Origin of the sequence: Saccharopolyspora karakumensis (assembly GCF_004349225.1) — a bacterium.
Taxonomy (GTDB): domain Bacteria; phylum Actinomycetota; class Actinomycetes; order Mycobacteriales; family Pseudonocardiaceae; genus Saccharopolyspora; species Saccharopolyspora endophytica.
The window spans coordinates 1-57,344 of sequence record NZ_SMLA01000041.1; the positions used below are offsets into that span (position 1 = coordinate 1).

General features: G+C 69.3%; 47 protein-coding genes, 3 tRNA genes and 1 pseudogene. 19 read left to right on the top strand and 32 right to left on the bottom strand.

The window, feature by feature from the left end; translation table 11 throughout:
• Window positions 1-221: 221 nt before the first annotated feature.
• A complete protein-coding gene (locus E1202_RS22365; RefSeq protein ID WP_132685138.1) occupies window positions 222-1,529 on the bottom strand; it encodes a UDP-glucose dehydrogenase family protein in 1,308 nt (435 codons plus the stop codon).
• A gap of 160 nt (window positions 1,530-1,689) precedes the next feature.
• Between E1202_RS22365 and E1202_RS22370 the strand changes: the two genes are divergently transcribed.
• Entirely contained in the window at window positions 1,690-2,646 is a 957-nt protein-coding gene (locus E1202_RS22370; RefSeq protein ID WP_132685107.1) for an aldo/keto reductase, read from the top strand.
• A gap of 73 nt (window positions 2,647-2,719) precedes the next feature.
• Window positions 2,720-3,478 carry an SDR family NAD(P)-dependent oxidoreductase gene (locus E1202_RS22375; protein WP_132685108.1) on the top strand — a complete coding sequence of 253 codons (759 nt, stop codon included), beginning with the start codon at window positions 2,720-2,722 and terminating at the stop codon, window positions 3,476-3,478.
• Between the two features lie 40 nt (window positions 3,479-3,518).
• Here the strand turns inward: E1202_RS22375 and E1202_RS22380 are convergent, their stop codons facing one another.
• Entirely contained in the window at window positions 3,519-5,153 is a 1,635-nt protein-coding gene (locus E1202_RS22380) for a TM0106 family RecB-like putative nuclease (RefSeq protein ID WP_132685109.1), read from the bottom strand.
• A 175-nt stretch (window positions 5,154-5,328) separates the two neighbouring features.
• Here E1202_RS22380 and E1202_RS32290 point away from each other — a divergent pair, with 175 nt between their 5' ends.
• Complete coding sequence (locus tag E1202_RS32290; RefSeq protein WP_235878859.1) at window positions 5,329-6,081, top strand: DUF6474 family protein; 753 nt, start codon at window positions 5,329-5,331, stop codon at window positions 6,079-6,081.
• A 56-nt stretch (window positions 6,082-6,137) separates the two neighbouring features.
• On the opposite strand, the gene E1202_RS22390 is transcribed toward E1202_RS32290, so the two are convergent.
• Genes E1202_RS22390 through E1202_RS22410 form a run of 5 tightly spaced genes read right to left on the bottom strand, consistent with a single transcriptional unit; the run spans window position 6,138 to window position 11,360 of the window.
• Entirely contained in the window at window positions 6,138-7,136 is a 999-nt protein-coding gene (locus E1202_RS22390) for a glycine betaine ABC transporter substrate-binding protein (protein ID WP_235878861.1), read from the bottom strand.
• A complete protein-coding gene (locus E1202_RS22395) occupies window positions 7,133-7,900 on the bottom strand; it encodes an ABC transporter permease (protein ID WP_132677141.1) in 768 nt (255 codons plus the stop codon). The genes E1202_RS22390 and E1202_RS22395 overlap by 4 nt, the downstream gene beginning before the upstream one ends.
• Window positions 7,897-9,111, bottom strand: a complete 1,215-nt coding sequence (locus E1202_RS22400; protein ID WP_132685110.1) for an ABC transporter ATP-binding protein — start codon at window positions 9,109-9,111, stop codon at window positions 7,897-7,899. The genes E1202_RS22395 and E1202_RS22400 overlap by 4 nt, the downstream gene beginning before the upstream one ends.
• Window positions 9,104-9,751, bottom strand: a complete 648-nt coding sequence (locus tag E1202_RS22405; RefSeq protein WP_132685111.1) for an ABC transporter permease — start codon at window positions 9,749-9,751, stop codon at window positions 9,104-9,106. Before E1202_RS22405 ends, E1202_RS22400 begins: the two co-directional genes overlap by 8 nt.
• A gap of 4 nt (window positions 9,752-9,755) precedes the next feature.
• Window positions 9,756-11,360 carry a BCCT family transporter gene (locus E1202_RS22410; RefSeq protein WP_235878864.1) on the bottom strand — a complete coding sequence of 535 codons (1,605 nt, stop codon included), beginning with the start codon at window positions 11,358-11,360 and terminating at the stop codon, window positions 9,756-9,758.
• A gap of 459 nt (window positions 11,361-11,819) precedes the next feature.
• Here E1202_RS22410 and E1202_RS22415 point away from each other — a divergent pair, with 459 nt between their 5' ends.
• From E1202_RS22415 to E1202_RS22425, 3 genes are read left to right on the top strand one after another with little or no spacing between them, the layout of a single operon-like run.
• A complete protein-coding gene (locus tag E1202_RS22415) occupies window positions 11,820-12,296 on the top strand; it encodes a hypothetical protein (protein ID WP_132685113.1) in 477 nt (158 codons plus the stop codon).
• Window positions 12,297-12,351: 55 nt separating this feature from the next.
• Entirely contained in the window at window positions 12,352-13,083 is a 732-nt protein-coding gene (locus E1202_RS22420) for a YcnI family copper-binding membrane protein (RefSeq protein WP_132685114.1), read from the top strand.
• Window positions 13,080-13,622, top strand: coding sequence for a copper resistance CopC family protein (locus E1202_RS22425; protein WP_132685115.1), 543 nt, complete (start codon window positions 13,080-13,082; stop codon window positions 13,620-13,622). Before E1202_RS22420 ends, E1202_RS22425 begins: the two co-directional genes overlap by 4 nt.
• 142 nt (window positions 13,623-13,764) lie before the next feature.
• Here E1202_RS22425 and E1202_RS22430 read toward each other — a convergent pair whose 3' ends face one another.
• The 4 genes from E1202_RS22430 to E1202_RS22445 form a co-directional block, all read right to left on the bottom strand.
• Window positions 13,765-16,182, bottom strand: coding sequence for an L-tyrosine/L-tryptophan isonitrile synthase family protein (locus E1202_RS22430; protein WP_132685116.1), 2,418 nt, complete (start codon window positions 16,180-16,182; stop codon window positions 13,765-13,767).
• A gap of 200 nt (window positions 16,183-16,382) precedes the next feature.
• On the bottom strand, window positions 16,383-16,691 hold the full coding sequence (locus E1202_RS22435) for a hypothetical protein (protein WP_132677156.1): 309 nt from the start codon (window positions 16,689-16,691) through the stop codon (window positions 16,383-16,385).
• A 181-nt stretch (window positions 16,692-16,872) separates the two neighbouring features.
• Window positions 16,873-17,787, bottom strand: a complete 915-nt coding sequence (locus E1202_RS22440) for a phosphotransferase family protein (RefSeq protein WP_235878866.1) — start codon at window positions 17,785-17,787, stop codon at window positions 16,873-16,875.
• 51 nt (window positions 17,788-17,838) lie between these two features.
• On the bottom strand, window positions 17,839-19,209 hold the full coding sequence (locus E1202_RS22445; RefSeq protein WP_132677158.1) for a helix-turn-helix domain-containing protein: 1,371 nt from the start codon (window positions 19,207-19,209) through the stop codon (window positions 17,839-17,841).
• Between the two features lie 492 nt (window positions 19,210-19,701).
• On the opposite strand from E1202_RS22445, the gene E1202_RS22455 reads away from it, so the two are divergent.
• Complete coding sequence (locus E1202_RS22455) at window positions 19,702-20,040, top strand: hypothetical protein (RefSeq protein ID WP_132685118.1); 339 nt, start codon at window positions 19,702-19,704, stop codon at window positions 20,038-20,040.
• Between the two features lie 593 nt (window positions 20,041-20,633).
• Here the strand turns inward: E1202_RS22455 and E1202_RS22460 are convergent.
• Window positions 20,634-24,029, bottom strand: coding sequence for an L-tyrosine/L-tryptophan isonitrile synthase family protein (locus tag E1202_RS22460; protein ID WP_235878868.1), 3,396 nt, complete (start codon window positions 24,027-24,029; stop codon window positions 20,634-20,636).
• Window positions 24,030-24,338: 309 nt separating this feature from the next.
• Here E1202_RS22460 and E1202_RS22465 point away from each other — a divergent pair, with 309 nt between their 5' ends.
• Window positions 24,339-25,085, top strand: a complete 747-nt coding sequence (locus tag E1202_RS22465) for a TetR family transcriptional regulator (protein ID WP_132685119.1) — start codon at window positions 24,339-24,341, stop codon at window positions 25,083-25,085.
• Here E1202_RS22465 and E1202_RS22470 read toward each other — a convergent pair.
• Complete coding sequence (locus E1202_RS22470; protein WP_235878870.1) at window positions 25,055-26,239, bottom strand: amino acid deaminase/aldolase; 1,185 nt, start codon at window positions 26,237-26,239, stop codon at window positions 25,055-25,057. The two genes, E1202_RS22465 and E1202_RS22470, sit on opposite strands and share 31 nt — an antisense overlap.
• Before the next feature lie 95 nt (window positions 26,240-26,334).
• Between E1202_RS22470 and E1202_RS22475 the strand changes: the two genes are divergently transcribed.
• Window positions 26,335-27,669 carry a D-arabinono-1,4-lactone oxidase gene (locus E1202_RS22475; protein ID WP_132685120.1) on the top strand — a complete coding sequence of 445 codons (1,335 nt, stop codon included), beginning with the start codon at window positions 26,335-26,337 and terminating at the stop codon, window positions 27,667-27,669.
• Here the strand turns inward: E1202_RS22475 and E1202_RS22480 are convergent, their stop codons facing one another.
• From E1202_RS22480 to E1202_RS22495, 4 genes are all read right to left on the bottom strand, one after another.
• Window positions 27,670-28,326, bottom strand: coding sequence for an SDR family oxidoreductase (locus tag E1202_RS22480; protein ID WP_132685121.1), 657 nt, complete (start codon window positions 28,324-28,326; stop codon window positions 27,670-27,672). It lies immediately after the preceding gene.
• 289 nt (window positions 28,327-28,615) lie between these two features.
• Window positions 28,616-29,248 carry a hypothetical protein gene (locus E1202_RS22485; protein WP_132685144.1) on the bottom strand — a complete coding sequence of 211 codons (633 nt, stop codon included), beginning with the start codon at window positions 29,246-29,248 and terminating at the stop codon, window positions 28,616-28,618.
• 354 nt (window positions 29,249-29,602) lie between these two features.
• Entirely contained in the window at window positions 29,603-30,391 is a 789-nt protein-coding gene (locus E1202_RS22490; RefSeq protein WP_132685122.1) for an IclR family transcriptional regulator, read from the bottom strand.
• A 365-nt stretch (window positions 30,392-30,756) separates the two neighbouring features.
• A tRNA-Leu gene (locus E1202_RS22495) sits at window positions 30,757-30,839 on the bottom strand.
• 216 nt (window positions 30,840-31,055) lie between these two features.
• On the opposite strand from E1202_RS22495, the gene E1202_RS22500 reads away from it, so the two are divergent.
• The 7 genes from E1202_RS22500 to pknB are packed head-to-tail and all read left to right on the top strand — an operon-like array spanning window position 31,056 to window position 40,541.
• Entirely contained in the window at window positions 31,056-32,393 is a 1,338-nt protein-coding gene (locus E1202_RS22500) for an FhaA domain-containing protein (RefSeq protein ID WP_132685123.1), read from the top strand.
• 46 nt (window positions 32,394-32,439) lie between these two features.
• The gene (locus tag E1202_RS22505; RefSeq protein WP_132626305.1) at window positions 32,440-32,901 is read left to right on the top strand and encodes an FHA domain-containing protein FhaB/FipA; all 462 of its coding nucleotides are present in this window, start codon (window positions 32,440-32,442) and stop codon (window positions 32,899-32,901) included.
• Window positions 32,898-34,346, top strand: coding sequence for a PP2C family serine/threonine-protein phosphatase (locus E1202_RS22510; protein ID WP_132685124.1), 1,449 nt, complete (start codon window positions 32,898-32,900; stop codon window positions 34,344-34,346). The genes E1202_RS22505 and E1202_RS22510 overlap by 4 nt, the downstream gene beginning before the upstream one ends.
• The gene (locus E1202_RS22515) at window positions 34,346-35,770 is read left to right on the top strand and encodes an FtsW/RodA/SpoVE family cell cycle protein (RefSeq protein ID WP_132685125.1); all 1,425 of its coding nucleotides are present in this window, start codon (window positions 34,346-34,348) and stop codon (window positions 35,768-35,770) included. Before E1202_RS22510 ends, E1202_RS22515 begins: the two co-directional genes overlap by 1 nt.
• Complete coding sequence (locus E1202_RS22520; protein WP_132685126.1) at window positions 35,767-37,221, top strand: peptidoglycan D,D-transpeptidase FtsI family protein; 1,455 nt, start codon at window positions 35,767-35,769, stop codon at window positions 37,219-37,221. The genes E1202_RS22515 and E1202_RS22520 overlap by 4 nt, the downstream gene beginning before the upstream one ends.
• A gap of 3 nt (window positions 37,222-37,224) precedes the next feature.
• On the top strand, window positions 37,225-38,583 hold the full coding sequence (locus E1202_RS22525) for a serine/threonine-protein kinase (RefSeq protein WP_132685127.1): 1,359 nt from the start codon (window positions 37,225-37,227) through the stop codon (window positions 38,581-38,583).
• On the top strand, window positions 38,580-40,541 hold the full coding sequence (gene pknB / locus E1202_RS22530) for a Stk1 family PASTA domain-containing Ser/Thr kinase (RefSeq protein WP_132685128.1): 1,962 nt from the start codon (window positions 38,580-38,582) through the stop codon (window positions 40,539-40,541). The genes E1202_RS22525 and pknB overlap by 4 nt, the downstream gene beginning before the upstream one ends.
• Window positions 40,542-40,609: 68 nt before the next feature.
• Here pknB and E1202_RS22535 read toward each other — a convergent pair whose 3' ends face one another.
• From E1202_RS22535 to E1202_RS22540, 3 genes are all read right to left on the bottom strand, one after another.
• Entirely contained in the window at window positions 40,610-41,254 is a 645-nt protein-coding gene (locus E1202_RS22535) for an aminodeoxychorismate/anthranilate synthase component II (RefSeq protein WP_132685129.1), read from the bottom strand.
• 61 nt (window positions 41,255-41,315) lie between these two features.
• Window positions 41,316-41,471, bottom strand: a complete 156-nt coding sequence (locus E1202_RS31545) for a hypothetical protein (protein WP_165943945.1) — start codon at window positions 41,469-41,471, stop codon at window positions 41,316-41,318.
• A complete protein-coding gene (locus tag E1202_RS22540; protein WP_207918873.1) occupies window positions 41,471-42,295 on the bottom strand; it encodes a class E sortase in 825 nt (274 codons plus the stop codon). Before E1202_RS22540 ends, E1202_RS31545 begins: the two co-directional genes overlap by 1 nt.
• Before the next feature lie 166 nt (window positions 42,296-42,461).
• On the opposite strand from E1202_RS22540, the gene crgA reads away from it, so the two are divergent.
• Both crgA and E1202_RS22550 read left to right on the top strand, forming a co-directional pair.
• Window positions 42,462-42,728: a cell division protein CrgA gene (gene crgA, locus E1202_RS22545; RefSeq protein WP_132677185.1), complete on the top strand. Its 267-nt coding sequence runs from the start codon at window positions 42,462-42,464 to the stop codon at window positions 42,726-42,728.
• 248 nt (window positions 42,729-42,976) lie between these two features.
• The gene (locus tag E1202_RS22550; RefSeq protein WP_132685130.1) at window positions 42,977-43,381 is read left to right on the top strand and encodes a PH domain-containing protein; all 405 of its coding nucleotides are present in this window, start codon (window positions 42,977-42,979) and stop codon (window positions 43,379-43,381) included.
• Window position 43,382: 1 nt separating this feature from the next.
• On the opposite strand, the gene E1202_RS22555 is transcribed toward E1202_RS22550, so the two are convergent.
• Both E1202_RS22555 and E1202_RS22560 read right to left on the bottom strand, forming a co-directional pair.
• Window positions 43,383-44,108 carry a rhomboid family intramembrane serine protease gene (locus E1202_RS22555; protein WP_328591010.1) on the bottom strand — a complete coding sequence of 242 codons (726 nt, stop codon included), beginning with the start codon at window positions 44,106-44,108 and terminating at the stop codon, window positions 43,383-43,385.
• Between the two features lie 219 nt (window positions 44,109-44,327).
• Complete coding sequence (locus E1202_RS22560) at window positions 44,328-44,876, bottom strand: peptidylprolyl isomerase (RefSeq protein ID WP_207918874.1); 549 nt, start codon at window positions 44,874-44,876, stop codon at window positions 44,328-44,330.
• Window positions 44,877-45,037: 161 nt separating this feature from the next.
• On the opposite strand from E1202_RS22560, the gene E1202_RS22565 reads away from it, so the two are divergent.
• Window positions 45,038-45,601: a hypothetical protein gene (locus E1202_RS22565; RefSeq protein WP_207918875.1), complete on the top strand. Its 564-nt coding sequence runs from the start codon at window positions 45,038-45,040 to the stop codon at window positions 45,599-45,601.
• A 170-nt stretch (window positions 45,602-45,771) separates the two neighbouring features.
• Here the strand turns inward: E1202_RS22565 and E1202_RS22570 are convergent.
• The 10 genes and pseudogenes from E1202_RS22570 to dnaN form a co-directional block, all read right to left on the bottom strand.
• Window positions 45,772-45,844 (bottom strand) — tRNA-Ala (locus tag E1202_RS22570).
• 45 nt (window positions 45,845-45,889) lie between these two features.
• A pseudogene (locus E1202_RS32295) lies at window positions 45,890-45,997 on the bottom strand (DLW-39 family protein); the annotation flags it as partial.
• A gap of 77 nt (window positions 45,998-46,074) precedes the next feature.
• Window positions 46,075-46,148: transfer RNA gene (locus tag E1202_RS22580), tRNA-Ile, on the bottom strand.
• A 127-nt stretch (window positions 46,149-46,275) separates the two neighbouring features.
• Window positions 46,276-47,160 (bottom strand): DUF3566 domain-containing protein, encoded by an 885-nt coding sequence (locus E1202_RS22585; RefSeq protein WP_132685132.1) that lies wholly within the window; start codon window positions 47,158-47,160, stop codon window positions 46,276-46,278.
• A gap of 76 nt (window positions 47,161-47,236) precedes the next feature.
• Window positions 47,237-49,732, bottom strand: a complete 2,496-nt coding sequence (gene gyrA / locus E1202_RS22590; protein ID WP_132685133.1) for a DNA gyrase subunit A — start codon at window positions 49,730-49,732, stop codon at window positions 47,237-47,239.
• A gap of 49 nt (window positions 49,733-49,781) precedes the next feature.
• A complete protein-coding gene (gene gyrB, locus E1202_RS22595) occupies window positions 49,782-51,755 on the bottom strand; it encodes a DNA topoisomerase (ATP-hydrolyzing) subunit B (protein WP_132685134.1) in 1,974 nt (657 codons plus the stop codon).
• 380 nt (window positions 51,756-52,135) lie between these two features.
• On the bottom strand, window positions 52,136-52,723 hold the full coding sequence (locus tag E1202_RS22600) for a DciA family protein (protein ID WP_132685147.1): 588 nt from the start codon (window positions 52,721-52,723) through the stop codon (window positions 52,136-52,138).
• A 91-nt stretch (window positions 52,724-52,814) separates the two neighbouring features.
• On the bottom strand, window positions 52,815-54,002 hold the full coding sequence (gene recF / locus E1202_RS22605; RefSeq protein WP_132685135.1) for a DNA replication/repair protein RecF: 1,188 nt from the start codon (window positions 54,000-54,002) through the stop codon (window positions 52,815-52,817).
• Between the two features lie 232 nt (window positions 54,003-54,234).
• Complete coding sequence (gene gnd / locus E1202_RS22610; protein WP_132685136.1) at window positions 54,235-55,122, bottom strand: phosphogluconate dehydrogenase (NAD(+)-dependent, decarboxylating); 888 nt, start codon at window positions 55,120-55,122, stop codon at window positions 54,235-54,237.
• Between the two features lie 177 nt (window positions 55,123-55,299).
• A complete protein-coding gene (gene dnaN, locus E1202_RS22615) occupies window positions 55,300-56,424 on the bottom strand; it encodes a DNA polymerase III subunit beta (RefSeq protein ID WP_132685137.1) in 1,125 nt (374 codons plus the stop codon).
• Between the last annotated feature and the right edge of the window lie 920 nt (window positions 56,425-57,344).

Consider the following 57,344-nt stretch of genomic DNA (forward strand, 5'->3'; position numbering starts at 1 on the left):
GGTCCCAACCCACCCCTCATCCACCTCGCCCCACCGGTTTTCGACGCAGGTGACCCGATCACGGCCGAATTCAGGTCCCCGATCACGGCCGTTCTCGGGTTCCTGATTGCGGCGGTAATCCGGGTTCGGATCGAGGCGGTGATCGGGTCAGCCCAGGGTTCTCGGTGCGGTCATCGAGGAGTCCAGGGGCGGTGGGTTGAGGAAGGGCCGCAACCCGGGGTTCAGGAGAGGGCGACGACCGGGGTTCGGCCGACTCCTCGCCAGGACAGGCCGGCTCGGCGGAGGACGTCGGGGTCGAGGTGGTTGCGGGTGTCGACGACGACCAGGCCGTTGAGGGCTTCGGCGATGAGGTTCCAGTCCAGGGCGCGGAACTCCTGCCACTCGGTGAGCAGCACCAGCGCCGACGCTCCCTTCGCCGCCTGGTACGGGTCGTCGACCAGCGTCAGCCCGGCGGGCAGCTCCGGTTCGTCGCCGCGCAGCCCCGGGTCGTAGGCGATCAGCTCGGCGCCCTGCTCACCCAGCAGCTGGGCGACCTCCAGCGCGGGCGAGTCGCGCAGGTCGTCGGTGCCGGCCTTGAACGTCAGGCCCAGCAGCCCGATCCGCTCGCCGTCCAGCGAACCGCCGCAGGCCTCGCGGACCTTGCCGACCATCCGCTGCCGCTGGTGGGAGTTCGACGAGATGGTGGCCTGCAGCAGCGGGAAGTCGAACTCGACCGCCTCGGCCACCTGCAGCAGCGCCGCGGTGTCCTTGGGCAGGCAGGAACCGCCCCAGCCAGGCCCGGGTTGCAGGAACGACTGGCCGATCCGCCGGTCGTAGCCCATGCCCTCGGTGACGTCGGTGATGTCCGCGCCCAGCTGCTCGCACAGCTCCGCGATCGCGTTGACGTAGGACAGCTTGGTGGCCAGGAAGCAGTTCGCCGCGTACTTCACCATCTCCGCGCTGGCGGCGTCGGTGAGCACCGTCGGCGCGCCCAGCCGGGCGTAGAGGGCGGCGACGCGCTCAGCGGCGTCCTGGGTGTCGGAACCGACGACGATGCGGTCCGGGTTGAGGAAGTCGTGCACCGCCGAGCCCTCGCGCAGGAACTCGGGGTTGCTGACCACCGCGACGTCCTCGCGGCCCAGGTGCTCGGCGAGCCGCTTCGAGGTCCCCACCGGAACCGTCGACTTGGTGACCATCACGCACCCGGTGGGCAGCACGTCGCGGACCTCGCGGGCGACGGCCTCCACCACGGCCAGGTCGGCGGCGCCGCCGGAACCCATCGGGGTCGGCACGCACAGGAACACGACCTCGGCCTCGGCGACCGCACCGGCGGAACCGACGACGAACTCCAGTCGCCCGGCGGCGATCCCCTCCTGCACCAGCTCGGCCAGGCCGGGCTCGTGGATGCGGACCTCGCCGCGGGACAGCTCGGCGACCTTCTCCTCGTTGACATCGCTGCACACCACCCGGTGGCCGAGCGAAGCCAGACACGCACCGGTGGTCAGTCCGACGTACCCGGTGCCGACAACGACGATTCGACGGGCGAACACAGGCCCCAACCCCTTCACCTCGTACGACCAGGCGGTCGCCTCTGCCCCCTCGAAAATCGATCGTGGCACATCTTCGAGCTGGGAAAACCCGCTTCGCTCAGAGTTCACGAGCTATATGTCGCAGGTGACGAGTTGGGAACCTGCCGTTTAGGCTGCGCGCGTGGATCAGCGACGTCTGGGGGAATCGGGTCTCGCGGTGAGCGCGGTCGGTCTCGGCTGCAACAACCTCGGAAGACCCGGTACCGCCACCGAAACCCTCGCCGGAGCCCGCGCCGTCGTCGACGCGGCGCTGGATGCCGGCATCACCTTCTTCGACGTGGCCGACGCCTACGGCTCACCTCGCGGACGCAGCGAGGAGCTGCTCGGGCAGTCCCTGTCCGGGCGGCGCGACCTGGCGGTCATCGCCACCAAGTTCGGCATGGACATGCAGGGCACCAACGGTCCGGACTTCGGCGCCCGCGGTTCCCGCCGCTACGTGCGCCGCGCGGTGGAGTCCTCGCTGCGACGGCTGGGAACCGACTGGATCGACCTGTACCAGCTGCACCGGCCGGACCCGCTGACACCGCTGGAGGAAACCCTCTCGGTGCTCGACGACCTGGTCCGCGAGGGCAAGATCCGCTACGTCGGGCACTGCAACCTGCCCGGCTGGCAGGTGGCCGACGCGTCCTGGACGGCGAACTCGGCGGGCCTGACCGCGCCGGTGTCCAGCCAGCACCACTACTCGCTGCTCTCCCGCGAGGTGGAACGCGAGGTCGTGCCCGCCACGCAGCGCTTCGGGCTCGGCCTGCTGCCGTACTTCCCGCTGGCCAACGGCCTGCTGACCGGCAAGTACCGGCGAGACCAGATCCCTCCGGCGGACAGCAGGCTGGCCGGGCGCGCGCAACTGCTGGCCGACGCTCCGTGGGAGCGGATCGAGAAGCTGCGGATCTTCGCCGAGCAGCGCGGCATCACGATGAGCACCGTGGCGCTCGGCTGGCTCGCCGCGCAGGACCCGGTCGCCTCGGTCATCGCCGGCGCCACCACCCCCGACCAGGTCCAGGCAAACGCGCAGACCGCGAACTGGGTCCCGGGACCGGACGACCTCGCGACGCTGAACAGCATCTGCCCGGCGGCGTGACCGGCGGCGGAGCCGTCGCCATCAGCGCGGCTCGCCGAGCGAAGTGACCACGAAAGACGGAGGAACGTTCAGAATGCAGATCACCGACACCGCAGCGATCGTCACCGGAGGCGCCTCCGGGCTCGGGGCCGCGACGGCACGAGCGCTGGCCGGGCGGGGCGCGAAGGTGTTCGCGGTGGACCTGCCGGGCGCGATCGAGAAGGCTCCGATCGTCGACGGCATCACCTACACCGCCGCCGACGTCACCGACGCCGACCAGGTGCAGACCGCCGTCGAGCAGGCCGCGGGCTCCGGCAACCCGCTGCGGATCCTGGTGAACTGCGCGGGAATCGGCCCCTCGGCCCGCATCGCCGGCCGCAAGGGCGTGCACGACCTCGACCTGTTCCGCAAGGTCCTGGAGATCAACCTGCTCGGCAGCTTCAACGTCATGCGGCTGGCCGCCGCCGCGATCGGCGAGACCGAGGCCGACCAGCACGGACAGCGCGGCGTGGTGATCAACACCGCGTCGGTGGCGGCCTACGACGGCCAGATCGGGCAGGCCGCCTACGCTGCGTCCAAGGGCGGCGTCGCGAGCCTGACCCTGCCCGCCGCCCGCGACCTGTCGTCGAGCGGGATCCGGGTCATGACCATCGCCCCGGGCATCGTGGACACCCCGATGCTGGCGACCGTCAGCGACGAGTTCCGGCAGGGCCTGGCCGACGGCGTCCCGTTCCCCAAGCGCCTCGGCACCCCCGAGGACTACGCGCAGCTGGCGCTCGACATCGTCGAGCACGACTACCTCAACGGCGAGGTCATCCGCATGGACGGAGCGCTCCGCATGGCCCCTCGCTAGATCGCGTGATGAGCGGTCCGGGAGGACGCTCTCGTGCGCGTCAGAGGTCTTCAGCGTAGGGGATCTGGTCCGCCGCGTCCGAGGTCATCCAGGTCCGGATCGTGTACGTGGCGCGGACGTCGTCCTCGTTGTAGGTGAGGAGGCGTTCGCGCTGCGTGAGGTCCCGCTCGCCGCCGTCCAGCGCGACCGCGTCGCGGTACCAGCGCATCGAGTTCTCGCCGCTGGCCTCCGGATCGCGCCAGCCGAACCCGGCGCTGGGGGCGATCACCTTGAGGCCCTTGCCGTTCGGGCACAGGAACTGATCGCGGACCACCGCGAACAGGTCGACCCACTCGGCGGAGTTGATGAACTCCTTGACCTCGGAGACCGGTGGGACACCGGGTTTGCCGGCGAAGCGCTCGGCCGAGGCCAGCATCCAGCGGTTCTCCGCCAGCTCGTTGTAGCAGTAGGCGCGGAAGCTCAGACCGCGCTCGAAGGCCTTGCGGCGGACGCCGGTGAACCAGCTCCAGAACTCCGCGAACGACCGGGCCTCGTCGTCGTCCGGCAGCGGCTCCCAGGTGACGAACGCCCGGTAGCCCTGCTCCTCGCCGATGTCGGTGCCCGACAGCCAGCAGCCCCACATGTAGGCGCCGGCGTCGGCGTAGCTCTCCATGTCCACATCGATCTCGACGTCACCGCGCGGCACGTCGAGATCGCGGACCCGCCGCACCAGCGGCATCTCCCGCAGCCACGCCTTGGCCAGCAGGATCGCATCGGTGTTGCGCACGCCGGTGAGCTGCAGGTCCTCGGCGCCCTCCAGCGGAGTGGCCGCCAGCTGGTCGATCGTGCCGATGCCCCGCTCGCGCAGCGCGGTGGCGTCCTCGCCGCGCACCACCAGGCTCACGTCGCGCCGGTCGCGCAGCTGGGACTCGCAGGTCGGCCACCACGGGCAGCCGCGGCACTCGGTGATCCGGGAGGGCTGCGCCAGCGGATCGTCGCCCCGGGCGGCGGCGGTGGCCACCGCGAGCCGGTCGCCGAAGCGCGCGTCGTACTCGGCGAGCGCGGTGCGCCCGCCGGGCCAGTTGGGGCTGCGCAGGTCGTGCCAGACGACCACGTCGGCCTCCACGCCGATCGCACCGGCCGTGCGGTCGCCCGCGCCGTGGCCGCACGCCTCCAGCAGCCGGACCGCGTGCACCAGCCGGAGCTGGTCGCGGGGCTGCGGGCGAACCTTGCGGGTCGTGTCGACCTTCGCGGCCTCGGGCACCGGTCGCTCGATCGGCGAAACCTTCGCTCCGCTACCGGGGTCGGTGATCTTGTGCCGGACCACCAGGACCGGGACGTAGCCGTTGCCGCTGCGCACCAGCAGGTCGATCGCGCCGCGGCGACCGCCTTCGGCGTCGTCGGGCAGCTGCGCGCCGGAGATGTGGGGAACGCCCTCGCCCATCGCGTCGAGGGTGAGCCGCGCGCGGTCGGCGTAGGTCGCTCCTCGCGGGATCTCGGTCCAGTCCGCGCCCAGCAGCTCGCCCAGCTGGGCGGCGACGGAGCGGCGGTGCTCGGCGGCGTCGGCGATGCGCTGCTCGACGCCCAGGTCCAGGGGCGCGGTCGAGACGTCGCGCATCTCCGGATCGTTCTCCAGGTGCACGCGTCGACGGCAACGCGTCACCACGCCTGCGTCGAGCAGCACCTCATCCTTCACGGGTAAAGGGTATGCGGTGGCCCCGACAGCCGCGCCCATCACCCCGGTGACATCGCGTGCCTGCGTCGACCACTCCCGGTGCACACCCGATCGCGTTCTGCTTTCGTGCGCTCGTCCATCCGGACTTATGGTGATCGCGGTGCTGGGAATTCGCGGATCCGGGGAGGTGTGCGCGGTGAGGAAACTCGCCAGGCGACGCGGGAAGATCACTCAGGGTGCCCAGCGGGGGTGCCGGAAGTGCGCCGTCAAGAAGACGAAGGCCGAGAACAAGGCGCGACGCCAGATCGACAAGGCGGCCCGGAAGGCGGCGGCCCGCAGCAAGGCCGCCGAGAAGAAGGCCGCCCGGAAACCGGCTGCCCAGAGCGCTCCCGCGCAGCAGGCCGATCCCGCGACGCCCCCGCCGCTGACGTCCGCGCCGGTCGGCAAGAAGGCGGCGAAGGCGCTGCTCAAGGCCGACAAGCAGACGGCGAAGGCGATCAAGAAGGGCGAGTTCGGGACGGTCACCCCCGGCAACGCCAAGAAGATCGTCGGGATCGCCAAGATCGTCGGTCCGGTGCTCCTGCCGTTCGCCCTGCGCGCGGTGAGCACGGTGCGTGAGAGCTACGACCGCTCCCGCGCCCGCAAGCTGGGCGTCCCGGTCGACGACCTCGGCAAGTTCACCGGCCACGGGGCCTCGCTGCACGCCCGGATCGCCGGCGACTCGGTCGCCCTGCGCGACCTGCGCGAGCAGTCCACCGGTGAGGAGCGCGGCCACGCCAGGACCTACGCCGACCAGGCCGAAGCCCGCCTCGCGCAGCTGACCAGCGCGGTCCGCGCCGCCGAGCGGATGCCCTCGCCGCGCCGCAGGTCGGCGCACCGCGCGGTCGACCAGGAGCTCTCGCGCATCGAGAGCGAACTGCTCACCCGCTTCGGCGTGCCGACCGGGTGAAGACGGAGGTGGGGCGCCTCCTGTCGCGGAGACGCCCCACCACTCGCAGCGGTGAATCAGCTCTGACCGGGGATCTTCACCAGGCCCTGTTCGGCCATCCAGTCACGCGCGACGTCGGCCGGGTCCCGGCCTTCGACGTCGACCTGCGCGTTGAGCTTCATCAGTTCCTCGTTGGTCAACTTCTCCGAGATCGGCTGGAAGACCTGCGCCAGCTGCGGGTAGCGCTTCAGCATCTCGTCGCGGAGGGTGACCCCGATGTTGTACCGGGGGAAGAACTGCTTGTCGTCGGCCAGCACCTTCAGGTTCAGCGACTTGATCCGGCCGTCGGTGGTGAACACCTCGCCGAACGTGCACGTCCCCTGCGCCGTGGCCTGGTAGATCGCACCCTCGGTGAGGACCTTGACCTTGCTCGGGTCGGTCTTGAACCCGTAGGTCTCCTCCACGCCCGGCAGACCGTCGTTGCGGCTGGCGAACTCGGTGTCCACGCAGAACGTGGCGTCCTCCGGGTGCTCGGCCATGATCCTCGGGATGTCCGAGTTCTTCTGCACGCCCAGGCGCTTGGCGGCGTCCTGGTTCACGGCGAACGCGTAGGTGTTGTCCACCTGGTAGTCGACCGCGACCCAGGCCACGCCGTTGCGCTCCAGGTCCTGCTTCTTGACGGCCTCGAACTGGGCGCGGGCGTCCGGGATCGGGTCGGTGTTGCCGTTGTAGTTGACCCAGGACGTGCCCGTGTAGTCCCACAGGATGTCGATCTGGTCGTTGGTCAGCGCGTTGCGCGCGGTGGTCGAGCCCTGGATGGAGCTCAGGTCCCGCACGTTGGCACCGGCCGCGGCCAGCGCGAACTCGCCGAGGTAGCCCATGATGAGCTGCTCGGTGAAGTTCTTCGAGCCCACCGTGATCGTCTGGCCCTCCAGCTCCGGAACGGGCTGGATGATGCCCGGCTCCACCGCCAGCGGAACCGACGAACCCGAGCTGAGCCCGCATCCCGACAGCATCAACCCGGCCATCGCCAGCGAGGCCGCCTTGAGCGCACGACTGCGCTTGCGGAGATTCATCGCAACCCCCTCGGCGACAGGTAGGTCTCGGCCAGCGCGCCGAGCCAGTCGACCAGCAGCGCCAGCGCCATCGCCAGCACCGAGCCGACGATCATGACCGTGTAGTCGTTGAGCTTGTAACCGGTGTCGATGAGCTCGCCGAGGCCACCCGCGCCGACGAACAGAGCCAGCGTCGCGGTTCCCACCGCCAGCACCAGCGCGGTCCGCAGACCGGCGAGGATGAACGGCACGGCCAGCGGCATCTCGATGCGCATCAGCACGCTCGCGCCGGACATGCCGATGCCGCGACCCGCGTCGACCAGCGACGCGTCCACCGACTGCAGCCCCACGATGGTGTTGCGCAGGACCGGCAGCAGCGCGTAGAAGGCGATCGGCAGCGTCGCGATCCAGAACCCGGTGGAACCGCCGGTGAACAGGAAGAACAGCACCAGCAGACCCATCGAGGGCGCCGCCTGGCCGATGTTGGCGATGCCGATCACCAGCGGTGCGATGCGGCGGGCCCAGCTGCGGCTGAGCAGCACGCCCAGCGGCACCGCGACCAGCACCACGATCAGCGCCACCGCGATGCTGATCAGGAAGTGCGTCCAGGTCAGGCTCAGGATCGTCGTCGAGTTGAGGCTGCGCAGCGTCACCTCGTCGTTGTCCCTGGTGAACGCCCAGCCCAGCACCGCCGCGACCAGCACCACCACGGTCACCGGCTGCGCGAGCAGCCGCAGCCGCTCGGCGCTGCCGGACCCGGAGTCGGAAGCGAAAGTGCTGCTCATGAGGCGTCAGCCCCAGACCCGGCGGCGTCCGACCCCGCGGGCTCCTCCGCGTCGTCGGAGGCGTTCTCCTCGCGCAGCGCCTTGATCGTGTTCATCACGGTGTCGATGTCGACCACGCCGACGTACTCACCGCGAGAGCCCACGACCACGGCCACCCCGTCGTCGTCGGTCAGGATCGCCTCGAGGGCGTCCTGCAGGGTCGAGGCCCGCGACACCGAGTCCTCCACCGGACGGCCGGCCCGCGACAGGTCGGAGACCGAACCCGCCTCGCGTGCGGTCGCCCAGCGCAGCGGGCGGTTGCGCTTGTCGAGCACCAAGCCGATCGCGCCACGGCGGGTGCCCAGACGTTCGCGCAGCACCGAAGGTAAGTCGTCGACCGTCGCGGTCGGAACCTCGCCGACCTCGATCTCGCGCACGCGGCGCAGCGTGAGCTGCTTGAGGGCCGCGCCCGCCCCGACGAATCCGGCGACGGTGTCGTCGGCCGGGTTGGTCAGGATCGCTTCCGGGGTGTCGTACTGCAGGATCTTCGAGCGCTCGCCCAGCACCGCGATCCGGTCGCCGAGCTTGACCGCCTCGTCGAAGTCGTGCGTGACGAACACGATCGTTTTACCCAGGTCTGCCTGCAGGCGCATCAGCTCGTCCTGCAGCACACCGCGGGTGATCGGGTCCACCGCGCCGAACGGCTCGTCCATCAGCAGCACCGGCGGGTTGGCAGCGAGCGCGCGGGCGACGCCGACGCGCTGCTGCTGTCCACCGGAGAGCTGCCGCGGGTAGCGGTCCCGGTACTCGGCCGGGTCTAGGTTGACCAGGTCGAGCATCTCGTCCACTCGCTCGGACGTGCGCTTCTTGTCCCAGCCGACCAGGCCCGGGACCATGCCGACGTTGTCGCCGACGGTCATGTGCGGGAACAGGCCGGCCTGCTGGATGGAGTAGCCGATCTCGCGACGCAGCTTGTCCGCGTCCAGGCCGAGCACGTCCTGCCCGCCGATGCTGATCTTGCCGGAGGTCGGTTCGATCAAGCGGTTGATCATGCGCATGGTGGTCGTCTTGCCCGAACCCGAGGGTCCGACCAGCACCACCGTCTCCCCAGCGGGGATCGTCATGGTCACCGACTCGACGGCCGCCTGCTTCTGCCCCGGGTAGCGCTTGGAGACCTCTTCGAGCTTGATCTCCACGCCGTGCCCGGCGGTCTTCTTGTCGTCGTCAGCCACGGATACCTCTCGAAGTCGTTAACCGCCCGAACAGCACGAACAACGCGTCGAGCACCAGCGCCAAGATGACCACCCCGACAGTGCCTGCGAGGGCCATGTTCAGCGCGTTCGCGCCGCCCAGCTGGCCCAGGCCCATGAACAGCAGGTTCCCGAGACCGGGACCCTTGGCGTAGGCGGCGATGGCGGCGATGCCCATCAACATCTGGGCGCTCACCCGCATGCCGGCGAGGATCGCCGGCCAAGCGAGGCGGAGTTCGACGCGGGTGAGAACGCTGAACCGGTTCATGCCGATTCCTCGCGCCGCGTCCAGGATCGGCTGGTCGACGTTGGACAGGCCGACGATCGTGTTCCGCACGATCGGCAACAACGCGTAGAGCACGAGCGTCACCACCGACGGGGCCACTCCCAGGCCGAACACCGGGATCAGCAGGCCGAAGAGCGCGAAGGACGGGATCGTCAGGATCGCGCTGGAGAGAGCGGTGGCGATCGCCGCCCCGGCGGGGCTGCGGTAGACCGCAACCCCGACCAGGACACCGATGATCGTTGCCAGCAGGATGCACTGAATCACCATGCTGACGTGCTGGTACGAGTTCACCAGCAACGATTGCCACCTGGATGCAACGTAGTCCAGGAGATTCAATTATTTACTCTTTCTTGCCGGCTTCCGCCGATTCGGACTCCTCGTCAGAGGGTTCCGCAGGAGTCGTGACCAGCTGGAATTCGCCGTCGTGCTCTTCAGTACCGGCGATGACGGCCTGCTCGAGCACCTCCGCACCCTTCTGGTCGCGAACGGTGATGTCGTCGGAGCGCAGGTCCTTGAGCATGGCCACGCACATGAAGATCATCACGATCGCGAACGGCAGCGCACCGATGAACGTGAGGTTCTGGATGCCTTCCAGCGCCTTGTCCTGGCCGATCACCAACATCACCGCGGCGACCGCACCGGTGGCGGCACCCCAGAAGATGACGACCCACTTGCTCGGCTCGATCGCGCCCCGCTGCGACAGCGTGCCCATCACGATGGACGCGGCGTCGGCACCGGAGACGAAGAAGATCGCGACCAGGACCATCACCAGGACGGCGGTGACCATCGCCAGCGGCAGGTGGTCGAGCACCGCGAAGGTCTGCGCCTCCGCGCTGCCGTCGCCGTAGACGTTGGTGCCACCCTTCTGGGTGTCGATCGAGGCACCACCGAAGATCGCGAACCACACGAGGCTCACGACGCTGGGCACCAGCATCACGCCACCGATGAACTGGCGGATCGTGCGGCCCCGGCTGATCCGGGCGATGAACATGCCCACGAAGGGCGTCCAGGAGATCCACCAGGCCCAGTAGAAGACGGTCCAGCTGCTCAGCCAGTCCTGCATCTCCGCGCCACCGGTGGCACCGGCGCGCGATGCCATCTGTCCGAACTCGCTCATGTAGGAACCGACCGCGGTGGGCAGCAGGTCCAGGATGAACACGGTCGGGCCGAGGATGAAGACGAACAGAGCCAGGATGGCGGCCAGCACCATGTTGATGTTGGACAGCCACTGGATGCCCTTCTCCACGCCCGAGACCGCGGAGAGGATGAAGCAGAGCGTCAGCACGGCGATGATGCCGACCAGCACGTTGGTGCCGGCCTCACCGATCGGCCAGTTGGCCGCCTGCATACCGGCCTTGATCTGCAGCGCACCCAGACCCAGCGAGGCCGCGGAGCCGAACAGCGTCGCGAACAGCGCCAGGATGTCGATGACCTTGCCCAGCGGGCCCTCGGCGGCCTTCTTGCCGATCAGCGGCGTGAAGACGCCCGAGATGGTCTGCTTGCGACCGCGGCGGAAGCTGCTGTAGGCGATCGCCAGACCCGCCACCGCGTAGATCGCCCACGGGTGCAGGGTCCAGTGGAACAACGAGGTCGACATGGCCGTGTTGATGGCCTCTTCGCTCTCGCCCGGGACGGTGCCCGGCGGCGGGGAGACGAAGTGGCTCAGCGGCTCGCTCACGCCGTAGAACATCAGGCCGATGCCCATACCGGCGCTGAACATCATGGCGATCCAGGACACCGTGCGGAACTCGGGTCCTTCGCCGTCACCGCCCAGCGGGATCCTGCCGTACTTGCTGAAGGCCAGGAACAGGGCGAAGACCACGAACCCGGTGGCCGCGAGCACGAAGCCCCAGCCGGTGTTCTTGATCAGCCAGGTCAACGCCGTCGAAGAGGCGTTGCTGAGCGAATCGGTCGCCAAAGCGCCCCACGCGACCACCGCGAACATGATGAGCGCAGTGACACCGAAGACGACCCAGTCCGTTCTGGGTTTGCCGAGGAACTCGGCATCTGGTTCGGAGGAATGACCGCCCTTGGCGGGTCCCCCACTTTGTTCAGTTTCGGTCGACACAGGTATCGGCGCCGACTTTCGGCGACGCCCCCTCCTCTCCGTCGTCGGTTACGACGTTTTCGGAACCAATCGAACCGCTTATTCGGGCAGTTGGTGGCTCCAAATCGTCGGCAACCTATAAACCGTGACCCAATCGGGTTAACAAGGCAAGCTCACCTGCGGTCAGCGTGGCCGAACCGACACCTAGACTGACCAACCGTGAAGGCTGGTCTGACACCTACGCAGGGCGCTCTGCGCGTCCTGCGCGGTGCCGGTGTGGCCTGCACAGCGGCGTCACTGTCCGTAGCCGCTCACGCGGCCGCGGGCGGGTCGCTCCCAGGCGTGGGAACGACCGTCGTGATCACCGTTCTGCTGACCGGTGCCGGGGTGGCACTCGCTGATCGCAAGCGCGGGTCGTGGGGCATTCTAGGGGCACTCGCGGTCAGCCAACTGGCACTTCACTTCTTTCTCGAGCTGACCGCCCTCGGCCACCACGGTTCCGGGCACCTCCACGGCCCCTCCCCGATCCCGGTCTCGCCGTGGCTGATGACCCTCGGCCACGTGATCGTCACGCTGCTGACGGCGCTGGTCATGGCTCATGCCGAACAGGTACTGTTCGTAGTCACCCGGTTGTTGCAAGCCATCTTCCCCAGGAAGACGACGCCGTTACCGGTTGTGACGCCACCGCCTGCGGTCTGCGTGCCCGCGCCGGTGCCGCGGACCCTCGCCCAACTGATCTACCAGCGGATTCACGGCCGCCGCGGCCCCCCGAAATCTCCCGCAGAAAGCAACGATCCGGTGTATATCGCTGTTCGATCATTGCCATTTCGTTGAATCGCGCATACACGCGCGCGATTGTCCGAACGAGCACGGGAGATTCCAAGAGAACATGTCGACAAATCGATTCCTGGCGCGGTCCGCGAGTTGGATCACCGCGGGCGGCATCGCCCTCGCAATGGGCACCGCTCCCGCCTACGCGCACGTGAGCGCACAGCCTGAAGAGGCCGAGAAGGGCGGCTACGCCAAAATCGCGTTCCGGGTTCCCAACGAGGACCCGGTGGCCGGGACCGTCCAGGTCAAGGTCCAGCTCCCCGAGCAGCACCCGCTGAGCTCGGTGCGCACCAAGCCGATCCCCGGCTGGACCGCGCAGGTGGAGAAGGCGCAGATCCCGCCGGTGATGGTGGACGGTGCGCAGGTCACCGAGGCGGTCCGCAGCATCACCTGGACCGCGCAGCCGGGCACCCGGATCGGGCCGAACGAGTTCAACGAGTTCGAGGCCACGCTGGGAGCGCTGCCGGAGAACGCCGACGAGCTGATGCTGCCCACCACCCAGACCTACGACAACGGCAAGGTCGTGGACTGGAACCAGCCGACGCCCCCGAGCGGCGAGGAGCCTGAGCACCCGGCACCGGTGCTGAAGCTGGTCGCCGCGGAAGGCGGCGGCCACAGCCACGGCGGAACGCCGTCCGGATCCGGCGGACAGGAAGCCGACCAGCACGGATCATCGGACGACACGGCCCGCTACCTCGGCGGCGCCGGGCTGATCGTCGGTGCGCTGGGCCTCGGCGTCGGCGGCGGCGCCCTGCTGCGCGGACGTCGTTCCGGTGGGGACGCGTCATGAGGCGGTTGCTGACCGTCGGCGCGTTCGCACTGGCCGCGCTCATCGGCGGCGCCGCTCCGGCGCTCGCGCACAACGTGCTGGTCGGCAGCGATCCGGCCGAGGGCGCGCAGCTGTCCGCGGGCCCGCGCGAGGTCCGGTTGACCTTCGACCAGCCGGTCCGCGCGGGCGAGTCCTACAACACCGTCAACGTGGTGGGTCCGGACGGCTCGTTCTGGACGGACGGACCGGCTCGGGTCGAGGGCAACTCGGTCATCGCCCCGGTCCGCGAGCTCGGACCGGCCGGCACCTACACCGTGGGTTACCGGATCCTGTCCAGCGACGGGCACCCGGTTCCGGGCAAGGTCAGCTTCACCCTGACCGCCCCCGGCAAGGGCACCCCGGCCCCCGGCCCGCAGGGCGGGCAGAACTCCGGGCAGCCCGCTGACCAGGCGGAATCCGACTCCGGTGGGATGCCGATCTGGCCGTGGATCGCCGGTGCGGTCGTGGTCGTGATCGCCGGTCTGGTCCTGGCCCTGCGCCTGGGCGCGCCGAAGAGGTGAATCCCCGGGAGGGTGTCCGGACTCCGCGTCCGGGCGCCCTCCCGCTCCGCTTTCCGCGCAATTCCCGATCTCGTACTCGGCGGAAGTCGCGATCACGATTCCAGTGGAATTCCGCGTTCCGATTCCCGCGCGAATTCCTCGATCACTTCGTGCGGAGCTGGATCGCCCCCGCGACCCCGGAGTCCAGAGACCCCTCGCGAACCAGGTTCGGCGGGACCATGAACCACGGCTGCGACCCGCCCTCCGGCCCCCAGACCGGGAGGTAGGACTGGTCGATCAGCGAGATCGCGAAGTCCGTCGACACCTCGTTCCCCCTGCCCAGCGCCGCGGTCCCCTGCCACGGCATCACCGCCGACCCGCCCAGCGGCACGAAGCGGAACCGGCCCTGCTCCGGCCGCAGCGACAGGCTCATCCGGACCCGGTCGTGCCGCCACATCGCGGCGTAGTCGAGCTCGGCGTCCACGTGCTTGTTGGCCAGGTACGTGATCGTCTCGTCCCAGGCCAGGGCCAGCAGCTCGCGGCGAGTCCCGCCCAGCTCCGGATCGTCCAGGTCGAACGGGTCGGCGTAGACCCGGCGGGAGAACTCCACCGGATCGTCGCCGGCGTCCGGGACGTCGACCGCGTGCACGATCGAGCGGAACATCTCCGCGAACCTGGGCTGACCGGCGCAGCCCGGATCGCGCTCGTCGGCCTCGGCCAGCGCGCCGCGCGGATCGACCCGCACGTCCAGCCCGGCCACGGCCGACTCGTAGCGGTCGCGGTGGTGGGCCAGCAACTCGGCGCGCGTCGCCGCATCACCGCACCCGAACTCCGCCGCCGCCTCGTCGATGTTGCGCACCGAGACCACCCGGTCCGCCCCGGTCAGGTCCAACATCCGCCGGAACTCCCGCTGGTAGCCGCGGTACCGGCTGACGTCGCGCACCCGGAAGTGGCTCGGGTCGGCCAGCGCCGTCACCCGGATCCCCGGCGGGTGCACCCGTCTCACCGCGGTGTCGAGCTGCAACAGCCGGGCGAGCATCGCCACCTCGGCCAGGTCCGGCAAGCCGCCCAGAGCTTTCAAGCGCGACCCGTCCTGCTTCGTCGGCGGTCCCAGCAGCACCAGCTCGGCCGGTTCGCCCTCGGCCACCGCGCGCGAGAGATCGTGATCGGCCTGCTCCCACGGGTAGGCCGTGCGGGACGCGCCGAACAGCTTCGCCTGCATGACCTGCCAGATCGCCCGCGTCGTCCCCAGCTCGATGGCCGCCACCCGGTCACCTAGCCGGGCACCGGTCTCCTCCGCCTTCCGGCACAGCTCCCGCACGATCTCCGCCTGCTCGTCGGTGGAGAGCCGGACGCCCTGCCGCCACAGCGTCGGCCGGGTGCGCATCTCCCCGAGCCGGAGCTGGGCGATCGAGGTGGCGTGCGACAACCCGGGTCTCGCCAGGTGGCCCCGGCCCAGCGGTGTCGGCTGCGGCAGCGCCTCGAAGGTCGCGATGGCGTCCGGCTCGTCGACGCCGGTGAACCCCGGCGCGGCGACCGGCACCACCACGGCCTGCGGGAACGCCGATCGGAGGGCCTCGAGGTTGGCGGCCTTGTCGTCGAAGGCGGCCACCGGTTCCCAGCCGGTCATGCCGCGCAGCGCGGTGACCTTCTGCTCGCCGACGTCCGCGCCCTCGTCGCTGGTGCGCAGGTCGAGGTGGCCGAGACCGTGCCGGGCCAGCGCCTCTTCGGTGGCCGCCCGCATCCGGTGCCGCCGCCCGGTCACCAGCACCACTCGACCACCGGCCTGCTCGACGTCGCCGGCGAACTGCCGCACGCCGGGCGCGAGCTCGTCGGTCAGCAGCGCCTCCCGGTCCCATGAGATCGCCCGCCGGAACTCCGCGTGCTCCACGTCCTCCGGCAACCCGGCGATCTCCCGGAACCGCCGCCACCCCGGCTCGTACAAGCCGGGCAGCACCGGCAGCCGACCGGTCACGCCGATCGCCGCGAGCGCCGCTCGCACCCGCGCCCGCGGGTGCAAGGCGCAGAAGTCCAGATCGAGGGCGACCAGCGGGCGCGGCACCGCGGGGTCCCTGCGGTGCGCGGCCGAGCGGTCCTTGACCAGCCGCAACACCTGCTGGAGCAGCTCGTGCTGGGCGGAGGGGACGTGATGCAGATGAGGGCTCCACGGGTGTTCGCCCGCGAGCACCGACAGCAGCCCCGCCGAGCAGAACCGCAGCTCGCGGGCGAGGACGCCGGCGACCTCCGGGCTGATCGCGGTCAACCTGCGGTGCAGCACGGTGATCGCCTCGGCCACGCGGTCCGGGTCGGCGGGCTCCAGGCGGGGCACCACCACCCGGCCGCTCGGCAGGTGCACGCCGAGCTCGCCCACCGGGACCTTCCCGGCCGCCAGCAGTCCCCGGACCGTGATCACCACGGGCCGCACGACGCGCTCGACCAGCTCGTCCTCGGCGATGTCCAGCGGCTCCGCCAGCGGGATCGTTCCGCGGGGTGCGGTTCCGACCATGCAGTACTTCGCGAGAAGGGAGTCGCGCGCGAGGTCCTCCAGCGCGCGTTCCGGCAGCGTGCCGGTTGCGTACACCGCGTCTCCTTAACGATTGCAGCGCTCATCAGGCCTTCCACGTGTGCGGATGGCGGCTGCGCGAGGAGGCGCGAGAGTTCGGTTCGACCGAAACCGACGACTACCGATCGGCGAACCCGCAGGTCACTGCGGGAAGATTCGGGTCTCCCACGGATCCGCGATGCGGTCCGGAGGACGAAGACGCGCAAGTCTGCGAGCGGTCATTCACCGTCGACGAACTGCACCGGAGCGAGCCCGTTCGGCTCGTCCATCCGCCGGAGCGCGGCGCGGGCACGTCGGTGGAGCTCCCGACGCGAGATCCAGCCCGCCGCGTAATGCCGGTACGCCTGAGCCACCAGCACCAGTTCGGCGAGGTGTTCGGCGTAGGGCTCGCGGAGTTCCGGCGGCAGCTGTCGCATCGACTCGAGGTGGTCGTCCACGATCTCGTTCAGCAGCCGCGCGCTGGCGAGCGCTCGGTCCCGGCGCGATCGCGGGGCCTGCTCACCCGGCGAGAACTCTGCGATCCTCATCGACAGCCCATCCGCTTAGCACCACTCGATGCACCAGTTCGCTCGTATGGTTTACCCCTTCAGGTCGAATCCTGTAACCAAAACCGACCAGAAAGGCACCGCAAACCGACCAAGAACGCCCTATCGGACGCATCAAGGTTGGACCGGAAGCGTCAGTGGATGCTTCCGTCCACACGAGACGTCAGCTGTACGGCGCCCACTGGGTGTCCAGATCGCCTTCCCGGATCGTGCGCAGCCGCCAGCTCAGCTGCTCGCGCACGCTCGGATTGGTGCGCAGGATCGGCAGCACCCCGGTGGTGATCTTGAGTTCGCGCAGCTCGCGCAGCACCGGGAAGCCCTCCCACGACGTGATGTCGAAGCCGTAGGCGTCGGCCAGCTCGCGGTGCCACTCGGCCGGATAGCCCATCCGCAGGCTGCCCACCGCGATCGGCGTCAGGTCCCACTCGGGCTGCCCGATGCACAGCGAGTCCAAATCGCACAGCAGCGGGCCGTCCGGACCACCGATCACGTTGCCCAGGTGGGCGTCGGCGTGGATGACCGCGCGCGGCAGCGGGAACTCCAGCCCGTCGAGCTGCTCCTCCAGGTAATCGCACCGCTGCTGGAGGAACGCGTGGTCCTCCGGGTCGATGTCCACCGCGTCGTTCAGCCGACGCCGGATGTCGGCCATCGGCCGCCAGGGCTTGAACGTCTCCTCGGCGAGCGGCTGGGAGTGCATCTGGCGCAGCAGATTCCCCAGATCGGCGCTGCCCGGCACCCGGCCCTCCTCGGGCACGAACTGCCACAGCGTCCCGCAGTGCGCACCGGAGTTGACCGGTTGCTCCACCCCCGGGAGCAACCGCACCGCGGGCACCCCGTGCATCGCGAGCCAGTGCGCGGCCTCGACGGCGGTGCGCGCCCGGTGGGCGAACGACGAGGACAGCACGACGCGAACGATCACGGGTTCGTCCCGAAGCAGGAAAACCCCGTTGTTGATGCACCTGATCAGCCGAGCGCCACGCGGGTTCAGGCCGACGGTCTCGCAGATCTCGGTCAGCGCCAGTTCCAGCTCCGGGGGGACGCTTTGACCCTGTTGAACCTGGTATGTCTTCATGCTCATGTTCTCAACACCGACGTCGCCGGCCGGTCGCACCCGCAGATCGGGGCGACCTCACGCCTGGCGGAACCGCCGGACTTCCTCGAAGAGGTCACGGGAATCCGAGTTGGCCCGGTTCTTGCCCGCTTCCAGCTCCAGTGGTTTGAGCCGGTCGGCGACCCGGGCGGACTTCACGCGCTCACCGAACTGCAGCGCACGACGCCCGACCTTCAGGCCCTCCTGAACGTCGCCGGCCCGGAAGTGGTTGGTTGCCTGCAGGCTCAACCCGAAAACGTGGGTCCGCTGCATGTCCGCGCCATAGGCCTCGTTGCACTTGATGGTCTCGGCGACCGCGATCGAGGCGTGCTTCTTGGGATCGAACACCGCCAGCGCGTCGTGCGCGGAGCCGATCATGCCGTGCAGGTCGTTCTCGGTGAAGAAGCGGACCCAGTCCGGAGCGTCGTCCACGTTGGCGCGGGCGAACTCGTCCTTGGTGCGGCCCACCATCTTCTGCACCTGGTCGGGCTTGTTGAGCATCCCGTAGGCCCACGCCTCGTTCGCGCACAGCACCGCGACGGTCAGCGAAGAACCCGATTCCTGGGCCGCGATCTGGCCCAGCTGGAACAGCTTCAACGCCTCGTTGGGCTCCTGGTAGTGCAGGTAGACCCGGCCCATCCGGTACAGCACGCTGGCCACGAGGCTGTCGTCGTCGGCGCGCTTGGCGAACTCCAGTGCGCGGCCGAAGTGGCTGCGCGCCGGGTCCAGCAGGCCCACGTCGAACGAGGTCCAGCCGGCCAGGCTGTGCATGTCCGCCAGCGCCACGAACAGCTGCTTGCGGACGGGATCGCTGGAGGTGGAGTCCAGCAGCTGCTGGGCCCACGAAAGCTGGGCGACCACGGCGTCGCGGCAGGTGCCGCCGCCGTATCGGTAGTCGAGGTCACGCAGGGCCTTGGTGGCGGCCTGAATCTGCTGCACATCGGTCATGCCGATGCGCGCCGGAGCCGGAGTCTGGGCGTTGGCGGGCGCCCAAGCGCTGTCTTCGGTGCCGAACACCGCGGCGCCCATGGTCACCGCGGCCGCGTGGGACAGGAACTTCCGACGCTTCACCGATTCGTCCTCCTCAGCTTCCAGGGCGTTCGTCGCTTTCGCGACCCGCATGGCGGTCGCCCCGTCGTAGGCGAGGCCCATGTAGCCCCGCGGGATGCCGAGCCCGTCGGCTATTCGGGCCAGCACGTCATACGCCATGACCTGCCGACCCTTGAGGATCTCGGACACCTCGGACTGGGATTGGCCCGTCGAGGCGGCGATCTGCCGCTGCGAGACCCCGTGCCGGCGCAGTTGCCGGTAGACCTCGCTGACGTCCCTCCGGGCCAGCGCATCCCGCATCTCCCGCTCGTTCCAGACGTCGGGAGTAACGGGCGAGCCGCCAGATCCGATGATGTTCATTTGACCCCCTGACGCTCTCAAACGGGCGTTGTTCGCAGAGTAAGCGCACTGCGGCAACTCGGTGAAGCCCGTATCGGTAGAGGTGATCGGTTGCGGTGAAGTCCGCTTACCGCTCGTCGCGGCCTTCGGTCCGGTCGTCGCCTGTCCTCTAGGCGAAGCGACCGCCAGGCATCAATGTAGTCATCAGCAAGCAGCGAGCACAGACGGGATCTGGGGCACAGGCGATGGACATTCGAGCGACGAACTCGCGGCAGGAGGGTGACGGAACCCCGCACGTTCCGGCACCCGCCGACCGCCGTCGCTGGTGGCACGTCGACTGCCGCGATGTCGCGAACGCGCATCGGAACCTGGCCGTGCTCGTCAACAGGGACAAGGTGGTGCTCGTCGGACCGCCCGGCCACGCCGCGGAACTCGAAAGCCGTGGTGCAGGTCAGTTGTCGATGGCGTTGCGGGATGCCGCAACGCAGGCGAGAAAGTGACGGTGGACGTCTCATGGACGAGGTCCTGGGGCAGGTGTTGCGCAGCGCGGTGCGTGAGCGGCTCGATGTTCTTTCCGAGCTCGCCGACCGCGCGGACGCCTCCTCCCTGCTCTCCGTGGCGCGCTCCGAACTCCCGCGGCTGACCGCGGGATGGCGGGCGCTGCTCACCGCGCACGAAGCCGACGAGAAGGGCAACTGCCCAGAGTGCTCCGGACGTCGACGCCCAACGAAAGCACCGTGCTCGGTGTGGGAGTCGGCCTACGAACACCTGGTAGCAGGAGCCCTCGCACCCCGTCCCGCACGGCACCTGCGACCGGCGCACGCTTTGCAGCCGGCCACGCCGGTGCCGTAAGCCGGCGGACTCGGACCCGGACAGCAGCACCTCCTCCCCGACCCGGGACCGAGCAACCGCCAGGTGGCGGCCGATGAGCGCTTAGTCGCGAATCCCCGACCCCGGCCAACGCGAGTCGGCCGCCACCAAGCTCCACCGCTGTGACAACACAAGACTTCCGCGGGCCGGTGCTGACGCACTCCCCTCCCCCGACCGGTACCGGTCCGCGGACTCCAACCACTCCGGATCACCGTTTCCCCGGACGGCCCGGAGGTGGAAAAGGCCCTGGACGCGACCTCCCCGACTCGCGCCCAGGGCCTTTCCTCATTCGTGGAGTGTTGGGTCGTTCTCGATGCCGGTCTGGTTCGGGTGTGTCGCCGTTGGGTCTTGGGTTCTGCTCACTGGCACGACTCTGTGGTCGGCCTGCGGGGCGGTGCGGGAAGCGGGTTCTGAGGTGGTCCTCCTGCTCCGGGCGCCCCGACCTATGTAGCCAATACACGGCGTCGAGGCGCCCTCACAGGAGAACCACCTCAGAACCCGCGGCGGTGCCGGTTGCTCGGGTGGGGTGAGGAGAAACCGGCTTCGCCGGTTGCCTGACCGTGATTGGTGCGTTTCTACTTCCTGCGGAGCCTTGCCCTTTCGGCGAAGTCCGGTTCCAGGCGCACACCTTCTCGGGGTGACACTCCGCGTGGGGTGGGGACGTTCGAGGGTTCGATGAGCTGGGTGCGGTCTGCGGGGACCATGGCCCAGGGTTGGCGCGGGCCCAGGAGTGGTGAGTAGACCGGGACGAAACCCTGGTCCAGCAGCGAGATGGCGAAGTCGATCGCCACGTGGCCGCGCGGGTCCAGGACGCCGGTCCCCTGCCAGGGGAGCAGGCCCGAACCGCCGAGGTAGGTGAATCCGAGGCAGCCCTGCCGGACCGCGCTGAGCGTCAACCGCACCCGGTTCGGGAACATCCGCTCGTAGCCGAACTCCTCGTCCACCTGCATCGTCGCCATGTAGCGGATGACCGTGTGCCACGCGCGGCGCAGCACCGCGCGTCGTCCCTGCCGGACCTCGGCGGAGGCGCTGGGATCGCTGACGTTGTAGATGTCGGCGTACAGGGCGGCCGACCACTCCAGCCGATCGGTGCCGGCCGGGACCGTCACCGGGACCGAGTACACCAGCGACATCAGGATTTCCCGCAACAGACCGATCACGTGCGGCGCGAACTCCGTCTCCGACATCGACCAGTCGTGCACCGCTTCCAGCGTGCGCAACGGGTTGTCGGTGATGTCGAAGTCGCGCAGCCGATCGCTGAGCAGCTTCCGGTAGTTCGCGATCCGGCGGGCGCGCTCGGCGGGCAGGCCCGGCCCGAGCCGCTGCTCGGCGACCTCGTCGATGTCGGCCACCGTCGTCCGGTCCCCGATGCCGACGAGATCCACGTACTCGCGCAGCTTCCGCTGGTAGGCGTCGGCGATCGCGGCCGGCCTGCTCCGGAAGTGCCTGCCGTCGGTGAGGATGTTGAAGTGCAGTCCCGGCGGGTACACGGCCGCGACCGCGCGCTGCATCTCGCGCAGCCGCGCCATCGCGCCCAGCTCCGCCAGGTCCGGCAGCGGGCCGGACGCCTTGAGCCGGTTCAGGCACTGCTTGACCGGGAACCCCAGCAGCACGACGTCGATCGGTTCCCCCGCGCGCACCGGGGTTTCGGCGTCGCGCTTGAGGTCGGCGAGCCGGTAGTTGGCGCGCGAACCCTTGATGAACTGCTTGCGGGTCAGCACGTGGTGCAGCGCGGCCAGCACCCGCTCGACGTCGTCCGGTTCCTCGTCCAGGCCGAACTTCGCGATCGCGCCGCGGCCGGTGCGCTGCGCGGCCCGGTCGGTGTCGGCGACGATCGAGTCCACGATGGACTGCGTCTCGCCCTCGGTGAGGTGCACCGCCCAACGGCCGGCCAGCCGGTTCCGACGCATCGCGCCGATCTGCAGCTCCTCCAGGGAGTGCGTGTTGGACAGCTTGGGCCCGCCCGGTGCGCTGGGCCGCGTCTCGAAGGTGGCGATCACCGCGGCGTCGTCGGCGGCCGGGGCGTCCGGCCGCCGCTGCGCGGCCAGGCCCGGGATCTCCACCGCGACCGGCAGCGCGTCACCGAACTCGGCGCGCACCGCGGCCCTGCTCTCCCCCTCGTCGTCGAAGACCGCGACGACGTCCACACCGAGGGCGCGGATCCGCTCCGCCTTGACCTCGGCGATCGGCCGGGAGACCTCGCTCGGCACGACCAGCAGCGTCGCGTCCGGCACGCCGGCCTCGGCCAGCAGCTCGGCGGTGATCCCGCGGAACCGCTCCTTGCGGGCCGTGCAGAGCACCACCTGACCACCGGCGTCCTGGACGTCCCAGACGAACCGGGCCAGACCGGCGTTGACGCTGTCGGTGCGCAACCGCTCGCGCGGCCGGGACTGGAAGGCGCGGAGGAAATCCCCGCGCAGCCCGTCCCAGTCCACCGCCGGGTAGCGCTCCCCGAGCCCCGAGCAGCGCACGAAGTTCTCCCAGCTCTCGGGCAGGTGCGTCGGCAGCACCGGAAGCGTGGCCGGACCGGCCAGCTCGAGGATGCCGCCGGGCGCGCCCGGCCGAGGACCCGAGATGGCGCGGGCCGCGTCGGTGATCCGCTGCAACGGGATCAGCCCGCACAGGTCGACGTCGATGACCACGGCGGGACGCGGCGCGTCCGGGTTCCACCGGCGCTCGCGGGTGCCCTGCTGGACGCGGTCGAGGACCGACTTGAGCACGCTGTCCTGGCCCTCCGGGACGGTGTGCGCGTAGCTCTGCAGCGGCTGCTCACCGGAGAGCAGCTCGGCGGTGTGCGGCGCGAGGTAGCGCAGCTCCTCGCCGATGACCCGCCGCACCGCGTCGCGCACCTCGCGACCGCGGTCACCGGCGCGCAGCGAGGCGAAGCCCTCGCCCAGCCGTTCCAGCGTGCTGACCAGCGCCCGGACCCCGGTGGTGACCTCCGCGCGGCTCGGCTCGGCGGTGATCCGCTCGTGGTCGGTGACCACGATCCGGCCGGTGGCCTGCAACTCCGGTGAGAGCTCGACGGCGAAACCCGTCTCGTCCAGCGCGAAGAGGCCGAGGCCGTGGGTGTCCAGCGCCAGCCGGAACACCCGCAGCAGCGGCCGCACGAAGTGCTCCAGGAAGTGGTCGAGCTCGTCCTCGCGGCGCGCGAACCGGTTGTCCAGCACGACGCGCAGCAGCTTCGGGGCGCCGTCGGAGTCGGGGTGCAGCAGCGCGTCGAGGTCGGCGGCGATCGTGCCGCCCGGATGCCTGGGGTGCGCGGGGGCCGGGTCGATGACCCGCAGCAGCGCGGTCGTCCCGGTGCCGGTGTCGACCACCGCGCCCGGCACCGGCTGGGTGGCGCAGTGCATCCGCAGTTCCGGGTCGCCTGCGACGACCGAGGCCAACCGCTCCCAGCCGCGCAGCGCGCGCAACGCCTGGTCACGGGAGTCGATGGCCTGCACGCGCACGGCGCGTTCCCGTCGGCCGACGGTCACCCCGGCTTCGGGGAACGGCACCTTCGGCCCGGTCCCGGGGCCGCGCAGCGAGGCGAGCACCCGGTGCGCCAGCTCGCGATCGGCGCCGCAGACCAGGTCGACGCGCTCGGCCGGAACCTCGGTGACCCGCGGTTGCGCGGTGCGCTCCGGGGTCAGCGACCCGGTCAGCCGGTTCAGCCACGCCGCGTCGAACACGCTCCGGGTCCGCCGTAATCGGACCAGCGCGCGGTACAGGTCGGCCCAGGTCGCCTCCGCGCCCAGCGGGATTCCGGTGCCGACACCGGCCAGCAGCAGATCACCGTCGCGAGCCTGCTCGACCCAGAGCCCGTAGCCCCCGGCGGTGAGCAGGTCGTTCGCCTCGGCGACGGTGAGCAGGCGCCACGGTCCCGGGGCCGGGAGCCCGTCCACCGGCCAGTCCTGCGCGGAGTCCTCCGCCAGCAACGGCAGGTCCGCCTCCGCCTGTCGAGCCGTCACCGCTTCCCGGGCCGTCACGGGGCCGAGCGGACGGTCTCGGCACACCGGCGAGGGAATCCGGGTGCGGCGAGCGAACGTGGGGCAGCCGTGCAGTAACCCACAATGACCCTTCTGTCACGGAGAATGACGACTCTCGTCACACTAGATAGCGACCCTCCGCGTTGACAACATGACTCAATGCATACCGGTTTCCTGTAACGCTCACGGATCACCAGGCCGAATGGGGTTTTCACCCGCTTGGGATGTAACACTTGGCCTAGGTCAAGTGACGCCCAACGAATTCACCCTTTCGCCTGACGGGGTTGGCGGCATGTCCGATACGCACGGATGTCGGCGCAGCAGCAGACTGGTCGGCACAACTCCAAAACACAGGGAGTCGCATTGCCTGCAGAAATAGCACCGCTGCGGCGCAAGCCCGTGCAGCAGCGGAGTGCCCAACGCGTGGAGAAGATGCTCGCCGCCACGGCAGCCCTCATCGACGAGGTGGGCTACGACGGATTAACAACCACCCTCATCGCGGAACGGGCCGGAGTCGCGGTCGGATCGCTGTACCAGTTCTTCCCGGACAAGCGCGCCGTCGTGCAGGAGCTGACGCTGCGCAACCTGGACCGCTTCGTGCGGACCGTGTCCAGCCGCTTCGAGCAACTGGAACTCGCGCACTGGTGGGATGCCGTGGACGCGGTCTTCGACACCTACCTGACCATGCACCGCGAAGTCCCGGCGTTCAGCCGGCTGCACTTCGGCGACGTGGTCGACCTGCGACTGCTCGATCCGAGCAAGGACAACAACGCGGTCATCGCCGAGAAGCTGACCGGGCTGATCGCCGAGGAATTCCAGCTCGACCCGGCCGACCTCGCCCTGCCGCTGACCGTGGCCGTCGAAGCCGCGGACGCCGTGCTGCACCTGGCGTTCCGGCGCGACCCCAACGGCGACCAGGCCGTGCTGGCCGAGGCCAAGGACCTGGTCCGCGGATACCTGTCCAACCGCATCACCCAAGGGGAGCGGATGAGCTCGACGGTGGTCGAGCGGACGATCATGCCGAGTTACCCGAACGACCTGCCCTCCCCCCGATAGGTCGGCACCTCTTCGACGGCCCAGACCCCGCCGTCGACCAGGTGGTACCGGTTGAACCGCTCCGCGAGCTCCCCCGCCTTGGCGTGCCGGAACCAGACCCGGTCCCCGATGCGCAGGCCGTGCGCCGGCGCACCGGTCACCGGTGTCTGCACCTCACCGGCACCCTCGGCCCCCAGAAGATCCAGACCGCACGGCCAGTGCGGTGCCGGGACGCGGTCCGCCCCGGGCGGTCCCGAAGCGATGTAGCCGCCACCGAACAACGTCGCGATGCGCCTTGCCGGTCGGTGCACGACCGGCAAGGCGTAGAGCACGGCCGGCCGCGGCTGGAAAGCGCGGTAGGCGTCGAACAAGGTCGGGCCGATCAGCCCGGAACCCGCCGCGACCTCGGTGATGATCCCGTCCTCCACCGCGGTCCGCTCCAGGCTGCCGGTGCCGCCGCCGTTGACGAACTCCAGATCCGCGACCTCGCGGACCTCGCGCACCACCGCCGCGCGCCGCTGCGCCAGCTCGGCGGCGGAGCGGCGCTGGATGCCGCGCAGCAGCGCCCCGCGCAGCGGCCTGCCGGGAGGGGCGTCGCCGAGGCCGGCGATCTGGCCCTCGTAGGCCATCAGCCCGACCAGCTCGAATCCCGCGCGCCGCTGAGCGGCTTCGGCGAACCGCCGCACCTGCGCCGGGGTGTGCAGCGGGGACCGTCGGGTGCCGATGTGCACCCCGGGCACCGGCCGCCACGAGGCGTCGACCTCGACGCACAGCCGGATGTCCGGCCGGTCGCGCCCGACCGCGGCGTCGATGAGGTCCAGGTGGTCGGTCGAGTCGACCATGATGCTGATCGCCGCCGCGGCGGACGGGTTCGCGGCGAGCTCCCGCAGCGCGGAGCGGTCCGCGCTCGGGTAGGCGACCAGGATGTCGTCGCTGAGGCCTTCGCCGTGCAGCCACAGGGCTTCGGCCAGGGAGTAGCACATCAGGCCCGAGTAACCGTCGATCCGCAGCGCGCGGGCGATGAGCTCCCGGCACCGGACGGATTTCGTGGCGATCCGGATCGGCACACCGGCCGCGCGGCGCACCATGTCCTGGGCGTTGTGGTCGAAGGCTGCCAAGTCCACCGCTACGAACGGTGCCTCGATTTCGCTGGTGATCTCGTCGATCCGGCGCACGCCGCCAACCGTATGCCGATGGGCCTTGTTATGTGAATCGGTTTCACATAACTTCAGCCCATCGCGCAGACCACCTCACCCATTGGAGGCCCGGCATGCAGCGTGATCCGGCCACCGCACGGCCGTGGACCAACTGGGGCCGCACGACCACCGCGCAGCCGGCGCGGGTCGTCGCCCCGCGAGACACCGCCGAAGCCGCCGAAGCGATCCGCGCCGCGACCCGGGAGGGGCTGCGAGTGCGGCCGATCGGGTCCGGGCACTCCTTCTCCGCCGTGGCCTCGCCGGAATCCGGTGTGGCGCTGGACCTCCGGCACTGGTCGGGGATCATCCACGCCGACCCGTCGACCGGCCTGGTCACCGCGCACGGCGGCACTCCGCTGCACGTGCTCAACGCCGAACTCGACTCGCTGGGCCTGGCGATGGCCAACCTCGGCGACATCGACCAGCAGACCATCGCCGGCGCCATCTCCACCGGAACGCACGGCACCGGAGCCGGTCTCGGCGGTCTGGCCACGCAGGTGGAGGCGCTGGAACTGCTGCTCGCCGACGGCACCGAGGTGCGCTGCTCGGCGACCGAGAACCCCGAGCTGTTCGCCGCGGGCAGGCTCGGCCTGGGCGCGCTCGGCGTGATCACCACCGTGACGCTGCGCTGCGTCCCGGCGTTCACGCTCGCGGCCGAGGAACGCCCCGCGCCGCTGGAGGAGGTGCTCGCCGACTTCCACGGGCTCGCCGAGGGCAACGACCACTTCGAGTTCCACTGGTTCCCGCACAGCCGCAACGCCATGGTCAAGCGCAACAACCGGCATCCGGGACCGCCGCGCCCGCTGCACCCCGTGCGGCACTTCGCGGAGTACGAGGTGATGGAGAACCGCCTGTTCGGCGCGGTCTGCGGGATCGGGAAAACCGTTCCCGCGCTGGTCCGGCCGCTGAACCGGTTCTGCGCCGCGACCTGGTCGGCCCGGAGCTACCAGGACCGCTCGTTCCGGGTGTTCACCACGCCGCGCCGGATCCGGTTCGTGGAGACCGAGTACGCCTTCCCCCGCGAGGTCGTCCCGGACGTGGTGCGCGAACTGCGCGAGGTCGCCGGGCGGCTGGCCGACCCGGTGATGTTCCCGGTGGAGGTGCGGGTCGCCCGGGCCGACGACGTGTGGCTGTCCACCGCTCACGGCCGCGACACCGGCTACGTCGCGGTGCACCAGTTCCTGGGAATGCCCTACCGGCACTTCTTCGACGCCTTCGAGGCGATCGCCCGGGACGCGGGCGGGCGACCGCACTGGGGGAAGATGCACCGCCTGGACGCGGCGGCGTTATCCGGCATTTACCCTCGGTTCAACGAGTTTCGGCAGGTCCGCGCCTCGGTGGATCCCGGCGGGATCTTCCACAACTCGTACCTGGACCGCGTCCTGGGGCCTGTGGATAACCCGAACTGATTACCTCGCCGCGGCACGCACCGCGTCGGTGATCGCAACGTCACCGCCGACGAGTTCCAGAGCCCGTCCGGCGGTCCCCGGTTCGCGCAGGAGGGCCACCAGAACGGCGGCCACGTCGCCGCGCGTGACCTCGTCCCGACCGACCTCCTCGGCGAGCGTCACCCGGCCGGTGGGCTCGTCGTCGGTGAGCCGTCCCGGGCGCAGGATCGTCCACTGGAGATCGCGGCTCCGCAGGTCTTCCTCGGCCGCCCGCTTGGCGTCCAAATAGGCCCCGAACACCGGGTCCACGTCGGGCGGGTTGGGGGTGCGGGTGCCCATCGAGCTCACCTGCACGAAGCGTCGAATTCCCGCCTGTTGACAGGCATCCGCGAGCAGGGCGGAGGCTCCGCGGTCCACTGTGTCCTTGCGCGGAGCACCGCTGCCCGGGCCCGCTCCCGCGAGGAAGACGGCGGCGTCCACTCCGGACAGCCGGCCCGCCAGCTCCGCCGCTCCGGCGGTCTCCAGGTCGAGCACCAGGGGCTCGACTCCGTCGGTTTCGAGGTCGGCCGCGTGGTCGGGGTTGCGGATGATTCCGAGGACCTGATCGCCCCGTTCGGAGAGCAGTCGGCCGAGCGGCCGAGCGATCTTCCCGTGGGCTCCGGCGATGACGATGCGCATGCCCCCACGGTATGCCGGATGCCGTTGCTCAACCGTTCAAGCACGGCCTGTGGACAACTCCGGATTTCTGGGGATAACCCACCTGTGGACACACCTGTGGACAACTCCGCGAGAAGCCTCGAGCGAAGTCGGCGGACGGAGCCCGCCCACGCTGCGCGGTAGCGTGGTCCGGGCGGGCATCCGTCCGCTTCTCTCCCCCTCCAGCAGGCGACCCCCCGCCCACCGGTTTGTAAGTGCAGTTCCAGTTGAAGCCCCCCGGTCCAACTGGAACTGCGGCCCCCAGGGGCCTTCAGCTGCGCGACGGCGCCGGGGCTTCAGCCGACAGCAGCTGCTGGTAGACGACCTCGTTCACCCATCGCGAGACCGCGGTGTGCTCGACCGGCGGCGCGTCGTCGAGGCCGTGCCCCGGGAGCTCTTCGCGCACGTCGTCACCGTCGGCGCTGAGCACCGCGATGCCGAACTGGCGGGCGCGGATCAGGCAGGTCTCGGCGAAGTCCGGCGCGACGGCCACGCTGCGCGGCACGACGATCGCGGCGTTGACGAAGCGGGCGAACGGCACCGCGGCGGTCAGCGCGGTGCGCCAGTGGCGCGCCGGCGCGAGGACTCCGGTGATGCGGGCCGCGGGCGGTGGCACCCGGCCGTCCATCTCGGGCCAGACCCAGGTGGCGATCTCCGCGCGGTCCAGGACCGGACCGCTGGCGAAGACCAGGCGTTCGGCGTGGGCGTCGGGCACCAGTTCCGCGGTGGCGATGATCTGGCGTCCGAGCAACTTGACCGGCGGCAGCACGCTGCCGGTCCAGCCCATCGCGTCCACCGATCGCTGTGCGAGCCGGCCCATGGAGGCGGCCTGCCCCAGCGGGGACCGGACCTGCGTGGTCGAGCAGGCTCTGAGCTCGTCTTCGGACCAGGCATGTCCCGGCATTGCGGTCACAGCGTTCCGCCTCCCTCGCGCTACGTGCACTCCGCGTCTTCAACTTCCCCCGGCCACCGGTGCGGGGGCCACGTTGACTAAAACAGCTTCGAGGCGGTTCTGCGCTGCTCATCGGGGGTCGCTGCGATCGGCGGCGGGCAGCTGTCGGTGACCGGTCGACGAATGACATCGGGGCTTCAGCCCCGCCATGCGGCCAAACAGGTGATCCCTACCCGACACCCGCACGACAACGCCTTCCGCCCATCATTCATGGCCTGGAAAATCCCCGCATGATATCTGCGCCGGTCACGCGACCTGCACAAATGTACAGTTGACGGATTATTCGACCAGTAAGCGGAAGATTATTCACCGCTGCAGCGCGTCGAGGTTGACCCGTTCGTCCTCGGCCAACCGCTGCCGGATGCCGTCGGCCGCGGGAAGCAGCGAGCGGACGAGCCGGGCGACGTCGGCCCGGACGCTGTGGGCGACCACGCCGAGCGCCGCGACGACCGTTCCCGAGGTGTCGTGGACGGGCACGGCCACCGAGCAGTTCCCGAGCGTCATCTCCTCGTTGGCGGAGGCGTAGCCGCGCGTGCGCACGCCCTGCAGCTCGCGGCCGAGCCGGCCGGGCTCGGTGATCGTGTAGGCGGTGTGCCGGGAGAGCCCGGTCTCGCAGCAGGAGTGCAGAACGCTCGCGGGCGCGTGCGCGAGGAGGACCTTGCCGACCCCGGTCGCGTGCAGCGGCAGCCGTCCACCGGTCCTGGAGACGATCGGCACAGCCCTGGGCGTGGTGAGCTTCTCCACGTACACGGCGTCGAGTTCGTCGCGGACCGCCAGGTGCACGTTGTCGTGAGTCGTTTCGCACAGCTCCTGCATGTAGGGCAGCGCGGCTTCGCGCAGCCGCCCGTTCACCGGGGCCAGCAGACCGATCTCCCACAGCCGCAGCCCGATGACGTACCTCCCGTCGGGGTCGCGCTGCAGCGCACCCCAGAGCTCCAGCTCGCGCACCAGCCGGTGCGCGGTGGCCAGCGGGATGTCGGCCCGCTGCGCGATGGCCGTCAAGGTCAGCCGAGGGTGCTCCGCGTCGAAGGCGGTCAGCACGCTCAAGGCGCGAGCGGTCACCGACCGCCCAGGATCCCGACTGTTTCCCGCCACGAGGCCACCTCCGAGCCACAACCCCCCAGCCGGACTCCCCCACCCCAGCACAAGATCCACCCAACACCAAGAAAGATCACGAAAAGATTTCGCTCAACGCTGAACCCCACAAACACCCCCAAACCAACCAGGAACGAGCCACCAGAAGGAGAGGGCACGAGGAGGAAGAAGCAGACGCAGCGAGGACCAGAAGCCCGGGGCCGAAGGCTGGCACGAGGTTTCACGTGAGCAGGCCGGAGCAGAACCAAGGCGACGACCAGCAAGAACGCGCTCAGCCGCACCGTGGGGGGCATGGGGGTTCGACCCCCCACAAGAAGACGAAGAAGGCCCCACCGGCGAAGCATGAGCCGGTGGGGCCTTCGAAGTGGGCGAGGAGGGAGTTGAACCCTCACGTCCTTTCGGACACACGGACCTGAACCGTGCGCGTCTGCCATTCCGCCACTCGCCCGTGGCACGATGAGAAGCTTAACTTGCCGCTTTTCACCGCTGGGAACCGGGGTGAGCTTTCGCTTTTCCCTGCTGCCCTGTTGGCGAAAAGAAGATTAGCACGGCCCTGAGAGGGGTCTGCGCAGGGGGGTCAGGAAGTTGGGAGCAGGGCGGTGTCTCGGGCCGTGGGCCCAGATACGATGGTCGGCAGAAGTCGTACGCGTGGAGGGATATTGCCGTGGGCCTCGTGCAGCGCTTTGAGCGCCGGATCGAAGGCATCGTCGGTAATGGCTTTGCGCGCGTGTTCGGCGGGAACGTAGTTCCGCAGGAAGTCGCCCAGGCCTTGCAGCGCGATGCCGAGCTGAAGGTCAGGGAGCTTGCCGGTGGTCGGTTGCTCGCTTGTAACCACTACGTTGTGCAACTGAGCCCGTCGGACCATGATCGGCTCACCGGTGATGAGGACCGGGTGACGGACCTCCTCGCCGACTGCGTTCAAGAGCACCTCACCGAGCAGGGGTGGGACACATATGGTGACGTCGTAGTCTCCCTGGAGCGCTCTGAAACGCTGCACACGGGACAGTTTCGAATCAGTTCGACCGTCGACCCCGATGTAACTCGACGGCCGACACAACCGCGTACCGCAGGAGACCGACCCATGAGCCAGCCACCAGGCCACTACCCCCAGGGAGATCCGTACAACCAGCAGGGGCAGTACGGCTACGACCAGGGATACGGCCAAGGCCAGGACCCCAACTACGGCTACGGTCAGCAGCCCGGCTACGACCAGCAGGGTTACGGCCAGCAGCAGGGCTACGGTCAGCAGCCCGGATACGACCAGCAGGGCGGGTACGGCCAGCCGCCGCAGCCCGGCTACGACCAGGGCTACGCACAGCAGCCCGGCTACGACCAGGGATACGGCCAGCCGCCGCAGCAGCCCGGTTTCGACCAGGGCTACGGCCAGCCGCCGCAGCAGGGATTCGACCAGGGCTACGGCCAGCCGCCGCAGCCCGGCTACGACCAGGGTTACGGCCAGCCGCAGCAGGGTTATGACCAGGGCTACGCACAGCCGCCCGGTTTCGACCAGGGCTACGGCCAGCCCCAGCAGGGATTCGACCAGGGCTACCCGCAGCAGCCTGGCTTCGACCAGGGCTACGGCCAGCCGGGTGGTGCCTACCCGCAGAGCGCTCCGGGCGGTTTCCCGGACCAGGGCGGCTATGGCCAGCCCGGCGGTGGCTACCCGCAGAGCGCACCGGGCGGTTACCCGGCCGGTGGTCCTCGTGGTCAGATGACCGCCACGCTGCACCTGGACGACGGTTCGAACCGCTCGTACACGCTGCAGCAGGGCTCGAACATCATCGGCCGCGGACAGGAGGGCCAGTTCCGCCTTCCCGACACGGGGGTCTCGCGCAAGCACATCGAGATCACCTGGGATGGTCAGAGCGCGATGCTGGCTGATCTCGGTTCGACAAACGGCACCACGGTGAACGGCACTCCGGTGCAGACTTGGCAGTTGGCAGATGGTGACGTGATCAGGGTCGGGCATTCGTCCCTGGTCTTCCGCGCCCAGCAGGGCTGAGCGCGGTTCGCCGATCCCCGAATACGAGTAGGAGCGTTCACAACAAGTGCCGGAGCTGGTTATTCAGCTGACCAGAGCAGGGTTTCTCGCCCTGCTCTGGTTGTTCGTGCTGGCTGCGCTTCGCGTGGTTCGTTCAGATCTCTACTCCGCGTCGGGGATGCGAGTCCCGATGCCAGGTGCGAGTCGGGCCCCGGGCAAAGCCCGGGGCAAGAGCAAGGCGCCCCGCCAGATGGTGGTGACGCACGGCGCTCTCGCCGGCACGCGCATTTCCCTGGACGGCCGGCCGATCCTGATCGGCCGAGCCGATGACTCCACGTTGGTGCTGGACGACGACTACGCGTCGACCCGGCACGCTCGGTTGTCGCTTCGCGGCTCCGATTGGTACGTGGAGGATCTAGGCTCCACTAACGGCACATACCTCGATCGGGCGAAGGTCACGGGGCCGACCAAGGTCCCGCTCGGCGTTCCGATCAGAATCGGCAAGACGGTGATCGAGCTGCGCTCATGACCCTCGTCCTTCACTACGCAGCCCGCAGCGACCGCGGCCTGGTGCGCTCCAACAACCAGGACTCGGTCTATGCCGGCCCACGACTACTCGCCCTCGCGGACGGCATGGGTGGACATGCCGCCGGTGAGGTCGCCAGCAAGGTCGTCATCGCGGCGTTGGCGCCGTTGGATGATGACGAGCCAGGTGACGACCTGCTCGGACAGCTCCGCGGTGCGGTGCTGGACGGCAACAGCGCGATCGCCGAGCTGGTGGCCAACGACCCGGAGCTGGACGGGATGGGCACCACCCTCACCGCTGTGCTGTTCGCAGGCAGCAAGCTGGGTCTGGTGCACATCGGTGACTCCCGCGCATACCTGGTCCGCGACGGCGAGCTGACCCAGATAACCCACGACGACACCTTCGTGCAGTCGCTGATCGACGAAGGCCGGATCACCGAGGAGGAGGCCGCCAACCACCCGCAGCGCTCGCTGCTGCTGCACGCGTTGACCGGCCACGAGGTGGAACCGAGCCTGGCGATCCGCGAAGCTCGCGCGGGCGATCGCTACCTGCTGTGCTCCGACGGCCTGACCGGCCCGGTGAGCACGGAGACGATGGCGGAAGCCCTGCGCATCCAGGATCCGCAGCAGTGCGCGGACCGGATGATCGAGCTGGCGCTCAAAGGTGGCGGTCCGGACAACGTGACCGTGATCATCGCCGACGTCGTCGACGTCGAGTTCGGCGACGACGCCCCCATAGTCGGGGGTGCGGCGGGAAATGGCGATGAGCATCCGCAACCCGATTCGTCGGCAGCGCGCGCTTCCGCGGTGACCATGCCGCGGCCGCAGCCGAAGCGTTTCGAGCCCACCTCACCTCCGGCGGACAAGCCGCGCAAACGGCGCTGGCTGACCTCGCTGGTGGTGGCCTGCGGCGTGCTCATCGTGTTGGCGGCTGTCGCGCTGGTTGGGCGTTGGTGGGTGCTCAACCAGTACTACATCGGCGTGAACCGCGCCGATGAGGTCGTGATCTACCAGGGCGTTCAGGGATCCACGCTGGGCGTGGCGCTGAACTGGCAGGTCGAGACCTCCTGCCCGCCGGACTCCGCCAAGGACTGCCAGCCGATCACGCTGGACGACCTGCAGGAAGCGCAGCGCCCGGACGTGCGCAACGGCATCACCGAGGTCAACGGCCTCACCGAGGCCCGGGAGGCGATGCGGCGGCTGCGGATGACCGCGCTGCTGCCGGAGTGCCAGACGCCCGAGCCTTCGGTGCCGACGGTTCCGCCCGTCCCGGGTGCCCCCGTTCCGGGTGCGCCGACACCGCCTCCTCCCGGTCAGCCGCAGGTGCAGCCCACGCCGGGTGCGCCGGTGCCCGGTCAGGCCCTGCCGCCGGAGTCCTCGGCGGCGGACGCCACCCCGCTGCAACCGGAGGAGCCGAAGCCTGGCGTGAACTGCCGGACGGTGAGTTGATGTCCGAACCGGCCGCGACGACCGGAGCAGTCAACGGGGCCCCCCGAGTCAACACTCGGCGGGGCACCGAACTGTTCATGCTCGTTTTCTCCGCGATCATCGTGACCGCGGCGCTGATCGTGGTGGAGGTCTCGCAGGAGCAGACCCTCACCCGTGAGCTGCTGTTCTACGGGGTCGCGTTCCTGATCCTCTACGGCGCCGCGCACTTCGGCGTGCGCTACTTCGCGCCGTACGCCGACCCGTTGATCCTGCCGCTGGTGGCGTTGATCAACGGGCTCGGTCTGGTGATGCTGCACAGGCTGGACCTGGCCCCGGTCGTCGGGGCGCCGTACACACCGAAGCAGATCCTCTACACCACCGCCGGCGTGGCGATGTTCATCCTCGTCCTGTGGCTGGTGAAGGATCACCGCACGCTCGCGCAGTACGGCTACACCTGCGGTTTCGTCGGGATCGCGCTGCTGGCGCTGCCCGGTGTGCTGCCGGCGAGCATCTCGGAGGCCAACGGCGCGAAGCTGTGGGTCAACCTGGGTTTCATCTCGATCCAGCCGAGCGAGTTCGCCAAGATCCTGCTGCTGATCTTCTTCGCCTCGTTCCTGGTGGGCAAGCGCGAGCTGTTCACCACGGCGGGCAAGCGGTTCCTGGGCGTGGACTGGCCGCGTCCGCGTGACCTGGGCCCGGTGCTGGTCGCCTGGGTCCTGTCGATCGGCATCGTGGTGCTGGAGAAGGACCTGGGCACCTCGCTGCTGTTCTTCGGCATCGTGCTGGTGATGATCTACATCGCCACCGAGCGCGCGGTGTGGGTCGGCCTCGGCCTGACGATGTTCGCGGTGGGCGCCGTCATCGCCTTCAACCTGTTCTCGCACGTCCAGGTCCGGGTGAACACCTGGCTCGACCCGATGATGCGGGTGGCCGACGGCGAGTCCGACCCCGGCTACCAGCTGCGCACCGGCCTGTTCGGGATGGCGCACGGCGGCATCCCGGGTTCGGGTCTGGGCAGCGGGATGCCGAACATCACGCCGCTGTCGTTCAGCGACTTCATCATCCCGGCGCTGGGCGAGGAGCTCGGCCTGATCGGGCTGATGTCGTTGCTGCTGGTCTACGTGCTGCTGATGATGCGCGGGCTGCGCAGCGCGCTGGCGGTGCGCGACTCCTTCGGCAAGCTGTTCGCCGGCGGTCTGTCGTTCACCATCGCGCTGCAGCTGTTCGTGGTCGCCGGCGGTTCGACGGGTCTGATCCCGATGACCGGTCTGACGGCACCGTTCCTGGCGGCCGGTGGTTCGTCGATGCTCGCCAACTACGTGCTGATCGCGCTGCTGCTGCGGGTGTCCGACGCGGCCCGCCGCCCGCAGGCCCCGGCCAAGCCCAAGCCGAAGCAGGCGCCGATCGCCGAAGCACACACGGAACTGGTGGAGCGTCCCCGATGAACAAGCCGCTGCGCCGAGTGGCGCTGGCCATGATGGCGATGGTCCTGCTGCTGATGGGCAACATGACCTACGTCCAGGTCATCAAGGCCGACGAGTACCGCGAGGACGCCCGCAACACGCGCACCCAGCTGGAGGAGTTCTCCCGGGAGCGCGGTCAGATCATCGCGTCCGGTCAGTCGCTGGCCAGCTCCACGCCGATCGAGCACGACCGCTACAAGTTCCAGCGGACCTACCCGAACGGCCCGCTGTACGCGCCGGTCACCGGGTTCTACTCGTTCTTCTACGGGTCGAACGGCATCGAGCGCGCCAACGACAAGATCCTCAACGGCACCGACGACAGCATGGCGTTCGGCCGGCTGTCGGACATGATCACCGGCAACACGCCGCGCGGCGGCAGCGTCGAGCTGACGATCAGGCCGGAGATGCAGCAGGTCGCCTACGACCAGCTGACGAAGAAGGGCTTCCAGGGTTCCGTGGTGGCGCTGAACCCGTCGACGGGCGAGATCCTGGCGATGGTCAACGCGCCGTCCTACGACCCGAACAAGCTCACCGGCCCGGACAACAACCAGGTCGCCGAGCAGTGGAACGCGCTCAACGACGCCGAGGGCAACCCGATGGCCAACCGGGCGGTCTCCGAGATCTACCCGCCCGGTTCGACGTTCAAGCTGATCACCACGGCTGCTGCGCTGGAGAACGGGTACAGCCCGAACAGCCAGGTGCAGGACGCCGCGTCGATCACGCTGCCGCAGTCGTCGACCCAGCTGCCCAACTACGGCGGCAAGAAGTGCGCGGGCAACACGCTGACCGACGCGCTGGCTCACTCCTGCAACACCGCGTTCGCCGAGATCGCGGGCAAGGTCGGCGCGGACAAGCTGCGGGAGACCGCGGCGTCGTTCGGCTTCGGCCAGGACCTGCAGATCCCGATGAGCGTGGCCAAGTCCGACCTGGGCCCGATGTCCGACGGCGCGTCGCTGTACCAGAGCGGCATCGGCCAGCGCGACGTGCGCGTCACGCCGATGCAGAACGCGATGATGGCCGCGACGATCGCCAACGGCGGCAAGGTGATGAAGCCGCAGCTGGTGAGCTCGACGAAGGCTCCCGACATGGAGGAGCTCGACTCCCTCCGGCCCGAGGAGCTCGGCCAGGCGGTCTCGCCGGACGTCGCGGGCAAGATCCGCGACATGATGATCAAGTCGGAGCAGAACACCAAGGGCTCCGGGAAGATCACCGGGATCGAGATCGCCTCGAAGACCGGTACCGCTCAGCACGGCGACCCCGGTGACCGGCCGCACGGCTGGTACGTCGCGTTCGCGCCGGCCGCCAACCCCACGATCGCCGTCGCGGTGATCGTGGAGAACGGCGGCGACGAGGGCGACGAGGCCACCGGTGGTTCGCTGGCAGCCCCCATCGGCCGGGAGGTCATCCGGGCCGGTTTGCGGGGAGGTGGCTGATCCGTGCTGACCACCGGCCAGTTACTCGCCGAGCGCTACCGCCTCGGCCGCCGCATCGCGGTCGGCGGTATGGGCGAGGTGTGGGAGGCGGTGGACGTCCGGCTGGATCGGACGGTGGCGGTCAAGGTGCTCAAGGCCGAGCTGTGCGGGGACGCCGAGTTCCTGCACCGCTTCCGCACCGAGGCCCGCACCACGGCGTCGCTGAACCACCCGGGAATCGCAGCGGTCCACGACTACGGTGAGACCGCTGCGGTCCCGGACGGTCCGGAGGACACCGCCTACCTGGTGATGGAGCTGGTCGAGGGAGAGCCGCTGGCGGCGATCCTGGCTCGGGAACGGCGGATCAACACCGATCACACGATGGACATGCTGGAGCAGGCGGGCCAGGCGCTGCAGGCCGCGCACGAACGCGGCCTGGTGCACCGGGACGTCAAGCCCGGCAACATCTTGATCACCCCCGAGGGCAAGGTGAAGCTGACCGACTTCGGCATCGCCAAGGCGGCCGACGCGGCACCGGTCACCCGCAACGGGATGGTGATGGGAACGGCGCACTACATCGCGCCGGAGCAGGCGCTCGGCAGCGACGCGACACCGGCCAGCGACGTGTACTCGCTGGCCGTCGTCGGTTACGAGTGCCTGATGGGGCACCGCCCGTTTCTCTCCGAGAACGCGGTGACGGTCGCCATGATGCACATCCGCGACATCGCTCCACCGCTCCCGCCGGACGTTCCGCCGGGAGTGCGGGCGCTGATCGAGGCGACCCTGGTGAAGGACCCGCGCCGGCGCTACGCCGACGGCGGGGAGTTCGCCGCCGCGGTCGCCGCAGTGCGCGCGGGTCGGCCGCTGCCGACGCCGTCGGCCCTGGTCGCCCAACAGCAGCGACCGGTGAACGTGCACGGGCCGGGCACCGGCGTGCACCCGGTGCCGCCGGGTCCGCCACCGATGGGCAACACCCATCCGCCCGGCATCATCCCGCCCCAGCAGCCCGTGCAGCAGCAAGCGGTTCAGCAACACCAGGTTTCACAGCAGCAGACGCCGATGCCGGTCCCGGGCAACACCGCGGGGGTGGCAGGAGCCATGGGTGGCAATGCTCACCGGGAAAGCGGCAACACCAGGGTTGTCGTGTGGATTCTCGTCGCGGTGCTGGCGGTAGTCTTGCTGGTCGCCATCGGTCTGCTGACGTACTGGGCGGTCAACCGCCACGACCTCGGCATGGCCGGACGCGGTCCGGTGGCCACGCTGAGCCTGGATTCCACGAACGGTTTGGGCCAAACTTCGCATCGGCAGGAACCCATGATCGGAATGCCTCCCGCGGGTGAGATGGGACGATCGTTGACAAGGATCGGAACGACGATTCGATGAGTTCACCTCGACTTCTATCCGACCGCTACGAGCTCGGCGAGACTCTCGGCTACGGCGGTATGTCGGAGGTGCACAAGGGCCGCGACACCCGCCTGAGCCGAGACGTCGCGGTCAAGATCCTGCGTGCCGACCTAGCCCGGGACCCCACCTTCCAGCTGCGCTTCCGCCGCGAGGCGCAGAACGCCGCAGCGCTCAACCACCCGGCGATCGTCGCGGTCTACGACACCGGCGAGACGGACTCCGAGAACGGGCCGCTGCCCTACATCGTCATGGAGTACGTCGACGGCCGGACGCTGCGCGACATCGTCAAGACCGAGGGGCCGCTGTCCCCCCGGCGGGCGATGGAGGTCATGGCGGACGGCTCGGCCGCGCTGGACTTCAGCCACCGGCACGGGATCGTGCACCGCGACGTGAAGCCGGCGAACATCATGATCACCCGCTCCGGCGCGGTGAAGGTGATGGACTTCGGCATCGCTCGCGCGCTGGCCGACGGCCAGGCGGCGGTGACTCAGACCGCGGCGGTCATCGGCACCGCCCAGTACCTCTCGCCGGAGCAGGCGCGCGGCGAGGCGGTGGACGCGCGAAGCGACGTCTACGCCTCCGGCTGCGTGCTCTTCGAGCTGCTCACCGGGGAACCGCCGTTCACCGGTGACTCGCCGGTCGCGGTGGCCTACCAGCACGTCCGGGAGGAACCCCGCAAGCCGTCCGACGTCGTTCCGGCGACCCCGGCGTCGCTGGACGCCGTGGTGCTCAAGGCGCTGAGCAAGAACCCGGCCAACCGCTACCAGTCGGCGGCCGAGATGCGCGCCGACCTGGTCCGCGTGCTGTCCGGTCAGCGCCCCAAGGCTCCGATGATCATGTCGGAGGAAGAGCACACCGCGATGCTCGGCCAGGGCGCCGGACCCACCGAGATGATCGGCTCCGGCCGGCACCGCTCGGACGAGGTCGAGGACTACCCGCCGGCCCACCCGCCGGAGCGGCGGCGCAGCAGGAACGCCGTCGTCGCGCTGGTCACCCTGGCCTGCGTGGCCGTGTTCGCGCTGGCCGCGTGGCTGGTGACGATGCTGGTCGGAGCGGGTGCTCCGGATCGCGTGCCGGTCCCGAACCTGATGGGCATGACGGCCCAGGCCGCGAACGAGAAGGCGAAGACGGAGGGCTGGATGGTCCTCCCGCGCTCCTGCCCCTCGCCGGAGGACAAGCGCGGCACGATCGTGCGCCAGACGCCGGCGCCGGGAGCTCAGGGAGTCAAGGCCGAGACCAAGATCGAGCTCTGCGCGGGCACCGGTCCGGAGTCCACCGCGGTCCCGGACCTGTCCGGCATGACCATGACCGAGGCTCAGCAGGCCCTCGAAGCCGCGGGGCTCAAGATCGGGCTGAACCCGGACAAGAAGGAGACGTCCGACCCCAAGCAGGTCGACAAGATCCTCGACTGGGACAGCAAGGGCACCGAGGTCGCCAAGGGCACCACGATCAACGTCGTGGTCGGCCAGGCGATCCCGCAGACGGAGGTCCAGGACCTGCGCGGCCAGCAGCTGGAGACCGCGAGGGCGTTCCTCGAGGGCGCCGGCTTCAAGGTCAGCGTGGAGCAGCGCGACTCCGGCGAGCCCGCGAACACGGTCCTCAGCCAGTCGCCGTCCGGTGGCACCAAGGCACGGACCGGTTCGACGGTGACCCTGGTGGTCTCCAAGGGCAACCAGATCACCATGCCGCAGCTGCAGAACATGTCGAAGGACGAGGCCGAGGCCGCGCTGAGGGCCGCGGGCTGGAACGGAACCCTCAGCGAGTCCGAGCAGCCCACCGGTGACATGTCCAAGGACGACAAGGTCCTCAGCAGCTCGCCGCAGGCCGGCCAGAAGATCAGCAAGGACCAGTCGATCACGATCTACGTCGGCAAGTACGACAGCTCGAGCACGAGCACCGACCCGGGCAGCGGAGGCGGGTTCTTCCCGTTCCCCTGAGGGGACTGACGTGAAAAGGGGCGGTGGCCGAGTGGCCACCGCCCCTTTTCACGTTCGAGGAGTGCTGGTCAGCGGGCCGATGCGGCCGCGGCGACCTTGCGCATCTCGGCCTCGAGCCGGTCGACGACGTGGTCGGCCACCGGGTGACCTGCCGAGGCCATCCAGTTGGCGAGCATCCGGTGGCCGCCGTCGGTGAGCACCGACTCGGGGTGGAACTGGACTCCCTCGATCGGCAGGTCGCGGTGGCGCATGCCCATGACGATGCCGGACTCGGTGCGCGCGGTGACCTCGAAGTCGTCCGGGATGGTGTCCGCGCGGACGATCAGCGAGTGGTAGCGGGTCGCGATGAACGGCTGCGGCAGCCCGGCGAACACACCGGTCCCGGAGTGCTCGATCTCGCTGACCTTGCCGTGCAGCAGCTCGGGGGCGCGCTCGACCGTGCCGCCCCACACCGCGCCGATGGCCTGGTGCCCGAGGCACACGCCGAAGGCGGGCTTGCGCTCGGCGGCGCAGCGCTGGATGAGCTCCATCGTCCGCCCCGCGCGATCCGGCGTTCCCGGACCGGGGCTGAGCAGCACACCGTCAGCAGCGGCCACGTCGTCGTCGGTGACCACGTCGTTGCGGCGAACCTCGCACTCGGCTCCGAGCTGCGCGAGGTACTGCACGAGGTTGTAGACGAAGCTGTCGTAGTTGTCGACCACCAGTACACGCACGCGCCCAGACTACGCGTCCCGCGCAGCCGAATTTTCCCGCTCTCGTCTTGCTCGGCGGTGGTCAGCCGGTGGTGACGTCGTCGAACGGCAGCAGCGGCTCGACACGGGGGAACACCACGAACAGCAGCAGGGCGACGAGGGCGGCGACCAGCACGAGCGCCACCAGGGCCTTCGCCGCGAACGGGCCCGGCAGGTGCCGCCAGATCCACGCGTACATCAGCGCTCCTCCAGTTCCGGGGGCCGCAGCTCGGGTTGGCCGGCGATCTTGGGGTAGTGCGTGGTGAGCACACCGTGGACGATCAGCCGCTCGCGGGCGGAGAACTCCGGGTGGCAGGTGGTCAGGGTGATGAGCCTGGTCAGCTCCTCGCGCGGGAAGGTCTCCGGCGCGAGACCGGGCACCGGGAAGATCACCTCTCCCCGCGAGGGCCGCACGACGTGCCGCCCGACCACGTGGTCGTAGGGCGCGGGGATCGGCGCGACGCCCCGGCAGCGCGGGTCGCCACCGCGCCCGCCCCAGGTCGCGGCCTCGTCGGGCATCGGCAGGACCCGGTAGACGTACCAGTGGGTCGCCGTCTCCACGACGATCGGCGCGCACGAGGTCAGTTGGTCCAGGTCGTTGAACGGCGCACCTCGCCCGATCCGGTGCCCGGCGACCGCGAAGTTCCCCTGCTCCCCCGGCCACGCCGTGCCGGTGTAGTGCCCGGGACCGCCGCTGAGGGTCTTCAGGTCGGTGCCCTCCAGCACGGTGAAGTGGAAGTCCGGCCCGAAGGTCGGCAGGTGGAGCTGCGCGAACCCGGTCCCGGGCGCGGGCGGCGGCGGTTCGGCGATCGGGTGCAGCTGGCGGGCCTGCCACTCCTCGTGCATCCGCCCGGTCGCCTCCGCCTGGTCGCGCGCGGTGAACAGATCGGTCACGTGCACGACGTAGAAGACGAACAGCAGCAGCACCAGGCCGGCGGTGATCAACAGCTCGCCGAGGACCCGGATCACCGCACGGGCGGTGTCGCCTCCGCGCCGCGGTGGCGGTGTGGGTGGGCTCTGCACCGACGGAACCACGACGTTCCTCTCCGGTCACGGGTTTGCGAGGGGTGCTCGCTCAGCGCTGTGATTACGTTAACGTGGTAGGTGGAAATGGAGCCGTTCCGCCGCCCACGGCGACGAGTCGGGCGGGCGCGGGACGGCGGTGCCGCATCACCTGGCGAGGACACCTATGCCGAAGTCCAAGGTCCGCAAGAAGGACGACTCCAACCCGGTTGTCGATCGCCGCACGCCGGTCAAGGCGAAGTCGGTCGGTCCGTCGCACCCGATCTACGTCGCCGTGATGCTCGGCCTGATGATCATCGGGTTGCTCTGGCTCGTCGTCAACTACATCGCCGGCGACAAGATCGGATTCATGAGCGACCTGGGCGGGTGGAATTTCGCCGTCGGCTTCTCGTTCATGATCGTCGGCCTGCTGATGACGATGCGGTGGCGCTGACGCATCCCGCTGACCTGCGGTGACGTCCGGCCTCAGCGGTTCCATAAGGCCGGGCGCACGCGGTCGCAATTCGAGCGCCCAGCACGACGACGCTTCGTGCACGAGCTCCGGAGGAGGGAACTCCTTCGGAGCTCACTCATCCCTTTGGCGTCTTGACACACGGTCAGCGAAACACACCTGTGTAACTAGTCCCCAGTGGGGATAAGTCCTGTGGATAACTCATCGATAGCGGGTGGATAGCGGTGGACATGGCGGAGCAGTCGATGGGCTGGGCGCCTCCGGCCGCGCTGGTGGGCTGCGGCTGGCTGCTCACCGCGGGCGCCGCGACCTGGGCCGCGCTCGCCTCCGCACCGACCGACCGGGTCTTCGTGGGAGTGCTCGCGCTCGCCCTGCTGACGGCGTCCGCCTTCGGCACGATCTGCCGCCCCAGGCTGCACGCCGACGCCACGGGCATCACGGTGCGCGCGCTGACCGGCCGCAGGCACTACTCGTGGGACCAGGTCACCATCCGCGTCCGGGAGACCCGCAGGCTGGGCCTGACCGGCACCAGCCTGGAGCTCGACGCGAACCCGGACCTGATGGTCCTCACCCGCCTCGACCTCGGCGAAGACCCCTACACGGCGGCCGACGCCCTGCACGCGCTGCGCAGGTGAGTCAGCCGCAGGCCAGTTCGTAGCCGGAACCGACGCAGGACAGGTCGCCGTAGGAGACGTCCCGGACGACGAGCACGACCACCAGCACCACCAGCAGTGCGACCAGCGCACCGGCCTGGACGAGGGTGCGGCGCTCGCGCGGCGCGTAGACCAAGGCCGCCGTCGACGCGGCGCCCAGGAGCAATCCGCCGATGTGCCCGAGCAGCGAGATGCCGGGGATGAGCACGCTGGCGACGATGTTCAGCGCGATCACGGTGATCACCGGGCGCAGGCTCACCTTCAGGCGGAGCGCGGCCACGGCGATGCCGCCCATCAGGCCGTACACCGCACCCGAAGCACCCGCGACCGGCTGGTCAGCGCCACCGAGCAGGAACACCGCGGTGCTGCCACCGATCAGCGACAACCCGTAGACGGCGGCGAAGCGCGCGCGGCCGAGCAGCAGCTCCAGATCCCGCCCGATCACCCACAGGGCGAGCATGTTCATCACCAGGTGCACCACACCGATGTGCAGGAACCCGGAGGTGACCAGGCGCCACCACTGCCCGCCGGCCACCGTGAGCGGGATCAACGAGTAGTCGACGAACAGCGCCGACCGGAAGTTCGCCCCGAAGTTGCCCGCCTGGATGGCGGTGAGCACGTACGCGGCGACGTTGGCCGCGATCAGCAGCGGCACCAGGATCGGCTTGTCGCGCAGCCGCGCACCGGCGACCGTCACGGGTCGGCGCACGGTCGAGCCGCCCTCGCGGACGCAGTCCACGCACTGCTGGCCGACGGACGCGTCGCGCAGGCACTCCGGGCACGCCGGGCGTTCGCACCTGGTGCAACGTAGCCCCGTCGGCCGGTCGGGGTGCCGCGCGCACGTGGGTAACTGCGGCGGCGCCCCGTCCGGTCCGGGCGTCGTTCCGGGTGGCACAGTCACGGGCGAGACCTGCTTTCCCGGGCGGTGTCAGCCGCGCTCGATCGAAACCTTCTCGATGACGATGTCGTTCACCGGGCGGTCGTTGCGACCGGTCGCGGTGCCGGCGATCGTGTCGACCACCTCGCGCGACTCCTTGTCGGCGACCTCACCGAAGATGGTGTGCTTGTAGTTCAGCCAGGACGTCGCCGCCACGGTGACGAAGAACTGGGAGCCGTTGGTGTTCGGCCCCGCGTTCGCCATCGCGAGCAGGTACGGCTTGGTGAACTGGAGCTCCGGGTGGAACTCGTCGGCGAACTGGTAGCCGGGGCCACCCCGTCCGGTGCCGGTCGGGTCACCGGTCTGGATCATGAAGCCTTCGATGACCCGGTGGAAGATCACGCCGTCGTAGAACGGGCCGGAGCGTTCGCCCTTGGCGTTCGGCTCCGTGTATTCCTGGGTCCCTTCGGCGAGGCCCACGAAGTTTTTCACGGTCTTGGGCGCCTGGTCGGGGAACAGGTTGATCCGGATGTCTCCCTGCGAGGTGTGCAGGGTCGCGGTCAACGTCGTCCCAACGAGCGATCCGTTGTCTTCAGCCACCCGACCATCCTGCCATCGAGCGGGCCGATTGCGGTGTCTGGGTGCAATATGGGCGGGTCCGCGCCCCTTACCCGGCTCCGTGGTGGAGGCGTGGTTGGCATGTGCTCATCCGGGAAAACCGGACTGGTGAAGACAAGCCAGGCCAAGGAGGTCAACAGGCGATGGATGAAGTGAACGCGATGGCCAAGGCCGGCGAGACCGTGGGGAAGGCGGTTGGCACCGGTATCAAGCAGGCCCGTCACGGCGCGAAACGCGCAGGTGAGACAGGTGCTGTGCTGTCGAGGCAGGCGGCGGCGAGGGCCGAGCAGGAACTGGCCAACCGCGGGTATTCGACCGAGGAGTTGCAGGAGCTCATCGCCCAGCGCGCCACGGGAAAGTCCCGCAAGGAGCTCGCCAAGCAGGCCAAGAAGGCGCGCAAGGACTGGGAGAAGCGGACGACCGAGTCCCGCAAGCGGCTGGCCGCCAGGATCGACCCCACTCCGGTGAAGAAGAAGCGCCGCTGGCCGTGGCTGCTGCTGATCTTGGTGGTCCTGGGCGTCGCCGCAGCGGCGATCGCGCTGACCCGCCGTCCCGAGGAGCTCCCGCTCGCTGCGGCCGACGACGAGCCGTGGGACTCGCACACGCCGGGCACCACCCCGCCCCGCCACCGGGCCGCGGCCGAGACCGACGGCCACCAGGAACCCCGCACGGTGGAAACGCCCAGGGCGAACCCGCCAACTCCCTGATCAGACGAGTAGAGGCCGGGCCTGCTGGGCCCGGCCTTTTCATGTTCACTATTAATAACGACTTCGATCATTCAGTGATGGCCATTCGCTGGAACCACCACACCGCGAAATCGCAGGTCAGAGCCGGAAAACACAAAACGCCCCGCTCGGAGCAGGGCGTTGAGGTGCAGTGGAGACGAGGGGAATCGAACCCCTAACCCCCGCCTTGCAAAGGCGGTGCTCTGCCAATTGAGCTACGTCCCCCAACGGCGGCGGAGGTCAGGGCCCCCGGCCGGAGGATCAGACCTCCGCGGTGGCCTCGCGCCAGAGGTCGGCCTCGGCCTTGGCGGCCTTGTTGCGACGGACCACGAACAGCACGACTCCGGCAACTGCGGCGAGTGCGAGCAGCTTCTTCATTCCGGTCGCCTCCTAGAACACGGCATCCATGCCGTTGATGTTCGAGTCTCTGAAAGAGGGGGGAAGAAATTCCCGAGTGGGCCTAGAAGGACTTGAACCTTCGACCTCTTCGTTATCAGCGAAGCGCTCTAACCGCCTGAGCTATAGGCCCTCGTTCGTTGTGCTGCAAACATTACAGGACGGCCTCCCGCTCTCGTCACGGGGGGTCACTCCGTCCCGACCGCACCGCGGCGGTGCTCTCCTACCTCGGAAAACGCCGCCGCGGCCCGGTCAGCGACTCACTCGCGCTCGGACAGCGTGATCTCGATGCCGCCGGCGAAGTCCGCCGCCACGTTGTAGATGAACGCGGCCACGGTCGCCAGAGCCGTGATCAGGACGATGTTGATCGCACCGATGATCGAGGCGACGCCGAAGACCCTGCCCGCGCTGATCAGCGGCTCGTTCACCGCGTCGTCGGGCTGGGTCAGCTCGGTGAAGGTGCCGTTGAGCTGCTCCCAGACGCCCATGCCGTCGAGCACGCCGTAGAGCACGGCCACGGCGATCATCCACACGAAGAACAGCGCCACGCTGAGCACCAGGGCCAGCTTCAGCACCGACCACGGGTCGAACCGCTTGATCTGCAGGCTCGCCCGGCGCGGTCCCCGGCTGGGGCGCCGCGCGGACGGACCGGTCGAGCTGCGCTGCTGCTGCGTCCCCGAACCGCTGCCCGCACCGGTGTAGGACACCTGGGTTCGCGCCGACTGCGGGATCTGCGTGCGGACCGTCTCCTGGTCGGACACGGTCTTCGGGATCGTCTGGGTGTCGTCGGTGTCGCGGCTCCCGGCGGCCGAGCCGCCTGCCGCGGCACCGGCGGCGCCGCCGAGGGCACCCGCCGCCAGCGATCCCGAAAGACTGCTCGGCTCCTCCTCCGCGGGATCTTCCTCCGAGGAGGAGGCCGAGCCGCGCTGCCACGGCGGCGGCGCGTCGGTGCCGTCGAGGGCCTCCCCGCCGCCGTCGGTGGCGGTCGGCTCGGCCGTCGAGCCGGACTCGTCGGTCCCGCTCGCAGAGGCAGCAGCCTCGGAACCGGTCGTGGAGACCTTGTCGTCGACTGTCTGGGTGCTGGCCGAGCCCCGGCCCGCATCCTTCTGCGGGTCCGAGGACTCCGGCTTCTCGGAACTTGTCACGAGCGATCCTTCGGTGATCGTCGGCGTCGGTGTGCCCCGTGGCGTGCCACGGAATGTTCAGTTGATCGGCGCTGCGTCACGCCTGCTTGGGCTCCGGTGCGGCGTCCGGATCCGCTGCCTCGTCGGCGTTGCGCGCCACGGCCAGCAGGGTCGAGCCCTCGTCGAGGTTCATCAGGCGAACCCCCTTCGTCTGCCGACCGGCCTTGCGCACCTCCTTGGCAGTGGTGCGGATGACCCCGCCGGCGGAGGTGATGGCGTAGAGCTCGTCCTCCAGCTCGACGATCTGCGCCCCCACAAGCCTGCCACGTTTGCGGTCGTACTGAAGAGTCAGCACGCCCTTCCCGCCGCGGCCCTGGACCGGGTAGTCCTCGATCGGAGTCCGCTTCGCGTAACCGCCGGCGGTGGCGACCAGGACGTACCGGTCCTCTCGGCACACGCCCATCGCGAGCAGCTCGTCGCCGTGGTTGAAGCGCATGCCCAGCACGCCTGAGGTGGCCCGGCCCATCGGCCGCAGCGCCTCGTCGGAGGCGTGGAACCGGATCGACTGCCCTTCCGCCGACACCAGCAGCAGGTCGTCGTCGGCCGAGCACAGCACGGCGCCGACGAGTTCGTCCTCGTCCTTCAGGTTCACGCCGATAAGACCACCCGATCGGTTGGAATCGAAGTCCGTCAAACGGGACTTCTTGACCAAACCGTTCTTGGTCGCCAGCACCAGGTACGGCGCCGCGGTGTAGTCCTTGATCTGCATGACCTGGGCGATCTGCTCGTCCGGCTGGAACGCCAGCAGGTTGGCCACGTGCTGACCGCGCGCGGTCCGGTTGGCCTCGGGCAGCTCGTAGGCCTTGGCCCGGTAGACCCGGCCCTTGTTGGTGAAGAACAGGATCCAGTCGTGCGTGGAGCAGACGAAGAAGTGCGACACGATGTCGTCCTGCTTCAACGCCGCTCCCTGCACGCCCTTGCCGCCGCGCTTCTGCGCCCGGTAGAGGTCGGTGCGGGTCCGCTTGGCGTAGCCGGTGCGGGTGATCGTGACGACCACGTCCTCGTCGGCGATGAGGTCTTCCATGGAGACCTCGCCCTCGAACGGGACGATCTTGGTGCGGCGGTCGTCGCCGTACTTGCCGACGATCTCCATCAGCTCATCGCGGATGATCTGCCGCTGCCGCTCGGGCTTGGCGAGGATGTCCTTGAGGTCCTCGATCTCCCGCTCGATCTCGGCCAGCTGGTCGACGATCTTCTGGCGCTCCAGGGCGGCCAGGCGGCGCAGCTGCATCTCCAGGATCGCGTTCGCCTGGACCTCGTCGACGTCGAGCAGCTCGATCAGGCCGGTGCGCGCGTCGTCGACCGTCGGCGAGCGGCGGATCAGCGCGATGACCTCGTCGAGCATGTCCAGCGCCTTGACCAGACCGCGCAGGATGTGGGCGCGCTCCTCGGCCTTGCGCAGGCGGTACTTCGTCCGGCGGACGATGACCTCGATCTGGTGCTTGACGTAGTACCGGATCGTCTGGTCGAGCCGCAGCGTGCGCGGCACGCCGTCGACCAGGGCCAGCATGTTGACGCCGAAGGTCGTCTGCAGCTGGGTGTGCTTGTAGAGGTTGTTGAGCACCACCTTCGGGATCGCGTCCCGCTTGAGGGTGACCACGATCCGCATGCCGCGCCGGCTGTTGGACTCGTCGGCGATGTCGGAGATGCCGGAGATCTTGCCTTCCCGGTGCATCGAGGCGATGTTCTCGATGAGGTTGTCCGGGTTGACCTGGTACGGCAGCTCGGTGACGACCAGCGTGGTGCGCCCCTTGCTGTCCTCCTCCACGGCCACGACGGCCCGCATCTTGATGGAGCCGCGGCCGGTGCGGTAGGCGTCGGCGATCGCGTTGGTGCCGAGGACGAGCGCGCGGGTCGGGAAGTCCGGTCCCTTGATCCGCTCCATGAGGGCTTCGAGGAGCTCCTCGTCCTCGGCCTCGGGGTGCTCCAGCGCCCACACGACGCCGTCGGCCACCTCGCGCAGGTTGTGCGGCGGGATGTTGGTCGCCATGCCCACGGCGATGCCGCCACCGCCGTTGACCAGCAGGTTCGGGAACCGAGACGGCAACACGTCGGGCTCCTGGGTGCGCCCGTCGTAGTTGTCGGAGAAATCGACGGTGTCCTCTTCGATGTCGGCGAGCATGTGCATCGCCAACGGGGCCAGCCGCGACTCGGTGTACCGCATGGCCGCGGCCGGGTCGTTGCCCGGCGAGCCGAAGTTGCCCTGACCGTCGATCAGCGGGTGGCGCATCGACCACGGCTGGGCCAGGCGGACCAGGGTGTCGTAGATCGCCGAGTCACCGTGCGGGTGGTAGTTGCCCATCACGTCGCCGACGACGCGGGAGCACTTCACGTAACCGCGGTCCGGCCGGAAGCCCGAGTCGTACATCGCGTAGAGCACGCGCCGGTGCACCGGCTTGAGACCGTCGCGCACGTCCGGCAGGGCGCGCGCGACGATCACGCTCATCGCGTAGTTGATGTAGGAGTTCTGCATCTCCTGCTGGAGTTCGACCGGTTCGATCCGACCGTGTTCCGGCGGCAGGATTTCCGTCATGCTCTTCCCTTGCTAGTTCGGAGAGTTCGCTGGTTGACCTGCGCGTCGATCACACGTCGAGGAAGCCGGCGTCCTTGGCGTTGCGGGTGATGAACGAGCGCCGGGCTTCGACGTCCTCGCCCATCAGCACGCTGAACAGCTCGTCCGCGGTCGCCGCGTCGTCCAGCGACACCTGCAGCAGCAGCCGGGACTCGGGGTTCATCGTGGTCTCCCAGAGCTCGTCGGCGTTCATCTCGCCGAGACCCTTGTAGCGCTGGATGCCGTCGTCCTTCGGCAGCTTCCGACCGGCGGCCGCGCCTTGGGCGAGCAGCGCGTCGCGCTCCTTGTCGCTGTAGGCGTACTCCGGCTCGGCGCGCGGCCACTTGATCTTGTACAGCGGCGGCTGCGCGAGGAACACGTGACCGTTCTCGATCAGCGGGCGCATGAACCGGAACAGCAGGGTCAGAAGCAGGGTCCGGATGTGCTGGCCGTCGACGTCGGCGTCGGCCATCAGCACGATCTTGTGGTACCGCAGCTTCGACAGGTCGAACTCGTCGTGGATGCCGGTGCCCAGCGCGGTGATGATCGCCTGGACCTCGTTGTTCTTGAGGACCTTGTCGATCCGCGACTTCTCCACGTTGATGATCTTGCCTCGCAGCGGCAGGATCGCCTGGAAGCGCGACTCGCGGCCTTCCTTGGCCGAGCCACCCGCGGAGTCACCCTCCACGATGTAGAGCTCGCACTCGTCGGGCTGGTTGGACTGGCAGTCCTTGAGCTTGCCCGGCAGGCCGCCGATGTCCATCGCGCTCTTGCGGCGGACCAGCTCCTTGGCCTTGCGCGCGGCCATCCGCGCCTGCGCCGAGGAGACCGCCTTGTTCACGATCGTCTTCGCGTCGGCGGGGTTGCGCTCGAACCAGTCGGTCAGCCACTCGAAGGCGGTGGTCTGCACGAACGACTTGACCTCGGTGTTGCCCAGCTTGGTCTTGGTCTGGCCCTCGAACTGCGGCTCGCGGACCTTCACCGACACGATCGCGGCGAGACCTTCGCGGACGTCGTCACCGGTGAGGCTGCCGTCCTTGTCCTTGATGAGCTTCTTGTCCTTGGCGTAGGCGTTGACCACGCGGGTCAGCGCGGACCGGAAGCCCTCCTCGTGGGTACCGCCCTCGTGCGTGTTGATCGTGTTGGCGAAGGTGTACACCGACTGGTTGAAGCCGGAGTTCCACTGCAGCGCGACCTCGAGCTCGTGCCCGTTGCCGGCGGCGTTGAAGGCGACGACCTTCTTGTGGATCGGCTCCTTCGTCGCGTTGATGTGCTTGACGAAGTCCTCGAGCCCGCCCGGGTAGTGGTACGTGCGCTCGGTGATCTTGGCGGTGGCGCCCTGGGCGTCCTCACCGCCCTCCTCCGACTCGGCCGTGCGCTCGTCGCGCAGGACGATGGTCAGGCCCTTGTTCAGGAAGGCCATCTCCTGCAGGCGGCGCGAGACCGTCTCCGCGTTGTAGTGCGTGGTCTCGAAGATCGTCGGGTCGGCCCAGAACGTGATGGTGGTGCCGGTCTTGCTGGTCTTCTCGCCGCGCTCGATGTCGGCGGCGGGCTTGGAGTCCTCGTAGCGCTGCCGCCACACGTAGCCGTCGACGTGGATCTCCGCCTCGAGCACGGTCGACAACGCGTTGACCACCGACACGCCCACGCCGTGCAGACCACCGGAGACGGCGTAGGAGTCGCCGCCGAACTTGCCGCCCGCGTGCAGCACGGTCAGCACGACCTCGAGGGTCGGCTTCTTCTCCACCGGGTGCATGTCGACCGGGATGCCTCGGCCGTCGTCGCTGACCCGCACGCCGCCGTCGGCGAGCAGGGTGACCTCGACCTTGGAGGCGTACCCGGCCATCGCCTCGTCGACGGAGTTGTCCACGACCTCCCACACCAGGTGGTGCAGACCGCGCTCACCGGTGGAACCGATGTACATGCCGGGACGCTTGCGGACGGCCTCAAGGCCCTCAAGAACGGTGATGGATGAAGCGTTGTATTCGCTCTTCTTCGGTGCCACGGGCCTCGATTTCTCCTCAAGCCGACTGTGCTGTCACGGTGATCGGTCGATGCCGGCCTGGTTACCGGCTCCGGCGCACCTCTACGACCACTTCGGGGCGACTCGGCTGCCGGCGCCGCACCCCGGCGCGGCCCGGTCCGGACCCCTCGCCGCTGACGACCGGGGAGCGCGTCGGGTCACACCCGCCTTGATTCTACTGGTCCCCCACTGCAGAAGTGGGGCAAGGACGCCCCTAGCTTGCTCACAGAGTCGAGAACTCGGATCAATCCACCATCGAAGAGCCGTGAACGCCTGCTAGGAATTCTCTGCGGCGATCGGCCGCCCGGCGATCCTCACCTGCGAGTGGACCCGCACCTCGACGATCCGCAGCCCGCAGATTACTAGCCGTAGGTGTCTCGCGGCCCGCGCCCGGAGATGTGTCGCGGGCCGTGTCGCCAGCTCGGAGCCGCAGGTCCCTGCACCTTGATCCGCTTGACCACGCCGGGCCCCACCCCGTCGCTGATCCGCTTGAGGATCTGGCGCTGGAGCAGCCGCAGCTGCGTGGCCCAGGCCGTGGACTGCGCCTGCACGGTGAGCTCGCAGTCCTTGAGCTGCAGCGGCTTGGTGTGCTCGGCGATCTCCCCGCCGACCAGCGAATCCCACTTGGCGAAGACCTGACCGCCGGAGAGGTGCTCGGTCCAGCCGTGCTCCGAGGCGATCCGCGCGGCGAGCCTGCCCAGCGGCTGCGGGTCCCGGTCGTCGGGTCCGGCACCGGTCCAGCCACGACGCCTTCGGGTGCGGAGCTTGCCCGGCTTGCCGGGCTTGCCCATCGCCTTGCGCTTGGCCGCGGACTGCTCGCGCGCCGACTGCAGCGCGGCACGGGCCAGGTCCGGCCCGGCCAGCTCGCTGCCGTCGATCCCCTGACCAGGCGATTTGTCCTCGGGGAGCGCGGCGCCGTCGGAGCCGCGAACGGGCGCTGAGTTATCCACACCATCCACAGGGTTATCCCCAGATGTGGGTAGTTCCACGGATTGCTCCGTGGTTGCGGTCACTCTGCGTGCAGTTTTTCGTCCGTTTCCGTCAGGCGGCACGGTGCACCTCACCTTCCCGGACGTCGAATCGGGCGCCGGTGAGCTCCTCGGGGACGTCCTCGCCGACCGCGGCCGTCACCAGGACCTGCTCGGCCCCCGAGACGAGCGCGGCGAGCCGGGAACGCCTGCGGCGGTCGAGCTCGGCGAACACGTCGTCCAGGATCAACACCGGTTCCGCGCCATCCTCTGTGAGCAGGTGGTAAGAAGCCAGCCGCAACGCCAGGACGAACGACCACGATTCACCGTGACTGGCATAACCCTTCGCGGGCAGCTCGCCGAGCAGCAGGTCCAGGTCATCGCGGTGCGGGCCGACCAGCGACACGCCGCGCTCGATCTCCTGCGGCCGGACGCGCTCCAGCTCCGCGAGCAGAGCGGCCTCCAGCTCCGGCACAGCCTCGTCCCACGGGATCTCCGGACCTCCGGGCACCCCGTAGCGCTCCGGCATCGATTCGCCCAAGCTGCTGCGATACCGCAGGTCAGCGACCCGGCCGGACGGAGTGCTCGCCTCGTCGGTCGCCGCGACGTTCGCGTATGCGCTGGTCACGTGAGGGGCGAGCGCCGACACCAGGGACAGCCTCCCGGCCAGCAGCTCGGCGCCGTAGCGCGCGAGGTGGCCGTCCCAGACCGCCAAGGTGCTCAGATCCGCCTTGCCCCCGCCCCGCCGGGCGGCACCCGCCGACTTCAACAGCGCGCTGCGCTGCTTGAGCACCCGCTCGTAGTCGGAGCGGATCCCCGCGAAGCGCGGCGCCCGCGAGACCAGCAGGTCGTCCATGAACCGCCGGCGTTCGCCCGGGTCACCTCGCACGATCGCCAGGTCCTCCGGTGCGAACAGCACGGTCCGCAGGATCCCCAGCACGTCGCGGGGTTTGCCGGCCGCGCCCCGGTTGATCCTGGCGCGGTTGGCCTTGCCCGGAGTGATCTCCAGTTCAACCAGCAGCTCCCGGCCGTTGTTGACCACCGCGGCCCGCACCACCGCGCGGGCCGCTCCGTAGCGGACCAGCGGCGCGTCGTTGGAGACCCGGTGCGAGCCGAGGGTGGCGATGTAGCCGATCGCCTCGACCAGGTTGGTCTTGCCCTGACCGTTCGACCCGACCAGGACGGTGACTCCGGGTTCGAGTTCGAGGTCGGCGAGCGGCCACGACCGGAAGTCGTTGACCTGCAAGTGACGCACGTACACGACGATCCAACTCAGTTGTTCTTGCCGGGCAGGTTCCGCGGACGCCGCGGCTGCGGTGTCCGCACCGTCCGAATAGGTGTGTCCGGACCGTGCCGGACGGCCTGTCCGCGTGCCGCGACCAGCGCGGACACCCGCGGAACGGCGGGGAGATTTGTCGACAAGTCTCCCCGTCGACGTTGCCGCGGGGTGGGGACGCGCCAGCCGGAACGTCCCCACCCGAGGAGTCGGGAGATCAGCCCTCGGACTTCTGGACCGCGTGGCCGCCGAACTGGTTGCGCAGCGCCGAGACCGCCTTCATCGCGGGCGAGTCCTCCTGGCGCGAGGCGAACCGGGCGTACAGCGCGGCGGTCATGACCGGGGCCGGGACCGCGTTGTTGATCGCTTCCTCGATGGTCCACCGGCCCTCGCCCGAGTCCTGCACGTAGCCGCGCAGCTCGGACAGCTCCGGGTCCTCGTCGAGAGCGCGAACCAGCAGGTCCAGCAGCCAGGAGCGCACGACGGTGCCCTTGCTCCACGCCTTGATCGTGGCGGGCACGTCGGTGACGACGTCGGAGGCGGCGAGCAGCTCGAAGCCCTCGGCGTAGGCCTGCATCAGGCCGTACTCGATGCCGTTGTGCACCATCTTCGCGTAGTGACCGGCCCCGACCGGACCGGCGTGCGCGAAGCCCTCGTCGCGCGGACCCTCCGGTCGCAGCGCGTCGAAGATCGGCAGCGCGCGCTCGACGTCCTCGGCGTCACCGCCGGCCATCAGGCCGTACCCGTTCTTGGCGCCCCAGACCCCGCCGGACACGCCCACGTCCACGTACTTGATGCCGTTCTCGGCCAGCAGCGCGGCGTTGGCCTGGTCATCGGTGAACTTGGAGTTCCCGCCCTCGATCACCAGGTCACCCGCGGACAGCAGTCCGGACAGCTCCTCGATGGTCTGCCGGGTCGGGTCGCCGTGCGGAACCATGATCCACACGATGCGCGGACCGGCCAGCTTCTCGACCATCTCCGCCACGGACGCCGCATCGCTGACGTCCGGGTTGCGGTCGTACCCCACGACCTCGTGGCCGGCGGCCCGCAGCCGCTCGCGCATGTTGAAACCCATTCGGCCGAGGCCGACAAGCCCGAGTTGCACTGGAACTCCCTATCCGAACTGTGTGTCGACTTGTGGAGGTCGGCGCGTGGCCGGCCGCGCTGCGGGATCATGGCACCCGCTGAATCGATCTGGCGCGAGCCTACGACCACGAACCGGGACGACGAGGCGGGTGGTGCGCCGGATGTGAGCCGCGCACCACCTCGGCCTCGCCGGGGATCAGCCGGGCAGGCGGACCGGCATCAACAGGTAGAGGTAGCCCTCCTGGACCTTGCCCTCGTCGTCGATCGGCTTGATCAGCGCCGGGCGGTTGGCGGTGGTGAACTGCATCTGGGCGCGCTCGGACTTCAGCGCGCTGAGGCCGTCGAGCAGGTACGCCGGGTTGAACGCGATGGTCAGCTCCTCGCCGTCGAGCTCGATCGGGAGCTCTTCCTCGGCGCTGCCCTCGTCATCACCGCCGGCGGACAGCCGCAGCAGGCGGTCGGAGAACTCCAGCCGGACCTGCGTGCCGCGCTCGGCCACCAGCGACACGCGCTTGATCGCCTCGGCCAGCGGCCCGACGTCGATGTTCGCGGTCACCGCGGTCTCGGCGGGTAGCAGCTGGCGGTACTTGGGGAACTCCGCGTCCAGCAGGCGGCTGGTGTTCCGGCGGGTCGTGCCGGACAGGCCGAGCAGTCCGTCGCCGGAGGCCAGGGAGATCTCGACCTTGCTCGCACCGGCGCCCAGCGTCTTGGCCGAGTCCGCCAGCGTCTTGGCCGGGACGAGCACCTGGGTGTCCGCGATGCTCGTGCCGGGCTCCCAGGTGATCTCGCGCATGGCCAGCCGGAACCGGTCGGTGGCGACCATGGTCAGCTTGTCCGCGTTGATCTCCATCCGGATGCCGGTCAGCATCGGGAGCGTGTCGTCCTTGCCCGCGGCCACGGCGACCTGGCCGACCGCTTCGCTGAACAGGTCGGTCGGCACGGATCCGGCGTGCTCGGGCATCTCCGGCAGCGCCGGGTAGTCCTCGACCGGCATGGTCGGCAGGCTGAACCGCGAGCTGCCGCAGGTGATGGTCACCCGGGAGCCGTCGACGGTCATCTCGACCGGACGTGCCGGCAGCGCCTTGGTGATGTCGGCGAGCAGACGCCCGGAGACCAGGGTCTTCCCGCTCGCGTCGATCGAGGCGTCGATGGTGACCTGGGCGGAAACCTCGTAGTCGAAGCCGGAGATGGTCAGCGCTTCCCCGGAGCTCGCATCGAGCAGCACCCCGCCCAGCACCGGAACCGGTGGCCGCGACGGCAGGCTGCGCGCGACCCAGGCGACGGCGTCGGCAAGACCGTCACGCTCCACGCGGATCTTCATGGGTGTCCTTTCGGTTTCAGCCGTGGCTCGGCTGCCGAGAACTGTGTCGAGCCGTGCGCGGCTGGAAGGTTCGGTGTGCTCCGCATCGGGGGCGAAGCGATCCCGCAGCGAGAACGGCTTGGACTTCGCTAGGAGTTCGAGCCGGACTTCTCGTTGCGGGGAGTTCCACCGTAGAGCGTGCTCACCGATCTCCGCATCCGGGTCGTGGCTGTCGGCCCGAGCCGGTTCGAGCGTCGAGGCGGGAGTTGTCCACTTATCCACCGCCCCTAGTTCTCTTTTCTTTTTTTCAAAGAAGAGAAGAAATGTCCGCAGTAGTAGTAAGGCCTGTGAGTTGTGGGGACAACCGTCGTTTGGGCTGGTCGGATGGCGTGGTCGCGTGTGGATGACCACTGGAAGTAACCGGGGACTACGACAGCCGGGTGGTGGACAACTTCTGGCCGTCTTGAGTTCTTCCACAACCATCCCCAGTTGTCCACACTTCCATCCACAGTCGGACCCCAGGTTGTACCCATGCCCGGGTGGATTGGTGGTTCTCCACCGGTCGGGTTGTGGGCAGAGTTGTGGGAACTCTGTTGGCAACCGGCCTCGACCATGTGGGCGGACTGTGCACAGCTTGTGGATGGACTGGGGAAAATCGCAGGTCAAGCCTGGGGATTGATTTTCTGTGGACAGCTGGTGCCTTCAGCGGTTTTCTGTTCTGGCGGTGAGGTGAAGCCCACGGGGCCGGGTAGAAAAGTTCTTGACGAGAATGTTCCCGAGCCCACCCACCGCGCCCGGCCGAACACTGAAAGTGGTGATTTCCGGGCGCAGGTGTTGCGCCGAGGCGTTCGGCGGCCCCGCCGGGCGGCCGGATCTGGCTCGGATGTTTCTGCTGGGCGCCCAGGATCAGGCCGGAGTGGTGCAGCAGAAACCTCGCGAGC

Excerpts from the sequence above, each read along its gene's own strand:
- E1202_RS22475 (WP_132685120.1), top strand. The coding sequence starts at position 26,335 with ATGCAGCGTGATCCGGCCACCGCACGGCCGTGGACCAACTGGGGCCGC.
- E1202_RS22565 (WP_207918875.1), top strand. The coding sequence starts at position 45,038 with ATGGATGAAGTGAACGCGATGGCCAAGGCCGGCGAGACCGTGGGGAAG.
- E1202_RS22480 (WP_132685121.1), bottom strand. The coding sequence starts at position 28,326 with ATGCGCATCGTCATCGCCGGAGCCCACGGGAAGATCGCTCGGCCGCTC.
- E1202_RS22435 (WP_132677156.1), bottom strand. The coding sequence starts at position 16,691 with ATGAGGATCGCAGAGTTCTCGCCGGGTGAGCAGGCCCCGCGATCGCGC.
- gyrA (WP_132685133.1), bottom strand. The coding sequence starts at position 49,732 with ATGACGGAAATCCTGCCGCCGGAACACGGTCGGATCGAACCGGTCGAA.
- E1202_RS22375 (WP_132685108.1), top strand. The coding sequence starts at position 2,720 with ATGCAGATCACCGACACCGCAGCGATCGTCACCGGAGGCGCCTCCGGG.
- E1202_RS22410 (WP_235878864.1), bottom strand. The coding sequence starts at position 11,360 with ATGTTCGCGGTGGTCGCGTGGGGCGCTTTGGCGACCGATTCGCTCAGC.
- E1202_RS22510 (WP_132685124.1), top strand. The coding sequence starts at position 32,898 with ATGACCCTCGTCCTTCACTACGCAGCCCGCAGCGACCGCGGCCTGGTG.
- E1202_RS22390 (WP_235878861.1), bottom strand. The coding sequence starts at position 7,136 with ATGAATCTCCGCAAGCGCAGTCGTGCGCTCAAGGCGGCCTCGCTGGCG.
- E1202_RS31545 (WP_165943945.1), bottom strand. The coding sequence starts at position 41,471 with ATGTACGCGTGGATCTGGCGGCACCTGCCGGGCCCGTTCGCGGCGAAG.
- E1202_RS22440 (WP_235878866.1), bottom strand. The coding sequence starts at position 17,787 with ATGAGCATGAAGACATACCAGGTTCAACAGGGTCAAAGCGTCCCCCCG.
- E1202_RS22455 (WP_132685118.1), top strand. The coding sequence starts at position 19,702 with ATGGACGAGGTCCTGGGGCAGGTGTTGCGCAGCGCGGTGCGTGAGCGG.
- E1202_RS22395 (WP_132677141.1), bottom strand. The coding sequence starts at position 7,900 with ATGAGCAGCACTTTCGCTTCCGACTCCGGGTCCGGCAGCGCCGAGCGG.
- E1202_RS22550 (WP_132685130.1), top strand. The coding sequence starts at position 42,977 with ATGGCGGAGCAGTCGATGGGCTGGGCGCCTCCGGCCGCGCTGGTGGGC.
- pknB (WP_132685128.1), top strand. The coding sequence starts at position 38,580 with ATGAGTTCACCTCGACTTCTATCCGACCGCTACGAGCTCGGCGAGACT.
- E1202_RS22425 (WP_132685115.1), top strand. The coding sequence starts at position 13,080 with ATGAGGCGGTTGCTGACCGTCGGCGCGTTCGCACTGGCCGCGCTCATC.
- E1202_RS22515 (WP_132685125.1), top strand. The coding sequence starts at position 34,346 with ATGTCCGAACCGGCCGCGACGACCGGAGCAGTCAACGGGGCCCCCCGA.
- E1202_RS22445 (WP_132677158.1), bottom strand. The coding sequence starts at position 19,209 with ATGAACATCATCGGATCTGGCGGCTCGCCCGTTACTCCCGACGTCTGG.
- E1202_RS22465 (WP_132685119.1), top strand. The coding sequence starts at position 24,339 with ATGTCGGCGCAGCAGCAGACTGGTCGGCACAACTCCAAAACACAGGGA.
- E1202_RS22520 (WP_132685126.1), top strand. The coding sequence starts at position 35,767 with ATGAACAAGCCGCTGCGCCGAGTGGCGCTGGCCATGATGGCGATGGTC.
- dnaN (WP_132685137.1), bottom strand. The coding sequence starts at position 56,424 with ATGAAGATCCGCGTGGAGCGTGACGGTCTTGCCGACGCCGTCGCCTGG.
- E1202_RS22420 (WP_132685114.1), top strand. The coding sequence starts at position 12,352 with ATGTCGACAAATCGATTCCTGGCGCGGTCCGCGAGTTGGATCACCGCG.
- crgA (WP_132677185.1), top strand. The coding sequence starts at position 42,462 with ATGCCGAAGTCCAAGGTCCGCAAGAAGGACGACTCCAACCCGGTTGTC.
- E1202_RS22485 (WP_132685144.1), bottom strand. The coding sequence starts at position 29,248 with ATGCCGGGACATGCCTGGTCCGAAGACGAGCTCAGAGCCTGCTCGACC.